The sequence below is a fragment of the Pseudomonas sp. P7548 genome (assembly GCF_013386585.1).
In the GTDB taxonomy this organism is placed as follows: Bacteria; Pseudomonadota; Gammaproteobacteria; order Pseudomonadales; family Pseudomonadaceae; genus Aquipseudomonas.
Map to the genome: position 1 here is coordinate 1 of NZ_JACARO010000065.1, position 56,005 is coordinate 56,005.

General features: G+C 62.1%; 53 protein-coding genes, 1 tRNA gene and 2 pseudogenes (1 of these 56 cut by a window edge). 39 read left to right on the forward strand and 17 right to left on the reverse strand.

Going from position 1 to position 56,005, the window contains the following annotated elements; all coding sequences use genetic code 11:
* Positions 1 to 88: 88 nt before the first annotated feature.
* Positions 89 to 1,735: a GMC family oxidoreductase gene (locus HX803_RS23685; RefSeq protein WP_178923997.1), complete on the reverse strand. Its 1,647-nt coding sequence runs from the start codon at positions 1,733 to 1,735 to the stop codon at positions 89 to 91.
* A 130-nt stretch (positions 1,736 to 1,865) separates the two neighbouring features.
* Between HX803_RS23685 and HX803_RS23690 the strand changes: the two genes are divergently transcribed.
* On the forward strand, positions 1,866 to 2,759 hold the full coding sequence (locus HX803_RS23690; RefSeq protein ID WP_178923999.1) for a LysR family transcriptional regulator: 894 nt from the start codon (positions 1,866 to 1,868) through the stop codon (positions 2,757 to 2,759).
* 125 nt (positions 2,760 to 2,884) lie between these two features.
* Here HX803_RS23690 and HX803_RS23695 read toward each other — a convergent pair whose 3' ends face one another.
* Genes HX803_RS23695 through HX803_RS23705 form a run of 3 tightly spaced genes read right to left on the reverse strand, consistent with a single transcriptional unit; the run spans position 2,885 to position 5,919 of the window.
* Positions 2,885 to 3,982, reverse strand: a complete 1,098-nt coding sequence (locus HX803_RS23695) for a DNA alkylation repair protein (RefSeq protein WP_178924000.1) — start codon at positions 3,980 to 3,982, stop codon at positions 2,885 to 2,887.
* A gap of 21 nt (positions 3,983 to 4,003) precedes the next feature.
* Positions 4,004 to 5,350 carry a glutamine synthetase family protein gene (locus HX803_RS23700; RefSeq protein WP_178924001.1) on the reverse strand — a complete coding sequence of 449 codons (1,347 nt, stop codon included), beginning with the start codon at positions 5,348 to 5,350 and terminating at the stop codon, positions 4,004 to 4,006.
* An 11-nt stretch (positions 5,351 to 5,361) separates the two neighbouring features.
* On the reverse strand, positions 5,362 to 5,919 hold the full coding sequence (locus tag HX803_RS23705; RefSeq protein ID WP_010211306.1) for a helix-turn-helix domain-containing protein: 558 nt from the start codon (positions 5,917 to 5,919) through the stop codon (positions 5,362 to 5,364).
* On the opposite strand from HX803_RS23705, the gene HX803_RS23710 reads away from it, so the two are divergent.
* The 3 genes from HX803_RS23710 (at position 5,918) to HX803_RS23720 (ending at position 7,771) form a co-directional block, all read left to right on the forward strand.
* Positions 5,918 to 6,136, forward strand: coding sequence for a hypothetical protein (locus tag HX803_RS23710; RefSeq protein WP_178924002.1), 219 nt, complete (start codon positions 5,918 to 5,920; stop codon positions 6,134 to 6,136). The genes HX803_RS23705 and HX803_RS23710 overlap by 2 nt on opposite strands.
* 55 nt (positions 6,137 to 6,191) lie before the next feature.
* Positions 6,192 to 6,500, forward strand: a complete 309-nt coding sequence (locus tag HX803_RS23715; protein ID WP_178924003.1) for an RcnB family protein — start codon at positions 6,192 to 6,194, stop codon at positions 6,498 to 6,500.
* Between the two features lie 77 nt (positions 6,501 to 6,577).
* A complete protein-coding gene (locus tag HX803_RS23720; protein ID WP_178924004.1) occupies positions 6,578 to 7,771 on the forward strand; it encodes an MFS transporter in 1,194 nt (397 codons plus the stop codon).
* Here HX803_RS23720 and HX803_RS23725 read toward each other — a convergent pair.
* Both HX803_RS23725 and HX803_RS23730 read right to left on the reverse strand, forming a co-directional pair.
* On the reverse strand, positions 7,734 to 8,006 hold the full coding sequence (locus HX803_RS23725) for a DUF1652 domain-containing protein (RefSeq protein WP_176997566.1): 273 nt from the start codon (positions 8,004 to 8,006) through the stop codon (positions 7,734 to 7,736). The genes HX803_RS23720 and HX803_RS23725 overlap by 38 nt on opposite strands.
* A 109-nt stretch (positions 8,007 to 8,115) precedes the next feature.
* Positions 8,116 to 9,606 (reverse strand): helix-turn-helix transcriptional regulator, encoded by a 1,491-nt coding sequence (locus HX803_RS23730; protein WP_178924005.1) that lies wholly within the window; start codon positions 9,604 to 9,606, stop codon positions 8,116 to 8,118.
* A gap of 176 nt (positions 9,607 to 9,782) precedes the next feature.
* Between HX803_RS23730 and HX803_RS23735 the strand changes: the two genes are divergently transcribed.
* The 8 genes from HX803_RS23735 (at position 9,783) to HX803_RS23770 (ending at position 16,646) form a co-directional block, all read left to right on the forward strand.
* Positions 9,783 to 10,751 (forward strand): hypothetical protein, encoded by a 969-nt coding sequence (locus HX803_RS23735; RefSeq protein ID WP_178924007.1) that lies wholly within the window; start codon positions 9,783 to 9,785, stop codon positions 10,749 to 10,751.
* An 85-nt stretch (positions 10,752 to 10,836) separates the two neighbouring features.
* Positions 10,837 to 11,640 (forward strand): AraC family transcriptional regulator, encoded by an 804-nt coding sequence (locus tag HX803_RS23740; protein ID WP_178924009.1) that lies wholly within the window; start codon positions 10,837 to 10,839, stop codon positions 11,638 to 11,640.
* 259 nt (positions 11,641 to 11,899) lie between these two features.
* Positions 11,900 to 12,718, forward strand: a complete 819-nt coding sequence (locus HX803_RS23745; RefSeq protein ID WP_178924011.1) for an ABC transporter ATP-binding protein — start codon at positions 11,900 to 11,902, stop codon at positions 12,716 to 12,718.
* On the forward strand, positions 12,715 to 13,479 hold the full coding sequence (locus HX803_RS23750) for an ABC transporter permease (RefSeq protein ID WP_178924013.1): 765 nt from the start codon (positions 12,715 to 12,717) through the stop codon (positions 13,477 to 13,479). The genes HX803_RS23745 and HX803_RS23750 overlap by 4 nt, the downstream gene beginning before the upstream one ends.
* Before the next feature lie 25 nt (positions 13,480 to 13,504).
* Positions 13,505 to 14,545, forward strand: coding sequence for an ABC transporter substrate-binding protein (locus tag HX803_RS23755; protein ID WP_178924015.1), 1,041 nt, complete (start codon positions 13,505 to 13,507; stop codon positions 14,543 to 14,545).
* Complete coding sequence (locus HX803_RS23760; RefSeq protein WP_178924017.1) at positions 14,542 to 15,426, forward strand: PhzF family phenazine biosynthesis protein; 885 nt, start codon at positions 14,542 to 14,544, stop codon at positions 15,424 to 15,426. Before HX803_RS23755 ends, HX803_RS23760 begins: the two co-directional genes overlap by 4 nt.
* Positions 15,423 to 15,884: a RidA family protein gene (locus HX803_RS23765; protein ID WP_178924019.1), complete on the forward strand. Its 462-nt coding sequence runs from the start codon at positions 15,423 to 15,425 to the stop codon at positions 15,882 to 15,884. The genes HX803_RS23760 and HX803_RS23765 overlap by 4 nt, the downstream gene beginning before the upstream one ends.
* Before the next feature lie 141 nt (positions 15,885 to 16,025).
* Positions 16,026 to 16,646 carry a hypothetical protein gene (locus HX803_RS23770; RefSeq protein WP_178924021.1) on the forward strand — a complete coding sequence of 207 codons (621 nt, stop codon included), beginning with the start codon at positions 16,026 to 16,028 and terminating at the stop codon, positions 16,644 to 16,646.
* 36 nt (positions 16,647 to 16,682) lie between these two features.
* Here the strand turns inward: HX803_RS23770 and HX803_RS23775 are convergent, their stop codons facing one another.
* A complete protein-coding gene (locus HX803_RS23775; RefSeq protein ID WP_178924023.1) occupies positions 16,683 to 17,570 on the reverse strand; it encodes a nitrilase family protein in 888 nt (295 codons plus the stop codon).
* Between the two features lie 209 nt (positions 17,571 to 17,779).
* On the opposite strand from HX803_RS23775, the gene HX803_RS23780 reads away from it, so the two are divergent.
* From HX803_RS23780 to HX803_RS23805, 6 genes and pseudogenes are all read left to right on the forward strand, one after another.
* The gene (locus tag HX803_RS23780; RefSeq protein ID WP_178924025.1) at positions 17,780 to 18,124 is read left to right on the forward strand and encodes an FKBP-type peptidyl-prolyl cis-trans isomerase; all 345 of its coding nucleotides are present in this window, start codon (positions 17,780 to 17,782) and stop codon (positions 18,122 to 18,124) included.
* Between the two features lie 19 nt (positions 18,125 to 18,143).
* A pseudogene (locus HX803_RS23785) lies at positions 18,144 to 18,275 on the forward strand (GNAT family N-acetyltransferase); the annotation flags it as partial.
* A gap of 583 nt (positions 18,276 to 18,858) precedes the next feature.
* Entirely contained in the window at positions 18,859 to 19,575 is a 717-nt protein-coding gene (locus HX803_RS23790) for an MgtC/SapB family protein (protein ID WP_176997577.1), read from the forward strand.
* 300 nt (positions 19,576 to 19,875) lie between these two features.
* Positions 19,876 to 20,502 (forward strand): response regulator transcription factor, encoded by a 627-nt coding sequence (locus HX803_RS23795; RefSeq protein WP_178924027.1) that lies wholly within the window; start codon positions 19,876 to 19,878, stop codon positions 20,500 to 20,502.
* A gap of 6 nt (positions 20,503 to 20,508) precedes the next feature.
* Positions 20,509 to 24,117 (forward strand): annotated as a pseudogene (locus tag HX803_RS23800) (transporter substrate-binding domain-containing protein).
* Between the two features lie 134 nt (positions 24,118 to 24,251).
* Positions 24,252 to 24,674 carry a chemotaxis protein CheY gene (locus tag HX803_RS23805; RefSeq protein ID WP_178924029.1) on the forward strand — a complete coding sequence of 141 codons (423 nt, stop codon included), beginning with the start codon at positions 24,252 to 24,254 and terminating at the stop codon, positions 24,672 to 24,674.
* Here HX803_RS23805 and dkgB read toward each other — a convergent pair.
* Positions 24,671 to 25,489: a 2,5-didehydrogluconate reductase DkgB gene (dkgB, locus tag HX803_RS23810; protein ID WP_178924031.1), complete on the reverse strand. Its 819-nt coding sequence runs from the start codon at positions 25,487 to 25,489 to the stop codon at positions 24,671 to 24,673. The two genes, HX803_RS23805 and dkgB, sit on opposite strands and share 4 nt — an antisense overlap.
* Before the next feature lie 236 nt (positions 25,490 to 25,725).
* On the opposite strand from dkgB, the gene HX803_RS23815 reads away from it, so the two are divergent.
* Positions 25,726 to 26,121, forward strand: a complete 396-nt coding sequence (locus HX803_RS23815; RefSeq protein ID WP_178924032.1) for a carboxymuconolactone decarboxylase family protein — start codon at positions 25,726 to 25,728, stop codon at positions 26,119 to 26,121.
* 6 nt (positions 26,122 to 26,127) lie between these two features.
* On the opposite strand, the gene HX803_RS23820 is transcribed toward HX803_RS23815, so the two are convergent.
* The 4 genes from HX803_RS23820 to HX803_RS23835 are packed head-to-tail and all read right to left on the reverse strand — an operon-like array spanning position 26,128 to position 30,147.
* The gene (locus HX803_RS23820; protein ID WP_178924034.1) at positions 26,128 to 26,943 is read right to left on the reverse strand and encodes a PP2C family serine/threonine-protein phosphatase; all 816 of its coding nucleotides are present in this window, start codon (positions 26,941 to 26,943) and stop codon (positions 26,128 to 26,130) included.
* Positions 26,940 to 28,379 carry a serine/threonine-protein kinase gene (locus HX803_RS23825; RefSeq protein WP_178924036.1) on the reverse strand — a complete coding sequence of 480 codons (1,440 nt, stop codon included), beginning with the start codon at positions 28,377 to 28,379 and terminating at the stop codon, positions 26,940 to 26,942. The genes HX803_RS23820 and HX803_RS23825 overlap by 4 nt, the downstream gene beginning before the upstream one ends.
* 10 nt (positions 28,380 to 28,389) lie before the next feature.
* Positions 28,390 to 29,268 carry a DUF3365 domain-containing protein gene (locus HX803_RS23830; RefSeq protein WP_178924038.1) on the reverse strand — a complete coding sequence of 293 codons (879 nt, stop codon included), beginning with the start codon at positions 29,266 to 29,268 and terminating at the stop codon, positions 28,390 to 28,392.
* A 30-nt stretch (positions 29,269 to 29,298) separates the two neighbouring features.
* Positions 29,299 to 30,147: a hypothetical protein gene (locus tag HX803_RS23835; protein ID WP_178924040.1), complete on the reverse strand. Its 849-nt coding sequence runs from the start codon at positions 30,145 to 30,147 to the stop codon at positions 29,299 to 29,301.
* Positions 30,148 to 30,431: 284 nt separating this feature from the next.
* Between HX803_RS23835 and HX803_RS23840 the strand changes: the two genes are divergently transcribed.
* From HX803_RS23840 to HX803_RS23850, 3 genes are all read left to right on the forward strand, one after another.
* Positions 30,432 to 31,130, forward strand: coding sequence for a hypothetical protein (locus HX803_RS23840; protein WP_178924041.1), 699 nt, complete (start codon positions 30,432 to 30,434; stop codon positions 31,128 to 31,130).
* Between the two features lie 112 nt (positions 31,131 to 31,242).
* Positions 31,243 to 31,839: a DUF3455 domain-containing protein gene (locus HX803_RS23845; protein WP_256732921.1), complete on the forward strand. Its 597-nt coding sequence runs from the start codon at positions 31,243 to 31,245 to the stop codon at positions 31,837 to 31,839.
* Between the two features lie 126 nt (positions 31,840 to 31,965).
* Positions 31,966 to 32,718 carry an outer membrane protein gene (locus HX803_RS23850; RefSeq protein WP_178924043.1) on the forward strand — a complete coding sequence of 251 codons (753 nt, stop codon included), beginning with the start codon at positions 31,966 to 31,968 and terminating at the stop codon, positions 32,716 to 32,718.
* A 16-nt stretch (positions 32,719 to 32,734) separates the two neighbouring features.
* Here HX803_RS23850 and HX803_RS23855 read toward each other — a convergent pair whose 3' ends face one another.
* From HX803_RS23855 to HX803_RS23870, 4 genes are all read right to left on the reverse strand, one after another.
* The gene (locus HX803_RS23855) at positions 32,735 to 33,562 is read right to left on the reverse strand and encodes a hypothetical protein (protein WP_178924045.1); all 828 of its coding nucleotides are present in this window, start codon (positions 33,560 to 33,562) and stop codon (positions 32,735 to 32,737) included.
* The gene (locus tag HX803_RS23860; protein ID WP_178924047.1) at positions 33,550 to 33,750 is read right to left on the reverse strand and encodes a hypothetical protein; all 201 of its coding nucleotides are present in this window, start codon (positions 33,748 to 33,750) and stop codon (positions 33,550 to 33,552) included. Before HX803_RS23860 ends, HX803_RS23855 begins: the two co-directional genes overlap by 13 nt.
* Before the next feature lie 122 nt (positions 33,751 to 33,872).
* Positions 33,873 to 34,451 (reverse strand): cupin domain-containing protein, encoded by a 579-nt coding sequence (locus tag HX803_RS23865; RefSeq protein WP_178924048.1) that lies wholly within the window; start codon positions 34,449 to 34,451, stop codon positions 33,873 to 33,875.
* Positions 34,439 to 36,394 (reverse strand): FAD-dependent oxidoreductase, encoded by a 1,956-nt coding sequence (locus tag HX803_RS23870; RefSeq protein ID WP_178924050.1) that lies wholly within the window; start codon positions 36,392 to 36,394, stop codon positions 34,439 to 34,441. The genes HX803_RS23865 and HX803_RS23870 overlap by 13 nt, the downstream gene beginning before the upstream one ends.
* 164 nt (positions 36,395 to 36,558) lie before the next feature.
* Here HX803_RS23870 and HX803_RS23875 point away from each other — a divergent pair, with 164 nt between their 5' ends.
* From HX803_RS23875 to HX803_RS23925, 11 genes are all read left to right on the forward strand, one after another.
* Complete coding sequence (locus HX803_RS23875) at positions 36,559 to 37,317, forward strand: class II aldolase/adducin family protein (protein ID WP_178924052.1); 759 nt, start codon at positions 36,559 to 36,561, stop codon at positions 37,315 to 37,317.
* A 41-nt stretch (positions 37,318 to 37,358) separates the two neighbouring features.
* Positions 37,359 to 37,997: a TetR family transcriptional regulator C-terminal domain-containing protein gene (locus HX803_RS23880; RefSeq protein ID WP_178924053.1), complete on the forward strand. Its 639-nt coding sequence runs from the start codon at positions 37,359 to 37,361 to the stop codon at positions 37,995 to 37,997.
* A 148-nt stretch (positions 37,998 to 38,145) separates the two neighbouring features.
* Entirely contained in the window at positions 38,146 to 38,937 is a 792-nt protein-coding gene (locus HX803_RS23885) for an enoyl-CoA hydratase/isomerase family protein (RefSeq protein ID WP_178924055.1), read from the forward strand.
* A gap of 27 nt (positions 38,938 to 38,964) precedes the next feature.
* On the forward strand, positions 38,965 to 40,125 hold the full coding sequence (locus HX803_RS23890) for an acyl-CoA dehydrogenase family protein (protein WP_178924057.1): 1,161 nt from the start codon (positions 38,965 to 38,967) through the stop codon (positions 40,123 to 40,125).
* 18 nt (positions 40,126 to 40,143) lie between these two features.
* Positions 40,144 to 42,249 carry an acetate--CoA ligase family protein gene (locus HX803_RS23895; RefSeq protein ID WP_178924059.1) on the forward strand — a complete coding sequence of 702 codons (2,106 nt, stop codon included), beginning with the start codon at positions 40,144 to 40,146 and terminating at the stop codon, positions 42,247 to 42,249.
* On the forward strand, positions 42,242 to 43,849 hold the full coding sequence (locus tag HX803_RS23900) for a 5-guanidino-2-oxopentanoate decarboxylase (RefSeq protein WP_178924061.1): 1,608 nt from the start codon (positions 42,242 to 42,244) through the stop codon (positions 43,847 to 43,849). The genes HX803_RS23895 and HX803_RS23900 overlap by 8 nt, the downstream gene beginning before the upstream one ends.
* Positions 43,850 to 43,868: 19 nt before the next feature.
* On the forward strand, positions 43,869 to 45,455 hold the full coding sequence (locus HX803_RS23905) for an ABC transporter substrate-binding protein (RefSeq protein WP_178924063.1): 1,587 nt from the start codon (positions 43,869 to 43,871) through the stop codon (positions 45,453 to 45,455).
* Between the two features lie 159 nt (positions 45,456 to 45,614).
* Entirely contained in the window at positions 45,615 to 46,574 is a 960-nt protein-coding gene (locus HX803_RS23910) for an ABC transporter permease (protein ID WP_178924065.1), read from the forward strand.
* Between the two features lie 3 nt (positions 46,575 to 46,577).
* Positions 46,578 to 47,405 (forward strand): ABC transporter permease, encoded by an 828-nt coding sequence (locus HX803_RS23915; protein ID WP_178924067.1) that lies wholly within the window; start codon positions 46,578 to 46,580, stop codon positions 47,403 to 47,405.
* A 2-nt stretch (positions 47,406 to 47,407) separates the two neighbouring features.
* Complete coding sequence (locus tag HX803_RS23920; protein WP_178924069.1) at positions 47,408 to 49,027, forward strand: ABC transporter ATP-binding protein; 1,620 nt, start codon at positions 47,408 to 47,410, stop codon at positions 49,025 to 49,027.
* A gap of 9 nt (positions 49,028 to 49,036) precedes the next feature.
* Positions 49,037 to 49,738 (forward strand): NAD(P)H-dependent oxidoreductase, encoded by a 702-nt coding sequence (locus tag HX803_RS23925; protein WP_178924071.1) that lies wholly within the window; start codon positions 49,037 to 49,039, stop codon positions 49,736 to 49,738.
* 96 nt (positions 49,739 to 49,834) lie between these two features.
* Here HX803_RS23925 and HX803_RS23930 read toward each other — a convergent pair whose 3' ends face one another.
* The gene (locus HX803_RS23930; RefSeq protein WP_178924073.1) at positions 49,835 to 50,902 is read right to left on the reverse strand and encodes a 3-deoxy-7-phosphoheptulonate synthase; all 1,068 of its coding nucleotides are present in this window, start codon (positions 50,900 to 50,902) and stop codon (positions 49,835 to 49,837) included.
* 610 nt (positions 50,903 to 51,512) lie between these two features.
* Here HX803_RS23930 and HX803_RS23935 point away from each other — a divergent pair.
* From HX803_RS23935 to HX803_RS23960, 6 genes are all read left to right on the forward strand, one after another.
* Positions 51,513 to 52,262 carry a carbon-nitrogen hydrolase family protein gene (locus tag HX803_RS23935; RefSeq protein WP_178924075.1) on the forward strand — a complete coding sequence of 250 codons (750 nt, stop codon included), beginning with the start codon at positions 51,513 to 51,515 and terminating at the stop codon, positions 52,260 to 52,262.
* 2 nt (positions 52,263 to 52,264) lie between these two features.
* On the forward strand, positions 52,265 to 52,705 hold the full coding sequence (locus HX803_RS23940; RefSeq protein WP_178924077.1) for a GNAT family N-acetyltransferase: 441 nt from the start codon (positions 52,265 to 52,267) through the stop codon (positions 52,703 to 52,705).
* A gap of 176 nt (positions 52,706 to 52,881) precedes the next feature.
* Positions 52,882 to 53,523: a UvrY/SirA/GacA family response regulator transcription factor gene (gene uvrY / locus HX803_RS23945; RefSeq protein ID WP_178924079.1), complete on the forward strand. Its 642-nt coding sequence runs from the start codon at positions 52,882 to 52,884 to the stop codon at positions 53,521 to 53,523.
* Between the two features lies 1 nt (position 53,524).
* Positions 53,525 to 55,348: an excinuclease ABC subunit UvrC gene (gene uvrC, locus HX803_RS23950; RefSeq protein ID WP_176997608.1), complete on the forward strand. Its 1,824-nt coding sequence runs from the start codon at positions 53,525 to 53,527 to the stop codon at positions 55,346 to 55,348.
* A gap of 32 nt (positions 55,349 to 55,380) precedes the next feature.
* The gene (gene pgsA, locus HX803_RS23955) at positions 55,381 to 55,941 is read left to right on the forward strand and encodes a CDP-diacylglycerol--glycerol-3-phosphate 3-phosphatidyltransferase (protein WP_105700203.1); all 561 of its coding nucleotides are present in this window, start codon (positions 55,381 to 55,383) and stop codon (positions 55,939 to 55,941) included.
* A gap of 60 nt (positions 55,942 to 56,001) precedes the next feature.
* A tRNA-Gly gene (locus tag HX803_RS23960) sits at positions 56,002 to 56,005 on the forward strand; it runs 72 nt beyond the window's last position.

Consider the following 56,005-nt stretch of genomic DNA (forward strand, 5'->3'; position numbering starts at 1 on the left):
TGCAGGAGCCCGGCTTGCCGGCGATGGCGCCCTCAAGTCATACGCAAATCCAGAGGGTGCAATCGCCGGCAAGCCGGACGCCTGCAGGTCACGCGGGTGTGGCGATTGTTTTCTCGGCAGCAAGGTTCCTTGTATTCGGCGAAAGGATCAGCTGTGCGGCTTTTTCCGCAATCATCAGCGTAGGTGAACAGGTGTTGCCGGACGTGATGCGCGGCATGATCGAGGCGTCGGCGATGCGCAGGCCCGGCACGCCATGCACGCGCAGCTGTGCGTCCACCACGGCATCCGGGTCGTCGCCCATGCGGCAGGCGCCCACCGGATGAAAGATAGTCGTACCGATGCGGGCTGCTGCTTCGTGCAGTTCTTCTTCGGTTTGCAGCGAATCGCCGGGCAGGTATTCCACCGGCTTGAACTGGCTCAGGGCAGGCGCAGCGACAATGCGACGTGTCAGGCGGATCGCATCGGCGGCCACCCGCAAGTCTTCGGGATGGCTCAGGTAATTGGGGCGGATCAGCGGCGCATCCGCAGGGTTGGCAGAGCGAATATCAATGCGCCCGCGACTCTGTGGGCGCAGGTCGCATACCGATGCGGTGAACGCCGGGAACCCGTGCAGCGGTTCGCCGAAGCGCTCCAGGGACAGTGGCTGCACATGGTATTCAAGGTTGGCCGACGCCTGCTCGGGGCCCGAGCGGGCGAACGCCCCCAGCTGACTGGGCGCCATCGACAGCGGGCCACTGCGGTCATACAGGTACTGCAGGCCCATGCCCATCTTGCCCCACACGGAACCGGCGATCTGGTTCAGGGTGCGGGCGTTTTCCAGCTTGTAGATCAGCCTTAATTGCAGGTGGTCTTGCAGGTTGCCGCCCACCCCAGGCAGTTCGCGCAGCACCTCGATGCCCAAGGGTTTGAGCACGTTGGACGGGCCGATGCCCGAGCGCTGCAGAATGCCGGGCGAACCCACGGAGCCGGCACACAACACGATTTCCTTGCGTGCCTTCCAGCTCACCTGCTGGCCATGCTGACGTGCGATGACCTGCGAAGCGCGGCCGTTTTCCAGCAGCACACGGTCGACGTCCACATCAGTCAGTACCGTGAGGTTGGGCCGATGGCGAACCGGCTTGAGAAACGCCTTTGCCGCGTTCCAGCGCACACCGGCTTTCTGGTTGACCTGGAAGTAGCCGCAGCCTTCGTTATCGCCGGTGTTGAAGTCGCTGATCGGCGCGATGCCGCTTTGCGCCGCGGCATCCCGAAACGCGTCGAGGATCGGCCAGTGCAGGCGCTGTTGTTCCACGCGCCATTCACCGCCATCGCTGTGGAAGTCCGAGCCGCCGGCAAAGTGGTTTTCGCTGTGCTTGAACAGCGGGAGCACGTCGTTCCAGGCCCAGCCCGGGTTGCCCAGGGCCGCCCAGCCGTCGTAGTCCTGGGCCTGGCCACGCATGTAGATCATGCCGTTGATGGAGGAGCAGCCGCCCAATACTTTGCCGCGGGGATAGCTCAGCGCACGGCCTTGCAGGCCTTCCTGGGCCTCGGTCTTGAAGCACCAGTCGGTGCGTGGGTTGCCGATGCAGAACAGGTAGCCGACGGGGATGTGGATCCAGGGGTAGTTGTCGCGGCCACCGGCTTCCAGTAGCAACACGCGGTGGGCGGAGTTGGCGGACAGTCGATTGGCCAGCAGGCAGCCTGCGGGGCCGGCGCCTACGACGATGTAATCGTATTCAGCAGTTGCAATGGGCATCTGAAGGTCTCGCTTGTTTTTCTTATGGGTTCCATCCTAGTTGTTAGTTTTCGTCTTAAAAATGTTAGTTTTTACCCAGCTGCTGTGCGTTTTTAAACAGCGCGGCCGGAGTTCATGCAATGGAGGCGACATGTTCGACTGGAATGACCTGCGATATTTTCTGGAGCTGCAACGCAGCGGCCGCCTGCTCACCGCCGCGCAACGCCTGAAAACCACCCACGCCACTGTGGCCCGGCATATCGAAGCCATCGAAAAAAGCCTCGGCACCGCGTTGTTCGTGCAGCACGCCCAGGGTTACGAACTCACCCCCGCGGGCGAAGCCTTGCTCAAGCACGCCGAGGCCATGGAAAACGTCGCGCTGCTGGCCGAAGACGAGCTCACCCACAGCGCCGCGCCCCTGGGTAAAATCCGCCTCGGCGTCGCCGAAGGCCTGGGCGTAATGTTCCTGGCCAGCCGCATGGGCGGGTTGTTCGAGCGCTACCCGGGGCTGGAGGTGGAGTTGGTGGCGGTGCCGCGCTTTGTCAGCATCCTCAACCGCGAAGCGGAAATCAGCATCCACCTCGAACGCCCCAGCGTCGACCAACTCGTCACCCGCAAGCTCACCGACTACCGCCTGGCGCTATACGCCAGCCGTGCCTACCTGGACCGCAACCCGCCGATCGAAAAACGCGAAGACCTCGCCGCCCACGCCTGGATCGATTACGTGGACGACCTGCTATTCAGCCAGGAACTCAAATTCCTCAGCAGCTTTTGCCGTAACCCCAAGGTGGTGTTCCACAGCACCAGTGTTATCGCCCAGCACCAGGCGGCGCGCTCGGGGCTGGGCATTGCGGTGTTGCCGTGCTTCATGGCCGCCGGCGACCCGGACCTTGTGCCGTTGCTGCCGGGGGAGGGGATACAACGCAGTTACTGGATCAGCTCGCGACGGGAGCTGCACAAGTCAGTGCGGCTGCGGGTGTTGTGGGATTACGTGGTGGAGTTGTGCGCGCGGGAGCAGGGCTTGTTGCTGGGTGAAACCCACTGAAGAAATCGGACCCTCACTGTGGGAGCTGGCTTGCCTGCGATGGCGGTGTATCAGTCGCCAGATTTATCAACTGACACACCGCAATCGCCGGCAAGCCGGCTCCTACAGGTCGGGGGGGTATTGCGTCAGGCGCGCAACTCAAACTCCGCGCTCCCTAACCTTTCCCCATTCACCAACACATGCACCACATGCCGGCCGGGGTAGTGCTTGCGGGTGGTCATGTCGCGAATGTGCTGCTCGCGCCGAACGTGCTGCTGCTCGCCGGCGCCCAGGCTGAAGGCCTTGAGCTTGAACACTTTGTTCGCACTGTGCCCGGCACTTTTCACGTAGTCGATGGCGTAGTCGACCACTAGCTTCTGTGGCGCAGCAGCGGTGGATTCCAGGCTGAAGGACAGATTGATGCGCTCGCCCAGGTTGATCACAGCCGGCGTGACCTTCAGGTGGTGAAGCTTCACCTCGGCCTTGGCCCCTGCGCCCATGATCGTCAGTGCGCGGGTGTTGCCTTGCTTGATCAGGCTGCGCAGGGCATGGCGGGCGATCCAGGCGGTGTGGGGGTTCTCCAGGTTCCAGCCTTCGATCAGGCCGAGCACCCAGTCGGGGTGGTCCTTGGTGATGTCGTTGAGGTGGTTGGCCACCGACTTGCGCACGTACAGGCTGGGGTCGGCCTTGAGGTTGTCGAGGATCGACGCGCACAGCTCGGGGTTGGCTTGCACATCGGCCAGGCGAAACGACCAGGGCAGGCGCGGGCGCGAGCCTTCGCTGGCCAGGCGGCGCACGTGTTCGTTGTCGTCCAGCGACCAGGCTTGCATCACCGCCAGGGTGCGCGGGAAGTCGTGCAGCAGAAAGTGGCGGATGGCGAATTCAGCGGAACCGAAAGTGGTGAAGTACTTCAGCGCGGCCATGGAACGCTTGAAATCATCCAGCCCGTAGCTCGCCACGTAGTGCGGCAGGAACAGGCTGACAAACGAACTGTTCAAGCGCGGTGCCAGGGCATGCAGCAGCTTGAGTGTTTGCGGGTAATCCAGAGGTATCACCGCGTGCAGGCTCTCGCTGACCCGCGCCATGCGCTGCATCACCGACAACTCGGCCAGCCCGGCCTTGGCGTGTTTGAGAAACCCCTTGGCGTCGAACGCCGGGTACACCGCTGTCATCTCGGTGGCGATGTGTTGCAGGCGTTCGACGTTGAAAATTTCCTTGAGGGCCGGGGCGCTTTGGTCGGTCATCGGTGATTCCATTGGGTGGGGTCAGAGAAACCAGCGGTATTCCCGCGCATGAATCTCTTGCTGGAAGGCCAGGTGGTCCTGGCGTTTGTTCTCGCAGTACACGTCGACAAATTCGGCGCCCAGCTTATCGTGCAATACCGGTTGGTGGTGCATGGCACGCACGGCTTCGAGCATTTCCAGGGGGAAGTCGGTGCCGCTGCTGCGGTCCTCGTTCAGCGGTGCGATGGGCTCACGTTTGGCTTCAAGGCCATGCTCCAGGCCGACCAGGATCGCCGCCAGCACCAGGTACGGGTTGGCATCGGCACTGGCCAGGCGGTGCTCGATGCGCAGGTTGCGCGGGTCGGACTCAGGGATACGCACGCACGCGTCGCGGTCTTCAAAGCCCCAACTGGCGCGAGTCGCCGCATTCACCGTGCCGCCCAGGCGGCGGAAGGCATTGCTGTTGGGCGAAAAGATCGGCATGCAGTGGGGCAGCAACTCCAGGCAACCGGCCACGGCGTGGCGCAACGGTTGCTGCTGGTGCGCGGCCAGCAGGTTATTGCCCGCGCCGTCATACAGGCTGACGTGCACATGCATGCCGCTGCCGGGGTATTGCAGGTACGGCTTGGCCATGAAGCTGGCGCGGTAACCGTGCTTGAGCGCCACGCCTCGGGTGCTGCGGCAGAACAGGGCGGCCCAGTCAGCGGCGCGCAGGCCATCGTCCAAATGACCGAAGTTGATCTCGAACTGGCCGGGGCCGATTTCGGCGGTGATCACCGTGATGTCGATGCCCTGGTCCTTGGCGGTCTGCGCCATGTCATCCAGCACCTCGCTGAAGCGTGACAGCCGTTCGATGTGCAGGTTGGGCTGGTCATCGGCGTCATCACTCAACGGGTCGCGGGCGAACTGCGGCAGGCCGTTATCGAGCTTTTTGTCGAACAGGTAGAACTCCAGCTCGAACGCCACCACCGGGTGAATGCCCTTGTGCTGCAGGCGCTCCAGCACCTTGGCCAACACCTCGCGGGGTTCAAATTCGATCGGCGCCTCGGTGCCGTCGGAGGTGATGAGCATCTGGCCCAACGGCTGCGATTCCCAGCTCACCGGCTTGAGCGTACCGGGCACCAGCCGGCGGTTGGCGTCCGGGTCGCCGTCGTTGAAGCAGTAGTCACCAATCTTGAACAGCCCACCCTGAACCCCCAGCAGCACGGCGTTCTGCGGCAGCTTCAAGGGGCTGCCAGCGGCGACTTTTTCCAGCATCTCGATGGGGTAGCGCTTGCCGTAGAAGTGCCCGGGAATGTCCAGGGCGATCAAGTCGACATAACGCACATCGGGATGGTTCTGGCGAAAGGTCCGTACTTCGGCCAGTAACGTGGAGGCATGGCTTTTCACGGGTGCAGCTCCTAGTTGTAAACCCACAGTACGCGGGCGGGCAGGTCGGTCAGGTTGGCATAGCGGCAATGGGCGAAACTGGCCAGGTGGAAGCTGTCGCCGGGGCCGAGGGTGACCGAATCGGCTTCGCCCTCCACCCACAGTGTCAACTCGCCTTCCAGCACGAAACCGGCCTGTTCGGCGCGGTCGCTCATGGTTTGTTCACCGCTGTTGGCGCCGGGGGCAAGCAGGCTGTCGAGCATCGAGAAGGCGCCGTTCATGCTGGGCGAGACGAGGATGTCGGTGATGCCATTGGCGTAATACACCGTGCGCCGTTCGTTGGGACGAGTGATCCAGTCCACCGCCTTGGGTTTGGGCTGGCTGTAGAAATAGGTGGTGGGCACGTCGAGGGCGTGGCTGATAGCCGTGAGGTCCGCCACGGTCGGGCGCGACAGGCCGCGTTCAACCTGAGACAGGAAACCCACCGAGCGCTCGATTTTCTGCGCGAGCTGGGCGAGGGTGAGCTTCTTGTGCTTGCGCAGGTCGTGGATCAGCGCGGCGAGGGTGGCGAGTTCTTCTTGTGGGGTCATGAAATTTATTTCGATAAATTTCATGAAAAATTACAGGATTTATTTCACGCGGGCAATGCTACTGATTACCTATGTGGCGAGGGAGCTTGCTCCCGCTGGGCCGCGAAGCGGCCCCAATGGCTTCAGCGCGTTGATTCAGAAAGGCCTCGGTTTGACTTTGGGGCTGCTGCGCAGCCCAGCGGGAGCAAGCTCCCTCGCCACAGGGTTGATTGAATGATCACGCGTGGCAGTGGTCCGACCTTAGGTACGCCTCATCCCTTGAAGGAGCACCCATGAAATCAACGTCCCTGATCGCCAGCCTGCTGGTTGCCACCAGCCTGTCCACTGCCAGCTTCATCGTGCAGGCCGGTGATACTCCGCAAGAAACCGTGCAACCTTCCAGCATCAACACCCGCGATTTGAAAGAAGGCGACCGTGCCCCGGATATCCTGATGCGCAAGGAGTCCGCCGTCAGCGATTGGAAAAAGCGCGGCCTCAAACAGCCTGAAGCCGACAGCCAATGGGCGCGTGTAGGCGATAAGTTCGTGCTGCTCAAGACCACCAATGGCACCATTCTTGAGATCACGCCCGTCAAGAAATGACCTTGCATTTTGTCCCAGCTCATGCGTTAAGGTAGCCGGCTATAGACGCCGCGTTACCTTAAGAGAAAGAGAGCAGGATGCTTGCCACAATAAGAAACTACCCGCGTACCGTTAACCTGTTGCTGTCCGCCACGTTGCTGCTGACGCTGGCCAAGGCGATCACGTTTCCCTACCTCGTCATCTACCTTTCCAGCCACTTTGCCCTGGACATCACCGAGGTCGGCCTGGTGATCGGCAGTTCGTTGATCGTCGGTTCGCTGCTCAGCGTGTACGGCGGTTTCCTGGTCGACCGCATCAACAGCTATCGCTTGCTGCTGGCCTTGAGTGTGCTGTTCGTATTGGGCTTTATCGGCACGGTGCTCGCGCAGAATATCTGGGCGTTCTACAGCTGCCTGATCCTGATCAACCTGGCATATGCGGTGATCGATATCGCGGTGAAGGCCGGTTTTGCCGTCCTGCTGCCCGAGGATGCGCGCAGCGAAGTGTTTTCCATCAAGTACACCCTGACCAATATCGGTTACGCCGTGGGCCCGGCGTTCGGGGCGATAGTGGCCAAGCTGGATATCAGCGTGCCGTTTATCCTGTCGGCGCTGATGGGGGTGGGGTTCTTCCTGCTGTACTGGCGCTGGGGCGACCGCACCCTGGCGACCGTTGATGCCACGCAAAAGCCGGTGCCGTTCCTTGCCGTCGGCCGTGTTCTGTTAAGGGATCATCGCCTGGTGTGCTTCACCCTCGGCGGTGTGCTCAGCGCCGTGGTGTTCGGCCAGTTCACAGCATGGCTGTCGCAATACCTGGTGACCACCACCACGGCCGAATACACCTACACCGTGGTCAGCGCCGTGCTGACCACCAACGCAGTGCTGGTGATCGCCCTGCAATACGTGATCGGGCGGCGGATTTCCCACCGTTACCTGGGCCAGTGGCTGGTCGCCGGCCTGGGCATGTTCATGCTGGGCTTGATCGGTTTTGCGCTGTCCACCAGCGTGCTGTGGTGGGTGCTGGCGATGGCGGTGTTCACGGTGGGGGAGATCATCGTGTTTCCGGCCGAGTACATGTTCATCGACCGCATCGCCCCGGACCACCTGCGGGGCATGTATTACGGGGCGCAGAACTTGTCCAACCTGGGCGCCGCCCTTGGGCCGGTGCTGTGTGGGCTGGTGTTGGCCAACCTGCCGGCTCACACCATGTTCTACATGCTGGGGGCATTCATCGTCGGGGGCGGGGTGTTCTATTTCATTGGGGCGTCGTTGAAGGCAAATCATCCAGCGTGAGCTTGCCCATGGTGTTGCTCTGCAGTTCGTACCGCAGCTCTTCCACCATCTTTTCCACTTCTTGCGGGGTCTGCAGCCGGTTGGTGCTGATCCCGGTGACCACCAGGTCCACCCGGCCGGTGTCCAGGTCGTAGACCTTGAGGGTCAGGGACGCGTCACGGCACAGGGTGAACTCACAGGTCAGTGGCGACAAGCCTTCTTCAATGCAGTTGCGCAGTTGGGCGAGGGTAAACATGCGGGTTCCTTCAGGGCATCATTTCGATGCCTTAAAGGGTATGACTTGGTCTGCGCTGCAATAAGGCGAATTCGCACTAGCGGCACTAGTGCATTTGCACTTTCAATGCCTACTTTTTGAGGCGCAGTTCCCCGGCAAACAGCCCGCGTTCACGGGCCCAGACGATCGCCGCGCTGCGGCTGTGCACCCCCAGTTTCGAGTACACCGTGGCCACATGGTTGCGCACGGTATTGGGCGCCAGTTTCAGCCGTGAAGCGATCTCCTTATCGGCCAGGCCTTCGCAGATCAGGCCCAGCACATCGCGCTCGCGGGCGGTGAGGTCGGTGAAGGCCACGTTCGGCAGGTTGGGGCTGTTGACGCTCTTGGCGTTGGCCAGCTTCTCGATCAGGGTCTGGCTGAACCAGGACGCGTCCTGCATCACTTCCTCGATGGCGGCCACCAGTTCCAGTTCCGAGCGCTTGCGCTCGGTGATGTTCATCAGCACCAGCAAATAGCAAGGCACGTCCTGGATGATCACGGTGTCGGCGGAGACCACACAGTCGATCACCTCGTTGCCTTTCTTGCGCACCTTGAGGTCCTGACCTTCGAGGTTGCCGGCCTTTTCCAGGGTGGCGAACAACTGGTTGCCGGCCTGGGGGCTGTCGATGAAGTCGATGTCTTCGATGGATTTGCCGATCAATTCCTCGCTGGTGTAGCCGGTAATGCTCATGAACGCTTCGTTGATATCCACCACCTGCCGGTTGGCGGCGCCGCACACCAGCGTGGGCACCGGTGTCAGGCGGAACGACTTGGCAAAGCGCTCCTCGCTCTGGCGCAGGGCAATTTCCGCCTTGCGCCGGGGTTCCAGGTCCATGAACGAAAACAGCATGCAGTCCTCTTCGTTCATGTCCAGCGGCTGGCCGGCGACGATCACCAGCTTGCTACCGCCTTCGGGCAACCGCAGCTCGGCCTGCATTTGCGGGATAGTTGCGCCTTCCCCCAGGCGCTGAATGGCCAGGTCCTTGCGTTCGGCCTGTTCCAGCACGTCCAGTTCATACACGGATTTGCCGATGACCTGGTCGCGGTTGTAGCCAGTCATCTCCAGGAAGCCCTGGTTGACCTTGATGTAGCGCAGGTCGCTGAGGCGGCAAATCACCGCGGGGGCTGGGTTGGCGTTGAAGGTCTTTTCGAAACGCTGCTCGGCGCTGGCCCATTCGGTGGCATCGCTGAGGATCAGCACCAGCAATTCCGGCTCGCCATGGGAGTCGGTGATCACCAGGCTGCGCAGGCGGTGCACCCAGGTCCGTTCTTCGTCGCGGGTGGGGGTGACTTCCACCACCACGTCGGTGAACTCCTCGCCGGTGGCCGCGCGCGCCAGGGGGTAATTTTCCAGCAACACCGGGTGGTTGTTGCGATAGCGCAGGGCAAAGCGTTCGGCGTATTCCTGGGTATTGGCGCCCAGGGCCATTACGGCTTCGACACCGTGCATGGCCAGGGCGGCCTCATTGGCCCAGAGGATGGTCTGGTCGACTTCGGCAAGGATAATCCCGTCGGACAGCCCGGAGATGATTTGCTGCAGTTGGCGGCGGTTGGTTTCTTTGGCAAGAACGGCCTGGGTCATAGGTTCTCCGGGGTTTGAGGCGCATGGAAGGTACGACACCCGGGCTTCAGGATAGTGCAGAGCAATTGCCCGCGGCGGGGTGCGAATGCACCAGGCGGCCTGGTGCATTTGAGCGGGGACGAAGGGGGCGGGCGCTGGCCAGACTGAAACGGTCAAAAACTGTCAAAGGATCGATCATGACCACTGTCTATGAAACTAATCGCTCGCTGTTTCGCGTGTCCTGGAGTTCGGTATTGGCCGGGAGTGCCATTGCCCTGGTGACCTACCTGGTGCTCAGTGTGCTGGGCACTGCCATCGGCGCGAGTGCCTTGGACCCGCTGGAAACGGGTAACCCGTTGCGCGGGTTTGGCACGGGAGCCGGGATCTGGCTGTTTGTTTCGACCTTGCTGGCGATTGCTGCCGGCGCGTTTGTCGCCGGGCGCACCGCACCTGATCGTGGCGGCTTGCACGGCGTGCTGACCTGGACCCTCACCACCTTGCTCACCACTTGGTTGCTGGCAGGGCTGGCGGCCAGCGTAGTCGGCACGGCCGGCAATGTAGTCGGCAAAGGTTTGTCGGTGGCGGGTAGCGGCATCGCGGCTGCAGCGCCGGGCATCGGCGACAGCGTCAAGCAGCAGCTCAATGAGCAGGGCATCCAGCTGGACTGGAACAGCCTGCAAGGCCAACTCGACACCTTGCTCAAGCAAAGCGGCAAGCCTGAGCTGGACCCGGCCAAGGTCGAGCAGAAAACCGACCAGGCTGCCGCTGACGGCAAGCAAGTCGCCACCGAGGCTGCAACCAACCCGGCTCAAGCGAGCGATCAGTTGAAGCAGTGGTTCGAGCGTGTCAAAGCTTCCGGCGAGCCGGCCTTGAACGCTGCGGATAAAGACGCGCTGATCAACATCGTTGCCGCCCGCACCGGCAAGAGTAAGGAGGAGGCAACCCAGATCGTCGACAACTATGCCCAGGCGTATCAGCAAGCCATGCAGAAGGTCGATGAGCTGAAGCAACAGGCCGAACAGAAAGCCCGTGAGGCTGCTGATGTGGCCGCCAAACAGCTCTCCCGCGCGGCCTGGAGCACCCTGGCCATGTTGTTGCTGGGCGCGGCCTTGAGTTTCTTCGTAGGGCGCACAGCGCTGACAACCCGTCGGGTACCGCTTGCTTAATAAGGTTTGCAGCAAGGATGCTGCTTTTCACTGGCACCAAACATGCTAGTGTCAGGGTTCACACCCCCACCGGCAGTCCCTGGCGATGCGTGATATCTACAGCGTCTTCAATTCCAATGGTGCCTATGAAACCGCGGCCCATGCCCATGACGAGTTCATGTTGATGGTGCCCGAGCACGGCTTGCTGCGCTTCAAGGACGAAGACAGCGGGCGCAGCACGTCGGTGGTCGACCGCCAGTTCGTGCTGGTGCCGCCGCAGTGCAGCCATTCCTCCTCGTCACTCACCGCCAGCCAGGGCCACCTGGCGTTCTACGTCGACCCCGACTACATGCACTACGCGCTGCGCGACCTGTCCGGGGACGCCAATCGCCTGTTGCGCGTGCCCACCCTGGGCATCTGGCAAACCTCCGCGCCGCTGCACCATTTGCTGCTGGCGAAAAAAGCCTTCAGCCAGCCCGACCCGTATGTGGACCGAAGCCGCCAACTGGCCCAGGCCGACCACTTGCTGCTGCTCGAATGCCTGGCGATTTCCCTCAGCCAACCGAGCCTGCAACGCTCCTCCACCGAGCGTCACGGCGCCATGCTGGTGCGCGATGTGAAGGCCTATGTGGAGGGCAACCTTGAACATGCGCCGGGGCTGGATGACATCGCGGCGGTGTTCCATATGTCGCGCCGGCACCTGACCCGCTTGTTTGCCCAGCACACGGGCGAAACGGTATTGGCCTATGTCCAGCGCCTGCGCCTGGAACGTGCGCAAACCCTGCTGCGACACACGCGCATGTCGGTGCTGGAGGTGGCCAACAGCGTCGGCTATGAATCGCCTTCGCACCTGGCCCATGTGTTTCGCCGGGTGGTGGGCGTTTCCCCGGATGAATGGCGCCGCGCCTGACCCCTCCTCAATAATCGCCTTAACACCACTGGACCCTGTGGGAGCTGGCTTGCCTGCGATAGCGGTATGTCATTCACCACCGCTATCGCAGGCAAGCCAGCTCCCACAGTTGATTCGGTTCATGCCGTTGGATTTCCAGCAATCGATGGCCCAATCCCGCGCGTGATCCGGCCCGATCCCGTGCGCCACAAATCTGTCATCCGTTCATCCTCTGTTCACCAACAACGAACAAGTCCGGCGTACCGGACGAGGAGGGGCGGTGAGCGCAACACCCTTTATTCAATTCTCAGGCGTGCAAAAAAGCTTCAAGGTCGAGGGCCGCCATTTTGTGGCCGTACGCAATGTGTCGCTGCAGGTGCAGCGCGGTGAAATCATCACCCTGGTCGGCCCGTCGGGCTGTGGCAAATCCACCTTGCTTAACATGACGGCCGGGCTGTTCGGGCCCACCGAAGGCCAGGTGCATTACGACGGCGCCGAGGTCAAAGGCGTGAACACGCGGGTGGGCTACATGACCCAGGCCGACCACCTGCTGCCTTGGCGCACCGTGGCCGGCAATATCGCGGTGCCGTTGCAGATTCGTCGCATGCCCAAGGCGCAGATCGACGCGCGGGTCGAAGAGCTGATGGCCTTGGTGGGCCTCACCGGCTTTGGCGAAAGCTACCCCAACCAGCTTTCCGGTGGCATGCGCAAACGCGCGGCCATGGCGCGCTTGATGGCCAGTGACCCGGAAACCCTGCTGATGGACGAACCCTTCGGCGCCCTCGATGCGCAGATGCGCCTGACCCTGCAAACCGAACTGTTGCGTCTGTGCCGCAAGCTGAACAAGACCGTGCTGTTCGTGACCCACGACGTCGACGAAGCGATCGCCCTGGCCGACCGCTGCGTGGTGTTCGCCGGGCGCCCGGGCACCATCGACCATGTGCTCGACATCCCCCTGACGGGCGAGCGCAACCTCGTGCAACTGCGCTCCGATCCGCGCTATGTGGCGCTCTGCGCCGAACTGTGGAAACGCCTCGCGCCAGACGTCGCCGGCGCGGCCGATCCCGCTTCATTGGCTCACTCACTGGAGGTCGTATGATCCAGGTTTATCGCGTGTTGTTCCTGGTGTTCCTGCTGCTGCTGTGGGAGGGCGTGTCGCGCTGGTTCGGCGTGGAGTTCTTCATCAGCCGCCCCTCGGCGGTGGCGCAGAGCCTGTGGAAAATCCTGTTGAACGGGGTGTTTTTCTACCACGCCGGCATCACCACACTGGAAGCCGTACTGGGCTTTTTCTTCGGTTCCCTCGCGGGCTTGATCGCAGGCCTGGTGCTGGGCCGGGCGAAGGTGCTGGCGGATATCCTCGACCCGTTTCTCACCGCGTTCTACAGCCTGCCCAAGGTGGCGCTGGCGCCGCTGTTCATCCTCTGGTTTGGCATCGGCTTGCCGATGAAAGTGATCCTGACCGCCGCCGTGGTGTTCTTCCTGGTGTTTCTCAACACCTACAGCGGGGTGCGCAACGTGTCCCGTGAGCAACTGACGATCCTGCGCCTGATGGGCGCCAAGGAGCGCGACCTGCTGACCATGGTGGTGATCCCGTCGGCGTTCACCTGGGTGTTCACCGGCCTGCGCTTGTCGGTGCCCTACGCACTGATCGGAGCCCTAGTGGGCGAGATCATCGCCGCCAACCGTGGCCTGGGTTACTTGCTGTCCGATGCCGCCTCGCAGTTCGACACCGCCGGCGTGTTCGCCGCGCTGGCGGGCATCATCGCCCTGGCCCTGATCCTCAATACTGCGGTGAAGCTGGCCGAGCGCAAGCTCATGCCCTGGAAAGCCAATGAAGCGGAACGTGAAGTTGCGGTTTAACCCCCTTTAGTCGTGGAGCTTGATCATGCTTAAACGTTTCGTGTTTGCCAGCCTGTTGTGCGCCGCTTTCCTGCCGGCTGCCCAGGCCCAGGACCTCACCAAAGTCACCCTCGCATTCCCCAGCGAAGGCTTCCTGTATGTGCCGATCTACGTCGCGCAGAAGCAGGGCTACTTCGCTGAAGAAGGCCTGAATGTGGACGTGATCGTGTTTCAAAAAGGCGGCTCGGCCGCGCTGACCGCCGTGTTGGGCCGCGATGCCGATGCCTACGTCGGCTTGCCTGCGGTGGCGGTGCGCGCCCGCAGCAAGGGCCAGAATGTGCAGGCCTTCGCCGCCGTGCAGACCCAGTTCGGCAGCACCGTGGTGATCGACGGTGAGTCGGCGCACAAGGCCGGGGTGTCGGCCACCTCGCCGGTGTCGGCCCGTGCCCAGGCGCTCAAGGGCTTGAAGATCGGCGTGACCGGCCCCGGCAGCACCACCGATATGCTGGTGCGCTACCTGGCCAAGGACGCCGGTTTGAACCCGGACAAAGACTTCACCATCATGCCCATCGGCGGCGCACCGAACATGCTGGCGGCGTTTTCCCAGGGCAGCATCAACGGCTTTTCGCTGTCGCCACCGACCATCACCACTGCCGCGCAGCAAGGCGGCTTTGTGTTGATGGACCTGGCCAAGGGTGAATACAAACCGCTGGACGGTTTCCTGTTCACCGCGATGATTGCCCGTGAAGACTGGTTGAGCGCCAACAAGCTGACCGCTGAAAAGCTGGTGCGTGCCTTGTGGAAGGCCGAACACCTGATTGCCACCGAGCCGGCCAAGGCCCGCGAATCGGTGCGCCCGTACTTCGCCCATACCGACGCGGCGATCTTTGATGCCGCCTGGACCGCCTCGTTGCCGTCCTACCCGGCGACGCCGCGCATCGAAAAAGACGGTGTCGTAAAGAACATCAGTTTCATGAACGCGGTTGAGAACGAGCCTGTGTCACTCGATGCGCAGCAGGTCTACACCAATTCCATCGTCGACGCTGTGGCGCCGACAGTTTCCACCCTCAAGGGAGAGGCGAAATGACGCCCGAGGTTCACCTGGTCAATGTATTCCCCGCCACCTCTCGTGGCGGCAACCCGGCCCCCACCGTGGCGGTGGCCGATGGCATGAGCGATGCCGATATGCAGCAGGTCGCCCGCGATTACGGGCATGAGTGCGGCTTTGTGTTTGCCGCGCCGGCCGGCAGCGATTTTGATTTTGCCCTGCGCTTCTGGGTGCCCAACCATGAGATGGAAATGTGCGGCCATGCCACCGTTGGCGCGGTGTGGTTGCTGGATCAACTGGGCATGTTGCACAAGGACCGCCTGGCACTCTGGACCCAGAGCGGGCGCGTCGACGCACGGATAACCGACGCGGGAACGCCGCAGATCCAGGTGGAGATCAGCCAGCCCAAGGGCCAGGTCGAAGCCTTGAATGACCCGCTGGTAGAGGCCGAAATCCTCTCGGTGCTGGGCATTACTTCCAACGAGCTGGCGCCGTTGCCGATCCAGAATGCTTGCACCAGCCGCGTGAAAACCCTGGTGGCCTTGAAAAGCGTGGCGGTGCTGGATAGCCTCAAGCCGGACTTTCGCCGTATGGAGCAACTGTGTGAACGCATCGGCTCCACCGGTTTGTACCCGTATGCGCCGTCGGACCTGGAAGGCCGCCAGTTCGACGCACGGCAATTCCCCAAATCCTCGGGCTACCCGGAAGACGCTGCTACCGGCATCGCCGCCGCAGCCTTGTCCTTCGGCTTGCTGGAAAACGGCCTGGTGACCGCCGATGACCGCCCGGTGCATATCCGCCAAGGGCGGGCGATGGGCCGGCCGTCGCAGATTTCCCTGCGCTTTCGCCGCGATGAGACGGGACAGGTGCAGGGCTGCTGGCTGGGTGGGCATGTGGAATTCGCCGAGGTGCCGGCATGAGCCTGCGCGAGCGAATCACCGCCTTGGGCTGGGTGCTGCCCGAGACACCCAGCCCCAAGGGCGACTACGTACCGGTGACGATCCACGCCGGCGTGGCCTATGTCAGCGGCCAGGTTTGCCGAGTGGGTGAGGGCGTGATCAGCGGCCCGGTGACCGACCAGACGCCGCCGCAAACCGTGCTGCACGCTGGGCAAACCTGCGCACTGCGCGCCCTGAGCGTGTTGGACCAGGCTGTGGGCCTGGAGAACATCGAGCGCATTTTATTCGTGCGTGGCTTTGTGTACGGCGGGGAAGGTTTCCAGAACTTCTCCAAAGTCGTCGACGGTGCTTCGCAGGTGTTGATCGACGTGTTTGGCGAGTGCGGCCGGCACGCACGCTCGGCAGTGGGCGTGGCGGGCCTGCCCAGTGGCGGCCTGCTGGAGCTGGAGGTTGTCGCTGCTGTGAAACCCAACGCATAACTGTAGGAGCCGGCTTGCCGGCGATAGCGATCAAACAGGCACCGATGTGCTGACTGAAACATCGCCATCGTCGGCAAGCCGGCTCCTACCGGTCCTGTGGCAGAATACGGGCCTTTTACGCGTATCTCGCAAAGGTGCCCCTTGAGCGCAGGCAAAGCCGTCGGACTTTTACTACTCACCTCAATGCTGGCAGCGTGCGGCACCTCGCCGCCACGTACACCCAATGACCTCTGCGGTATCTTCCGCGAAAAGGACGACTGGTACGACGCCGCCAAAGTCACGCAAAAGCGCTGGGGCGTGCCGATCCAGGTACCGTTCGCGATCATGTATCAGGAGTCAGGCTTCCGTCAGGACGCCAAGACCCCGCGCAAATACCTGCTGTGGATCATCCCCTGGGGTCGCGTCTCCACCGCGTCCGGCTACGCCCAGGCCAAGGATGAAGTGTGGAACGACTACCGCAAGAGCACCGGCCGCACCGGCGCCAGCCGCCAGGACTTCGACGATGCCATCGACTTCGTCGGCTGGTACATGGACAAGACCTACACCATCAACGGCGTCTACAAGTACGACGCCTACGGCCAATACCTGAACTACCACGAAGGCTGGGGCGGCTACCGCCAGCGCACCTACGCCAGCAAAGCCTGGTTGCCGCCGGTGGCAAGCAAGGTGCAGGCGCGCTCGCAGATGTACGCGGCGCAGTACGCAGGGTGCAAGGATGATTTGGGGCGGGGGTTCTGGAGTCGGTTTTGGCGGTGGTTCTGAGGTGCTGAAACTGCCCCTGTGGCTTGCTGCTTTTGCTTAGCGCGGGAGTGCTGGGTGTTTAGCGTATCCAAGTGTCTGATCATAAAGGTCAATGCGCCGATCCCTTTGCAAGTCGTTAAGGCTGTTCCAGATGGGCGCACTGCGTGCGTGACTGAGGTCGATGTCGGCAAACAGAATCTCCTGTCGGTTGGCCGACGCCACTTTGCCAATGGGCCAGCCATTGTTCCCGGCAATCAGCGAACACCCCAGGTAACGTGAGTCGCGTTCTTCACCGATTCGACTGGCTGCGGCGATGAACACGTTATTGACGTGGGCTGCTGTCATGGTCAGGTAGGACGCCATGCACTTGCCGGCTTCGTCAAACAACGGGGGAGGGGTCCATACCCAGTTGTTCAGGCTGCAGATGATATCGGCGCCTTGCTGGCTGAGAATGCGCGCAACTTCGGGAAACCAGATGTCCCAGCAGATAAGCATGCCGATACGCCCAATCGGCGTATCGAAGACTGGAAAGCCGGTATCTCCGGGTGTGAACCAGAGTTTTTCCAGGTTCCAGAGATGCGCTTTGCGGTACTTGCCGATAAAACCGTTCGGTCCGATCAGGACGCTGGTGTTGAACAACTGCATGCCGTCGCGTTCGTTGAGGCCTGCTGCCAGATATACCCGGTGCAGGGAAGCAAATTCGATCCAGGCCTGCACGCTTCTCCCGCTTGGAACGGCTTCGGCATGATCAAAGGCATCTTGGCGGCTGGCAAAGAAATAACCACAGTTTGAAAGCTCGGGAAGCACAATCAGCGTGGCGCCGCCGTTTGCAGCTTCTGTTGCAAGTGCAAGGCATTGTCGAAGGTTGGCGTTGCGATGTTCCGTTCCGACCTGGGGATCAAATTGCACGACAGAAACACGGACAGAGCTGGTAGCTGGGTTCATGACAGGGGACTCTTATGGGAACTGCTCTACATAAAAGGTGATCGGGCGGCGAGACGTAAATCAGGTGCTTCCGTTTACGTTGTCAGTTGGCTCCCCACTGATCTCGCCCTTGGCCGCTCAAGCCGGTTGCGGGTCTGACTCTTCTCGCCCTTGCCAAACCCGCCCAGTTCTGGGAAAACCTCACCCTTTGTAACGTTTACGAGCACCCTATGAGCACCGAAGAACTCCAAATCACCGACATCCGCCCCGGCACCGGCAAAGCCGTGGTCAAGGGAGCACTGATCACCACTCAATACACCGGCACGCTGGAAGATGGCACGGTGTTCGATTCCTCCTGGGAGCGTGGCAAGCCGTTCCAGTGTGTGATCGGCACCGGGCGGGTGATCAAGGGCTGGGACCAGGGCTTGATAGGCATGCAGGTCGGCGGTGTGCGCACCTTGTTTGTGCCTGCGCACTTGGCCTACGGCGAGCGTTCGATGGGGGCGCACATCAAGCCCAACAGCAATCTGCGTTTCGAGATCGAGTTGCTGGAAGTACTGACACGGGACGATTGAGGGGGGGACATGGACGCCGCGGGAAGGCATCACGATGGGGCGGCAGGTGAACACCGTGTCCATTCAGGTCAAGGCACTGGCCGACGGGCAGGTTGATGATTACCTGGCGCGAGTCGAGCGCGACCGACCGGACTGGGCACCGCCCTTGTAGGAGCCGGCTTGCCGGCGATGGCAGCGTGTCAGGCGCTGATTTTATTTCTGGCAGGCCGCGATCGCTGGCAAACCAGCGTCCACAGCGGTTGTGTCAGATAGTTTTCCTGAACTTACCCTGAAGAACGGGCTTATACAGTGGCGGTACTTTTTCCTACGGTTTACTCACCTGGCTTCGGGGCGTAAGCTGCGGGCGTTTTTATCAATAGCGGAGACCCTCAGTGGGTACTTGTTCGAGTGACAGTCGTCGGCCGGTTTCGGTAACCGGCACCAACTTGGCAAGGTAACGCGCATTCTTCCGATGCCGTTGTCTCGCCTGAAAGAGCGAGAAGCGGCATCCCGCAGTGGCCCGTCCGGGCACCTGCTTTGAGCCCCTCTCATTTGACGCTGACCAGCACCTGATGCCAATCGGGATGCTACGGACACGCTTGCCTTTTACGGTGGGCGGGCCGAGCTGACCTTGCCTGTTTATCGGGTGCGGTGCAGCCGGTTGTACCTGGCTGGATGGATTTTCACAATTGCCAGTCAAGCTGGCAGGCAAGGGCCGTGTTCACAAGGACAGCCCGTCGTCAGGAGCACTATCCATGCAAGCAATCAACAACATCAACCTCAATTCCCTGGTCGATACCCTGGTCAGCCTCACCGCCGCGTTTATCCTCGGTGGCCTGATCGGTTTCGAACGCCAGTACCGCCAGCGCACGGCCGGCTTGCGCACCAATGTGTTGGTGGCGGTGGGCGCGGCGATCTTTGTGGACATGGCCAATCGGCTCGGTGGTGCAGAAGGCGCGGTACGCGTGGTGGCGTACGTGGTATCGGGCATCGGTTTTCTCGGTGCCGGTGTAATCATGCGCGAAGAAGGCAATGTGCGCGGGCTCAATACTGCTGCCACCCTCTGGGCCTCGGCAGCGGTGGGGGCGTGTGCGGGGGCCGACCTGATTCTCGAAGCGTTGCTGGGGACGCTGTTTGTGCTGGCGGCCAATACACTGCTACGCCCGATCGTCAACAACATCAACCGCCAGCCATTGGACGTGGTCTCGGCAGAGGTCACCAACATTCTTTATGTCATTGCCCGGCGTACCCAGCAGAAGGCGGTCCTGGCTTTGCTGGAGGCTGAGCTGGCGCGGTGCAACTATCCGGCCAGTGACGTAGACGTTCGGCCGTTTGGCACTGAAGAAGTGGAGATCGAGGCGACCCTGGCGGTCACCTCCGTGGACGGCGACGAGCTGGATGCGCTGGTGGCGCGTATCTCCACGTCGACCCTGGTGGTTCAGGCCTTCTGGAGCCCGAGTACTACCGACTAATCCCCTGGGGGTCGGCTTTGCCTTGGTAAAGCTGGCTATGCTTATGTGAGGAAAAGTCCTACATGTGTTCGGGATTATCCCTTCATCTGAAATGACATTCCGTTGTTAAGGTTGCGCGCTTGCGCCTGTTCAGGACCCAAGGTGCGGCTTTACGTGGTTGTCGTGTTTTTCAAATGGAGGGGCCCAACTGCCTGAGTTGTCACGCAGAGTAATCAGTACCGGTTGTCGGAACTGTTACTTTTCACAGGTAGATGGGACCCGCTTGATATGTAAGTGTTCCGATCCTCCCAGGGGAGTCATATGAGCAAAGCGTTAATTGTGGATGACCATCCGTTTATCCGTGCCACTGTCCGTTTTCTGCTGAAGCAAGAAGGCTTCGATACCCTATACGAAGCGGGCAATGGCGCCGATGCCATGCAGATCGCTCGCGAGGAGCGCCCGGATCTGATCATCCTCGACCTGGCAATGCCCAAGCTGGGTGGGTTGGAAGTGATCAGCCGGATCAAGGCCCTGGGCCTCCCTTGCAAAATCCTGGTATTGACCTCCTACCTGGCGGTGTTCTTTTCGACCCGTTGCATGCGCGCTGGCGCCATGGGGTTTGTCGCGAAGACCGGTGAGCTGGATGAGCTGCAAAAAGCCATCAAGGCTGTGATGTCCGGCTATAGCTGTTTTCCCAGCCTGCCGACCAGTTCGGTACGCCGAGACGATTTGCAGTCCAGCGAGCAGGAGCTGGTGGACGCGCTCTCGGACCGCGAGCTGACCGTGTTGCAAAAACTCGCCTTGGGTTTGGGCAACAAGGAGATCGCCGAGGACATGCTGCTTAGCCACAAGACCATCAGCACCTACAAGACACGCCTCAAGGAAAAGTTGCGCATGTCATCGATCGTGCATTTGTCCAAGTTCGCCCAGCGCAATCATCTGATCTGATCTGATATGACCACCCCCCGGCTGCTGAGATGGGGCCCGATCCTGCTGGTGGGGTTGTTGCCCATGATGGCGATGGCCCTGGACGACCCCCAGCATTTGCGTTTACTCGGACACTCCAGCCTTGATGGGGGCTCCGTGTCACTGGGCGAGGCTGACGGACGATGGTTGCGGGAGCGGCGCACCTTGTTGATGGGCGTGTCCGCTCCCGACTACGCGCCCTTCGACCTGAGCAACAATAACGACGAACTCGAGGGCATCACGGCCGACTATGCGGCGCTGATCGCCCAGGCCTTGAACATCACGGTCGACGTTCGTCGTTATGACACACGCGATGAAGTGATCGAGGCACTCAAGCGGGGTGCCGTGGATTTTGTCGGCTCGGCCAATGGGTATGAGGCGGTCGACCCGCAGTTGGTGCTGTCGCGTTCCTGTGCCAACGATCAGCCGACGTTGGTCACCCGTTCCAGCGACAGCCAGGCGCTGAGCGCCGACCTTGCCGGCAAGCGCGTAACCATGCTGTATCACTACATGCAGCCCGATGCCGTGCAGGCCTTCTACCCCAAAGCCCATCTGCAATTGTTTGGTTCGACCTTCGAAGCCATCGGCGCCGTGGCGTTCGGCCAGGCGGACGTGTACCTCGGGGACGCCATCAGCAGCCGTTACCTGATCAACAAGAATCATCTGAACAACGTGCGCATGGCGGACTTTTCCTCCTTGGAGGTAAACCCCTTTGGCTTTGCTTTCAACCGTGATAACACACGGCTGCTGAACATTATCAACGCGGCATTGGCGGTGATTCCGGCCAACCAGCAAATGTAAATCCTGCGCCGATGGAGTGCCGGCGGCGGCTATCTGGAGGCTGACCGGCTGCGCTTGAGCACCAATGAACAGCGCTGGCTGGAGAAACACCCAAGGCTCAAGGTGGCGGTCCTCGACAAATTCGTCCCGCTGTCATTTTTCAACGAACAAGGGCAATTCGAAGGCCTCAGCGCCGAGGTGTTGTCGCGGATCAGCCTGCGCACCGGCTTGAAGTTCGATGTGGTGCCAGGCAGTTCGCTGCTGCAACAAATTGACGACGTCAACACGGGCCGCGCAGACATGGTTGCGGTGATCACACCCAGTGTCGAACGGTCCGAGAAGATCCGTTTCACTCGGCCCTATCTGTCCAATCCGTACGTTTTGGTGGTGCGCGACGACGACAAGCAAACGGTTACCCTGGAAGACATGTCGGGCAAACGTCTTGCATTCATTGGAGGAAACAGCCTGGCTGCGCAGATAGCCCTGGATTATCCAGGCATTGCGTTTGTCGACGTCGAGAATCCGGAGCAGGCCATGGCGCAGGTTGCCACCGGGGGGGCCGATGCAACGGTGCTGTCGCTCATCAGCGCACGCTACATGGTCGCGCGGAACTACGGTGACCGCCTGCGGATCACCAGCACCGTCGGCACCGAACCGGCGCGTATCACCTTCGGCGTCAACCGTAGCCAGCTGGAGTTGTATTCGATTCTCGACAAGGCGCTGCTGAGTATCCCGCCTGAGGAGCTTGATGAGCTGACCAACCACTGGCGCAGTGAGGTCATCATCGAAGAAAGCTACTGGTTGCGTCATCGCGATGCGATCCTGCAAGGCTTCGGCCTGGCGGCGTTGTTGCTGCTGCTTGCCCTGGGCTGGGCGATGTATCTGCGCAACCTGATCCGCAAGCGTGTGCAGGCCGAGCGGGCATTGAGCGACCAGATGCGTTTCATGAGCGTTTTGATCGACGGCACGCCTCATCCGATTTACGTGCGGGACCGCCAGGGGCGGCTGATGGCCTGCAACAACGCTTATCTCGATGTGTTCGGTTTCAAGCTGGAAGACGTGATCGGCAAGACCGTGGTGGAGACCGACACCGGTAACCCGCCGCAGGCCCGATCGTTCCATGAGGACTACTTGCGGTTGATGGCGTCGGGCGAGCCGCAGATCCACGACCGGATACTCAAGTTGCCCACCGGTGACGTGCTGACCATCTACCAGTGGATGCTGCCGTACCGTGATGGCGACGAGAAGGTGGTTGGTATGATCGCCGGCTGGGTGGATGTGAGTGAGCGCCAGCGGCTGTTGCGCCAGGTACAGGAAGCCAAGGAGGACGCCGACGCGGCCAACCGCGCCAAGACCACCTTCCTGGCAACCATGAGCCATGAGATACGCACGCCGATGAACGCGGTGATCGGCATGATCGAGCTGGCCCTGAAAAATGCCGAACAAGGCCGGGCAGACCGCGATGCGCTGGAAGTGGCCTCGGTCGCCTCGCGCGGTATGCTGGAGTTGATCGGCGATATCCTCGACATTGCGCGGATAGAATCCGATCACCTTTCCCTGACCCAGGAACCCACCCACCTGCACGAACAGTTGGCCTCGGTGGCGCGTGTGTTCGAGGGCCTGGCGCGGGCCAAGGGCCTGGTCTTGCAGGTGGAACTGGATCCACTGCTTGAGCGTGCGGTCATGGTCGACCCGCTGCGGTTCAAGCAGGTGGTGTCCAATCTGCTGAGCAATGCCATCAAGTTCACTGCCAAGGGCCAGGTGATGTTGGGGGCGACCGGCACGTTGGACGGCGAGCAGTTGACACTCAGGCTTTGGGTGCAGGACACGGGAATTGGCATCAGTGCACAGGACCAGCAGCGGTTGTTCAACCCGTTTATCCAGGGCAGCAACAACGAACAATCGGTACGCAGTGGCTCGGGCCTCGGGCTGGTGATCAGTCGCAGCCTGTGCAAAATGATGGGCGGGCAGTTGCACCTGAGCAGTGTGCTGGGGCAAGGCACGCGGGTTGATGTGCAGTTGGCGCTGGCCCTTACGACGGACTTGCCGGCACCGCTTGCTGTGCCGGAGTCGCACCTTCCACCGGCACGGGTATTGAACATCCTGGTGGTGGATGACTACCCGGCCAACCGTTTGTTGCTGGCGCGGCAATTGAGCTTCCTGGGGCACCGCATTACTGCTGCAGAAGAGGGGGTGCAAGGGCTTGAATGCTGGCAGGCGGGACACGTCGACTGTGTCATCACCGACTGCAACATGCCCCTGAAAAATGGTTACCAGCTCGCCCAGGACATTCGTGCCCAGGAACGTGAAAAAGGCTTGTCGCCTTGCCTGCTGCTGGGGTTTACCGCCAACGCCCAGCCCGAGGAAACCGAGCGCTGCCGTGCCGCGGGCATGGATGGCTGCCTGTTCAAACCCACAGGCCTGGATGACCTGCGCGCAGCCCTGGCTGCCTGCACGGTTGCAGAGGCCGAGCCTGCAGCCGGGTTTGATCTCGGTGCATTGATTGCATTAACGGGGGACGACCCTGCGGCCCTCAACGAGTTGCTCAAGCCACTGCTCGACAGCCTGGGCGCCGACCGCGCCCTGTTGCCAGTGCTGCAACGCAAGACTGACTTTGCCAAGCTGCATGACCTTGCCCATCGCATCAAGGGCGGCGCGCGGATGGTCAAGGCGCAGGGATTGATCACCTGTTGCGAAACCTTGGAGGCCACCTGCGAGCAGCAGGAACGCGAACGCCTGGGCGCGGTGGTCGATGAGTTGAGGGTGGCCCTCGATGAGTTGCATCACAGCCTGAGCCATTACTGCAATCAGGCGTGATCGTGGTTGAGGGGTATTGGGGAGTTTTGGGAGAACTCCTACATGAAGGGGGAACAAGCCTGATTTTGTCTGCGGGATATGTCTGGAAAATGGGCCTCGCTCACTGACGAGCACTGCCTGCCCAGGGGTTTGCCATGCCGAACAAAGCACTGACTATCCTGATTGCCGATGAACAGCATCTGCAACGCTTGTACATCGAGAAAATGCTCAACCAGTTGGGGTATCACCGGATCGTCCCGGTGCAAACGTTCGACGAAGTCCAGATTCTGACGGCCATCCCTGCCGAGCCCTTTGATGTGCTCATCATCAACGCGGGGCTCGCCGCCCATACCTGCGGGCCGCAACCCCAGGTTCGCCATGTGCTGGTCTACGATCACCTCGACCTGGCGGCACCGGCGGGTGCAACGCCGGCCGTACTTGTGCGGCTGCCCGGCGTGCCGGACAACATCAACCTCGAACATTTCATGGATATCATCGACCCGCCGCAGGCCAATACGGGCCTGCGGGTGTTGCCGTGGCTGCGGGAGTTGTCCCGCCAGCCGGTGGCCGGGGCCTAGTCCCACTTTGGCGCGATGCCCTTGGGGCTGGTCAGGCGGTGGCCACGTTCCAGGCCGGCGATCTGCGCCATGTCGGCGGCGCTCAAGGTCAGTTGCAACGCCTTGAGGTTGCTCTCCAGGTTGGCCCGTTGGGTCGACGATGGGATCACTGCATAGCCCAACTGCATCGCCCAGGCCAGGGTGACCTGCGCCGGGGTGGCTTGATGGCGTTCGGCGATCTGCTGGATCACCGGGTCTTTCAGCACTTCGCCGTAGGCCAGGGTCATGTAGGAGGTAATCTGGATGCCGTTGGCTGTGGCGAAATCCACCACTTTCCGGTTTTGCAGGTAGGGGTGCAGTTCGACCTGGTTGGTGGCGATATTCTCGGCACCCACGGCGGCGATCGCTTGTTTCATCAGGTCGATGGTGAAGTTGGAAATGCCGATTTCACGGGTCAGGCCCAGGCGCTTGGCTTCCAGCAATTGCCCCATGAACTCGGCCACGGGCACTTGGTCCTCCGGCGACGGCCAGTGGATCAGGGTCAGGTCAAGGTAATCGGTCTGCAGTTTGCGCAAGCTTTCCTTGAGGCTGGGGATCAACTGGCCTTCGGCGAAGTTGGCGATCCAGATCTTGCTGGTGATGAACAGCTCGCTGCGTGGGATGCCGCTGTTGGCAATGGCCTGGCCGACATCGGCTTCGTTTTCATAGATCTGCGCGGTGTCGATGACGCGGTAGCCCAGTTCCAGGCCGGTGCTCACCGAGTCGATGACCACTTGGCCTTGCAGGCGAAAGGTACCAAGGCCAAAGGCGGGAACTGCGTGCTTAGGGGTAGACATCGGTAACTCCTGGAGGGGTGTGAACAATGGAGTCGAGTATCCGCCCGTCGTTCCTTCGGAAAAACCGCCGAACCCGAAAAGGACTCTTTACTGCAAATCACGAATGGCCAGTGTTCTCTCTGAACATCCACATGACCGTTCATCAGCTTTGTCAGGTCGGCGTTGTCGGCTTCACTTGCCAGCCACCGCTGCTGCGCGGTATTCCAGAACACTCTCCCGTTAACCTTGGATAGGCCATGACCCAACACCTCACCGAATACGCCGATGCCAGCCCCGAAGTGCGCGCGGTCTACGACGACATCATGCAAACGCGCAAGGTCGAGCAGGTGAACAACTTCTGGAAATGCCTGGCCGCGCACCCGCCGACCTTGCGCCGCACCTGGGAAAGCCTCAAGGAGATCATGGCGCCGGGCGCACTCGACCCGCTGACCAAGGAGTTGCTCTATGTGGCCGTGAGCGTGACCAACAACTGCCCGTACTGCATTGCGTCCCACACCGCTGCTGCGCGCAAGGCCGGCATGACCGATGAGATGTTTGGCGAGTTGCAGGCGGTGGTCGGCATGGCCAACGAAACCAATCGCCTGGCCACCGGCTACCGCGTGCCGGTGGACGAGGCGTTCAAGTTGCCGTGAGGCCACTCAGCGGTCGAACCACCCCAGCAATACCGTGACGTTATCGCGCCCGGCGTACTCGCGGGTGAGATTGACCAGCCGACGGCACGCGGTGTCCAGCGTGTCGCGCCGGGCAACGGCGAGGACCTGGAGCATTTCCTGGTGCGGCACGCAGCCGTGCAGGCCGTCACTGCACAGCATCAACAGGTCGCCGGGCTGCACCGGGTGTACGCGCACCTGGGGTTCGACCCGGGGGCCGGGGCCGATGGCTTGCAGCAACAGGTTGCGCGCCGGCAGCCGGTCCACTTTGCCGGCTTCGAGGGCTTGTTGGTACCAGGTCTGGTCGCGGGTCAGCAGGCTCAGTTCGCCCTCGCGGTAGCGGTACAGGCGGCTGTCGCCCACGTGGAACACCAGTAATGGCCCGGCCAACTGCGGGCGCCACACGCCGGTGAGGGTGGTGCCCATGCCGCTGCCTTCGCTCATGTGGCGGGCCACATTTTGCTGGTAGACGCACTGGTTCACCTGGTCGATGGCGTTGTGCAATAGGCTGGCGGCTTGCATCTGCGGGTCGGACCAGGTGGCGTCGGGGTCGAGGCCATCGTGGGCCGGGTCGACGCTGTGAACCTTGAGGGCCTCGCGCAGGCTGATCAACGCTTCGGCGCTGGCCAGGGCGCCGGCCTCGTGGCCACCCATGCCGTCGGCCACGGCGAGCAGGCCCAGGGCGGGCTCCACCAGAAAGTTGTCTTCGTTACTCTGGCGCACCGAACCGACATCACTGACCCCATAGGCAACCGCCGCGGCCAGTTGATGAGGCCCGCAGGCGCTGAGTGGGGTATCGGTCATGGGAGAGACTCGAAGCTGGTGAGGAATGCCAGGCGCTGGGCCTCGCTCTCAATGTGCTCGGCCAACAGTTGCAGGAACGGTTGGCGCAAGGAAGTGGCCCGCGCGGCGCGGCTGACCACAATGCGGGCGATGGGGCCGATCAGCACGGCCAGGCGCTTTTCGGCCATCTGCGAGAAGGCCGGGTCAAGGGGCGCGGGCACTGTTTCGGTGGTGCGGGTGACCTCGGTGGGCGGCTCGATCGCCGTGGGTTCACGGGGTGGCTCCACAGGCGCGGTCGGCGGGTTCAGGCGCAGGAACAGCGACTGGCTGGCACTGGCGAACTGTTCCCGGCCACGCTCGGAAGGGATGTGGGGCAGCAGTGCCGCGCAGATGGCGTCGAAGTCATCTGCACCGTTGAGGCTCTTGCGCACCAGGAAGCGTGCCAGCGGCCCGATCTGGTGGGACAGCAGCGACTCCAGTTCCGGCATCACCGCAAGCTTCCAGGGCGTCAGGGTTTCCACCGCTTCAGTGATTGCCGCCGTGCCGGTTGGCAGTGGAGTAACACCACTGCTCAGGGGCTGGTTGGGGCGGATCAAGACGGTGCGGTCATCGTCGATTTCGGCGTTGGTCCAGGTGCCGGTCGCCGTGCCCAGCAGGGCTTCCAGGTCGTCGAGAAACGCCTGGGCCGAGGGGTAGCGCTCGGCCGGACGTTTGGCCAGGGCGCGCACGATGACGGCATCCAGCGCCGGGTCCAGCGCCAGGTTGAGGCTCGACGGTGCCACGGGCGTCTGGTTGAGGATCTGCTGCATGACCATGGTGGCGGAGCCCGAGAACGGCCGCTCGCCCGTGAGCAATTGGTACAGCACGATCCCGGCGGAAAACACATCGGAGCGGCCGTCGATCAACTCACCGCAGAACTGCTCCGGCGACATGTAGCTGGGCGTGCCGATCATCGAACCGGTTTGGGTGAGGGTAGAAGAGTCCAGGCGAGCGACGCCGAAGTCGGTGACCTTGACCTTGCCATCGGCGGTAATCAGCAAGTTGGCCGGCTTGATGTCGCGGTGCACCACGCCTTTGGAGTGGGCGTATTCCAGGGCAGACAACAGTTGGCGCATCCAGCCGAGGCTGTGACTCAGGTCGCGGGGTGTCTGTGCGGCGAGCAAGGTATTGAGCGGCGTGCCCTCGACAAACTCCATGGCGATGTACGCCGAGCCTTCATCCTCGCCGTAGTCGTAAACGCCGACGATATTGGGGTGCATCAGGCGGCCAGCCGCTTGGGCTTCATTCTTGAAGCGGCTGACCAGCTCGGCGTGCTGGCTGTCGCCGAACAGTTCCTTGCGGATGGTCTTGAGCGCCACGGTACGCGCGATGTTCGGGTCGAACGCCTTGTACACCGTGCCCATGGCACCTTTGCCGAGTACGCTGTCGATGCGGTACTTGCCAAGTTGTTCAAGCATGATCGTGAACCTATTCCTCAAGCATCTTCATGGCACTGACCAGGCTGGTGCGCATGCGGCCAAATGACTGGCCCAGGCGTGCCAATTCGTCGCTGCCGCTGACGTCCATGGGTGGCACGTCGGTTTCACCCAGGCTGACCCGATCGGCCAGCGCCGACATCTGCCGCAGGCGACGGGTGACAAACAGGTGCACCGCCACGTTCAAGGCCACGAACAGCACGGCAAAAATCCCCAGCATCGACAGCATGTAGCTGTGCAGCAGGCTCCTGGCCCGTTGCAGCGGCAGGTCCAGTGGCACGGTGACCAGTTGTGCGCCGATGGTGTCGTTGAGCTTCCAGCCAAAGCCGTTGCTCGCGCCGTAGATGTCGACCATGGTTTTCGGCGCCGCCTCGGGTGTGCTGTGGCACGCCAGGCAAGCCCCGTCCTTGATCTGGATCGGCCGCGCGATGTACAGCGCGGCGCCTTTGTCGTCGGTGCGTTCGCCCACCATCTCGTCTGTCTGTGGCTGGCTGCGCAGGCTGTTGATCAGGGTTTTTTCCCAGTCATTGGCCAGGTCGCGTGGGTTGGTGGGGTTGAGGGTGGCTTCCTTGTAGGCGTAGTCCGGGTAGGACTTGAGCAGCTCCTGCAGGTGCGAAATGGCGGCGAAGTCCGGCACCGACTGCGGCAGGAACTGGAACTTCAGGCGGTTCTCCAGCAGCGGCACGATCTGCTCGGCGGTGTAGGTGCTGGCGGCCGAGGCCGAGCGCATCAGCATGCGTGCAGTCTCCAGGGTTTCCCGGCGCGCGCTCTGCTGCAGCATATAGTTCGTGGAGAGGCTGGTGGCGATAAAACCGACGATGAACACCGCCAGGAACACCACGTTGAATTTGACCGCGAGCGACAGTTTCATAAGGACCTTCAGGTACAGGCGTGGTGAGGATCAGTGCGCATTCTTGCGGCGCTCCAGGCGCAGCAGTTCCAGCTCCCACTCCAGCACGCCGCCGCGGTTGACCTTTACCGCCTGGCGGAACGCCGGGTCGTTCAGGCGCGGGGCAAAGCGGCTGGCGAGCATCTGCTGGCTGAGGTTCAGCGGGCTGACCACCCAGGGCGCGATGTCGTCATAGGTGACGTCGCGCTCTTTTTTCGGCTCAGCCGCCTTGGGAACCTTTTTGCCGAGGGGCACCAATGGGTCGAGGAACTGGGGCGGCAAGGCGTCGATAAACGCCTGTTCGGGGCGCGGCACACTCCTGAGCGGCCCGTCGCCGTCGCGCTGGGCAAAGTCTTCGTGGCCCAGGGTGACGCTGCGGTCGGCCTTGCCACGGTTGTCGAGTTGGTTGACCACTTGGCTGCCGTCCTCGACGAACATCTCGGTCTGGTGCTTGCCTACATGGATCACGCTAGCGCTGCCGGTGAGGTTGAACGCCAGCCCTCCGGTGGTGACTGCCAGGTTCCCGTGGCTATTGCCCGCGACGGGTTGCAGCTTCAACCAGCCATTGAGCAGGTTGATCTGCGCGGCATTGCTGTTGGTCGCAATGAGGATGCGCGTGTCGGGCCCGAGTGCCAGGGTCGCTGCGGCGAACCCTTCGATCTGTATGCCGGCGGCGCCGGTTTGCAGGATGTCGCCACCTTGCAGGCGGGTGCCGGGGCCGACGGTATACAGCGCAGTGGCGCGGATCAGCTTCAGCGGTTTTTCCGCGTAGGCGATCACGGCGATGCTGGCCGGCGCCGCGTGTGCCAGCGCAAGGGGCAGCAGGCTGGTGAGGAGTAGGGCAATCGAAAGTTTCTTCACGTTGGCGCCATCTATCGAACACTTGGGGTCAGGCACCGATGCTGTGGGTACAGCCGGTGTTCATGCGTGCGCAAGGCATCGCAGGGCCGAAGGCTACCGGCTGGAAGGGCGAAGGAAGAAGACAATTATCTGCATGGAAATCGCTGATTTCGATTAAGCGAAATCATGGAATAAAGCGTCGGGGGAGGGTGTTCTTTTGATGGTTTCCCGTGATTCGAACGCTGTGCAAGAAGCGGCGACACGCCTGCGTTTTCCAACTGCTTGGCCCTCTGCCCGGAGCCCCTATGTCCACTAAATGCATGAACGCGTTTTCATCCACCAAGACCTTTCTGCAACAGAACTTCATGACGGCCAAGCGTATTCCTTCCGGGTTGGTTGCCGGCCTGAATGTGTTTGACGTCAACGATCACAAAGCCGGTGGCTTTCGCCTGGCGACCCTGGATAAACCGGGGGAGTACGGCAAGGTCGAGCGGCCGCTGATGGGGCACTGGGTGCCCCAGGGCAGTTTCTGTGACATTCCTGCCAACCCTGGCGCGACCGGCTACGTGTTCACGCCGGATTTCAGCGGTTGTTCGATCTTGATCGACCACATCGACGACACCACCTACCGGGTGTTCCATGTGCAGGGCGGCAGCGATTACCTGAACAAGGAGTACCTGAGCCGTTTTGATGGGCATGGCCTGGGTTTCGCCACGGCGATGACGTTCGATGATTATGGCGAGGATGCCTACCCACGAGGCTTTGCCTTCATGAAGTTCGAAGAGGGCCGTTGGTGGATTTACTTCCAGCGCCAGAACGGCGTGGGGCTGAACTTTGCGTACGGCAAGTTCCAGATGAATGGGGCGCAAACCGTGCGCGGCGGGGGGCGGATACCGGTGCCGAACCTCAAGCGTGAATCGCCGCGACATGGCGTGGTGCACAGCGGCAAGCCGTTGCCGATGCCCGCCAGCCAACGTGCGGAGCTGAAGGTGGAGGTCTGGTAGGCGAGGCGTTTTCGCCGGGTCTGGAAAAAATCGGGAATAAATACTTCAGGTCGGTTGTTCATCCTGCAGACGCTGACAACCCGCCGCGATCGACTACTGATGGATCCCAAAAATGATTGACCAGACCCTTCTCGACCCTTCTTCCGGCAGACGAACAATGAGCAACACCGACCCCGACGTTGTAGCGCGCCGCAATCGCCTGGCGTTGATGGCACTGCAGGTGATTGGCCTGGTGGTGCTGGTGCTCTGTGCGATTGACGCACAGCGTGCCCAGGCCCAGGACCTCCCGGAATCGGCCGCGGGGGCAGCGAAACATGTGCTGATGACCGTGCAGGCCACGGGTGTGCAGATCTACACCTGCACCAAGGACAGCAACGGTCAGTTGAGCTGGCAGTTTCGCGAGCCGCTGGCCACGTTGATGATCAACGGCAAGACCGTCGGCCGGCATTTCGCCGGGCCGACCTGGCAGCTGGATGACCGCAGTGCGGTAGTGGGCAAGGTGCTTGCCCAGGCCCCGGGGGCCGGCCCCAAGGACATCCCGCTGTTGCGCCTGGAGGTGGTCGACCATCAGGGCGAAGGTGGGCTGGCGCAGGTGGTTGCCGTGGAGCGCTTGCATACGTTGGGCGGTGTGTTCAGTGGCAGCTGCGAGCAAGCCGGTGAACTGCACGTGGAACCCTACAGCGCCGACTACCGCTTCCTCGGCCAATAGCTTCACCCCGAACCGCTCGGTTCGGTACTGACAACCCCTTATCTGGATTCACGCTTTGCGCCGATCCCATTCGGCGTGCGGCAACGCTGTGCCTGTCAATCAACCAAAAAAACCAGGAGCTTTTACATGATCACTCGTTTACTCGCCGTTACTGCGCTCACTGTGGTGGCTTGCGCCTGCGCCCAAGCGGCCGAAGGCCCCACCGACTGGACCGGTTTCTACGGTGGCTTGAGTGCCGGCTACGGCTTTGGTGGCGACGGTGACGTCAACACCAAGGGCCAGGCGGCACCGAACATCGCCAATATCAACGGTGGCGCCCGCCCGGGGCGGGTCGACCTGGACCGCAATGGCCTGCTGGGCGGTGCGCAGATCGGCTACAACTACCAGTTTGGCCAATGGGTTGCCGGCATCGAGGCCGATATCTCCCACACCGACCTGCAAGACAGCCGCACTATCGGCACCTCGCAACTCAACACTCACTTGGCGCTGAACAATAAATTCGAATCGAAGATCAAGTACCTCGGTACCCTGCGCGGCCGCTTCGGTTATGCCTTCGACCACACCCTGATCTACGGCACGGCCGGTTTGGCCTACGGTGAAACCAGCCAGAGCGTCGACATGTTCGGCCCTACCGGCAATACCCAGTTCAGCGGTGATCAAAGCCACTTCAAGATGGGTTACACCGTGGGCGCCGGTATCGAACAGGCGATTACCCAGAACCTGTCGTTCAAGACCGAATACCTGTACTACGACCTGGGCGAAGACAAGCTGAACGTGGCGGTGATTCCCGGCAGTGGCGGGGCGGGCACCGGGTACGATTCCAAGTTCAAGAACGATGGGCAGATGCTGCGCGTGGGGCTGAACTGGAAGTTTGATTGACGTGCTGCACAGGGCCTCAGGCGCAGGCGCGTGAGGCTTTCAATGGGCGCGCCGGTCGGTGTTGGTAGAACTGACCCTGGCGCGCCTTGCGGTGTTTGCGGGACTGGAAGGTGTTCCAGGTGGTGAAGTCGAAGCGCGTGGCCGAGACGACGTTTTCCTGGATAAGCATGATGGGGGCCGGTGTGATCACGTTTGCGTAGTGGGTATTGAGCGTGACTTCGAGCGTGTCTTTGTCGCGGTAGCCGCTGAGCAGGGGGATCAGGGTGAAGGCGTGGTCCACACCGTCCGACTCAGTCGGCCCGCCAACCACGGCAACAATGCCTACATACACTTTTCGGTCACTGAAACTGAACATGCACGGCACTTGTTGTTGAATCGACTCCTTGAGCAACGTCTTGAACGGTGTGCCTTCAAGAATGCCGAGGGTCAACTGCCAGTCCAACTGCGTGGCATTTTCGAGACTCAGGCGGCTGCTTTTGGACAGGACATACAACCTTGCCCAGCAAAAAGGCATGAGCATCGATGTCAGCCCGACTTGCAGCAGGAACACCCAGAGCGTGCAGTTTTTTTCATTGGCAATATCGAGTTGCACCAACTGGGAACCCAGATAGTCACTGTAGTCGGTCGGGACCAACCTACCGCCCGCGTACAGGTTCTGATTTGACACGACCAGTACTAGAGCACTCAAGAAGGTGGCTGCAAGCAGGCAAGCGACTCCCAGTCGCGCTACCTGCAGATAAAGTAACTGCCCATCGAAGCGATGCAGGCGGCAGTAGTAATAGGGGTGTTTGATGCAGACCAGATAACCGCTGACCAGCAGTGGCAGAATGATTAGCAGGCCCATGATTCGTCAGTCTCCATTTTGCGGATCTGGCGTATCGCATTCCGATAGTTTTGCGAGGACATGATCTCGACGGGGTCCAGCGAGATGTACCTGCCCGTGATCTTCCAGGTCTTGAGCGACTTGACGGCCTTCGCGGTCGCCAGTTCATCCGGGGTGGGTTTACTGCACAGCAGATGCAATCCAAACATAGCGACAACCTCGAAAAGAAGTAGCCAGTTTTATAGCAAGCGCTCCCAGGCCTTCACCACTGATGGCCGTCACGCCACTGTCGCCAGTTCCCGTAGGAAAGATCTCCATTCGCCCGTGCGGCCTAAAACGTGGGCGGGGTTATCACCCAGATCACCACGGTTTCCACCTTGCCCGGGTTGCCGTAGCGATGGGGCTCGTTGCTGGCAAAGCTGAAACTGTCACCCTCATCCAGCAAAAAGCGCCGCTCACCCACCCACAACTCAAACTGCCCACTCAGTACGTACCCGGCTTCCTCACCCTCATGGCTGTAGCTCTCTTGGCTGTAGGTGCCCGGAGGAAAGCACGAGTGCAGCATTTCGAGCTGGTGATTGGGCAACGGCGTCAGCAGTTGGTCGACAATGCCGTCTTCGTAGCGAATGCTCTGGCGGTTGCTCCTGCGCACCACATAACCTTCGTCCTCCGCTGCCGGCACGGTTTCGCTGGCGAAGAACCACTGGATGGTCACCCCCAGGCTGCGGGCGATATTAAACAGTGCCGGGATCGACGGATAAGCCAGGTTGCGCTCCAGCTGGCTCAGGTAGCCAGCGGTCAATTCGCTCATCTGTGCCAGGTCCGTCAGTGTCAGGCCGCGAGCCTTGCGCAGGCCGCGAATACGGGTGCCCAGAAACAATTGCGCTGATTCGTCGTTCAAAGCGTCCACGCTACCTTCAGTCCTTCATAGATCGCCTCTTCGGCGGTGCGCGGTGCCAGGCAATCGCCGATGCGATCGAAGGGCACCAACCCATGCAATTGTGCGCCTAGAGTGTCTACCGGCTGATGGCCTTGGCACAACACCAGGGTGTCGACCGATTCGAGCAACATCGGCTCACCGCTGGCGGTGTGTTGCAGGTACACGGTGCTGTCATCGCAGCCGTAGAGGCGGGCGTAGGGAATGATCGGGATGCCCAGGCGGTGCAGCTCGCCGGCCAGCTGATCGCGCACATACAGCGGCAAGTTTTCCCCGCAATGCGTACCGTTGACCGCCAGTTGCACGGCGTGGCCGGCGCGCACCAGACGTTCGGCAATGCCAGGGCCGATCCAGTCGCAGCGCCAGTCGACCACCACCACCGAACGACCCAGTTCAACCTCCCCGCGCAGCACTTGCCAGGCGTCGACCACTTGCAGCTCGCCTCCTTGTTCGAAGGCGGGCCAATAGGGTTCGGCGCCGGTGGCGATGATCACGTGATCGGGCTTTTCCCGCTCCACCAGGGTGCGATCAACCCGCGTATTGCGCACCACGCGTACGCCCGCCAACTCCATCTCCCGTTGCAGGTTGGTGCTGGCGCCGCCGAACTCGCTGCGCCGTGGCAGCAACTGCGCCAGAAGCACCTGGCCACCCAATTGCCCACTGGCTTCATAAAGTGTCACCGCGTGCCCGCGTTGCGCCGCCACGGCCGCTGCTTTCATCCCGGCCGGGCCACCGCCGACCACCATCACGCGCTTGCGCGTCATCGCTGGGCGCAGGTCGCCGAATTGCAGCTCGCGGCCGGTCTCCGGATGCTGGATGCAGGAGATCGGCAACCCCTTGTGAAAGTGACCGATACACGCCTGGTTGCAGGCAATGCATGCCCGTACATCCTCGGCATGACTGTCGAGGGTTTTGGCTGGCATCAACGGGTCGCAGATCAGCGCGCGCGTCATACCGCACACATCGGCCTGGCCTCGCGCCAGGATCAACTCGGCCTCCTGGGGCTGGTTGATTCGCCCGGTGACAAATAGCGGAATCGACAGGCTGGCCTTGAACGCGGCCGCCTCATCTGCCAGGTACGCGGCGGCAATCGCCATGGGCGGCACGATATGAATCGCGCCCCCCAGCGACGCCGACGTACCCGCGACGATATGCACATAATCCAGCTGCATTTGCAGGCTCTGCACCGCTTCCAGGGATTCACTTTCGGTGAGGCCGTCGGCATCGCGCTCGTCGGCCGAAATACGCAGGCCGATGATGAAGTGCTCGTCGGTGGCTTGCCGCACGGCGGCGATGATTTCCCGCAGGAACCTCAGCCGTTGCTCAAGCGAACCGTTGTACCCGTCGGTGCGCCGGTTGACCCGTGGGTTGAGAAACTGCGCCGGCAAGTACCCATGGCTCGCAACCACTTCCACGCCGTCGATCCCCGCTTGATGCAACCGCGAGGCTGCTGCCGCGTAGCCCGCGACGATCTCGTCGATCATCGGCTGGTCCAGCGCCCGAGGCATCACCCGGAACCGTTCGTTGGGCACCCCTGACGCGGAGTACGCCACTGCCAGCAGGCCATCGGCCGACTCCATGATTTCGCGGCCCGGGTGAAAGATCTGCGACAACACCACCGTGCCGTGGGCATGGCAGGTCTCGGCCAGTTCGCGGTAGCCGTCGATGCAGGTATCGTCCGTGGCCATCAGCACATGGGAGGTGTACCGCGCGCTGTCGTGCACCCCGGCCACCTGCAACACAATCAGCCCCACGCCGCCTGCTGAGCGGGCCCGGTGGTAGGCGATCAACTGCGGGTTGACCCGGTTGTCGGTGGGCATCGACGTGTCGTGCCCGCTAGACATGATCCGGTTCTTCAGGCGTTTGCCCCGCAGTTGCAGGGGCTCGAACAGATGGGGAAAGGCAGTGTGCGACATGGTGCGAATACTCCAGGCGCGGTTATTGTTATTTTTCTATAGGAGGCGAGCGCCAGTAAAAAATCAACCTGTTTTTTTACTGGTGCTGGTTTTTCAGAGGTGCTTGTTTTTCTACTGAAGAGTGGATTAGCGTCGGCACCACCCACCCCGCCCGGAGCATAAAAATGACTCACTCCACCGAACAGCAACTGCGTGAAGAGCTTGCAGCGTGCTACCGCTTGATTGCGCACTACCGCATGAGCGACCTGATCTTTACCCACATTTCGGTGCGCATCCCCGGGCCGGACCATCACTTCCTGATCAACCCCTACGGGCTGATGTTCGATGAGATCACCGCCTCCAGCCTGGTGAAGATCGGCCTGGATGGGCGTGCGGTGGAACCCTCGGCCTATGCGGTCAACCCGGCTGGTTTTGTCATCCACAGTGCGATCCATGGCGCTCGTGAAGACGCCCAGTGCGTGCTGCACACTCACACCCGTGCGGGCTGCGCGGTGGCGGCGCTGGAGTGCGGGCTGTTGCCGGTCAACCAGATCTCCATGGAGTTCTACGGCAAGGTTGCCTATCACGACTACGAAGGCGTCGCCCTGGACATGGACGAGCAGCGGCGACTGGTGGCCGACCTCGGTGACAAACCGGTGCTGATGCTGCGCAACCATGGCTTGCTCACGGTGGGCGAGACCGTCAGCCAGGCGTTCCTGCGCATGTACTACCTGGAGAAAGCCTGCGATATCCAGATCGCCGCCCAGGCCTGCGGTACGCTGATCCTGCCGTCTGCCGAGGTGTGTGCCTACACCGAACAGCAATTCAACAACCCTGACCGGCCACGGGAGGAGGGCGAACTGGTTGACCTGGACGCCATGCAATTGGCCTGGGCGGCGTTGCTGCGGATGCTGGATCGGGTGTCGCCGGGTTACCGGGACTGATGTAGAGTCTGGCTGCCGACTCAACTGCAGGAAACCCCCGCATGACCCAGGAATCCCGTTTTTCCCGGATGGACCCGGAAGTGCGCAAGGCCAATCTGGTCCAGGCCACGCTGACGTGCCTCAAGCGCGACGGCTTCCAAGGCGCGTCGATTCGCAAGATCAGTGCCGAGGCCGGGGTGTCGGTGGGGCTGATCAGCCATCACTATTCAGGCAAGGATGAGCTGGTCGCCGAGGCCTATCGCACCATCACGGACCAGGTCATGAGCCTGTTGCGCGAGACCATGGCCAAGGCGCCGCCGAACCCGCGGGAGCGATTGTCGGCGCTGTTCCGTGGCTCGTTTTCCCCCGAGCTGCTCGACCCGCACCTGCTGGATGCCTGGCTGGTGTTTTGGGGCGCGGTCAAGACCGCGCCTGCCATCAACCTGGCCCACGAACATTCCTATGGCGAGTACCGCACCATCATGCGTTCGGCACTGACCGACATGGCGAGGGAGGAGGGCTGGGAACACTTCGATGCCGACCTTGCCGCCATCGGCTTGAGCGCCTTGCTTGACGGATTGTGGCTGGAGTCGGGGCTCAACCCCGGCACCTTTACCCCGCAGCAGGGCATCCAGATCTGCGAGGCCTGGGTCGACGGCCTGCAGGGCGCCGGTCGCCAGCGCTATCAGCTCAAACCCTGAGCCTTCCTCGCCGCCTGGACGCACTGTCCGGGCTGGCATCTCCCCTCTGAAAATATTTGCAGTTTGCCGATTGCCACCTTACTGAACACTCGTTTAGTATCTCGCCATGTCGCACCCCTCAAGCCAATTAAAATAATTCGAGGAAGCCATGACGATCGATTCGCCCGTGCTCACCGCCGTGCAAGCAGGCGTTGCCTGGATCACCCTCAACCGTGGGCCCCAGCGCAATGCGCTCGATATCCCCACCCTCAAGCACCTGCATGCCTTGCTCGACGGTTTCAATGCCGACGCCAGCGTGCGTGTGGTGGTGTTGACCGGCAGTGGCCGCAGTTTCTGCGCCGGTGCCGACCTGGCGGAATGGGCCGATGCCGAAGCCCGTGGCGCCCTGGAAACCTACGGCTGGACCGAAACCGCCCACGCCCTGATGACCCGCCTGCACACCCTCGACAAACCCACGATTGCCGCAATCAACGGCACCGCCGTCGGCGCCGGCATGGACCTGACCCTGTGCTGCGACCTGCGCGTCGCCGCTCAATCAGCCCGCTTCAAGGCCGGCTACACCAGCATGGCCTACTCGCCGGACGCCGGTGCCAGCTGGCACTTGCCGCGCCTGATCGGCAGCGAGCAAGCCAAGCGCCTGTTGTTCCTGGATGAGCTGTGGAGCGCCGACCGTGCGCTGGCTGCCGGGCTGGTGGGCGAAGTGGTCGCCGATGACCAACTGCAGGCCCACACCCTTGAACTGGCAGGGCGCCTGGCCAACGGCCCGACCTTCGCCTTCGCCCAGACCAAGACCCTGATCCGCGAGGGCGCCGACCGCAGCCTGCCCGAGCAATTGCAGGCGGAACTGGCCGCAGGCCTGTTGTGCGGGCGAAGCGCCGACGGTGCCGAAGCCTTGCGCGCCTCCCTGGAAAGACGCCTTCCGATTTTCAGCGGCAAATAACAACAACACCTCCGAACAGGTAGCGCCATGAATTTCCAACTCAGCCAAGAACAAGACATGTTGGTGGACGCGGTACGCAGTTTTGTCGCCAAGGAACTGCTGCCCCATGAAGAGGCCGTGGACCGCGCCGACGAAGTTTCGCCGGCACTGGCCGCACAGATCCGCGACAAGGCGATTGCTGCCGGTTTCTATGCCTTCAACATGCCCGAAGAGGTGGGGGGCGGCGGCCTCGACTACTTGTCCCAGGCCTTGATCGAACGCGAGTTGTCGAAGGTGTCGTGGGCGCTGCACGTGTTTGTCGCGCGCCCCTCCAAGATCCTCATGGCCTGCACCGGCGCGCAGATCGAGGACTATTTGTTGCCGTGCATCCGGGGCGAGAAGATCGACTGCTTTGCCCTCACCGAACCCGGGGCCGGCTCTGACGCCAACGCCATCAAGACCCGCGCCGTGCGCAGTGGTGATGACTTTGTGATCAACGGCAGCAAGCACTTCATCAGCCATGCCGGGCACGCCGACTTCGCCATCGTGTTTGCGGTCACCGACACCTACGAACACAACGGCCGGCAGCGCAATGCAGTGACTTCGTTCCTGGTGGATCGCGGTACGCCGGGCATGACCATCCGCCGTGGCCCCAAGTGCGTGAGCAACCGTGGCTACCACACCTATGAAATGTTTTTCGACGACTGCCGCGTACCCGCGTCAAAGGTGCTGGGCGAAGTCGGCAAGGGCTGGGACGTGGCCAATGCCTGGCTGACGGCCGGCCGTGTGATGGTCGCCGCCAACTGCGTCGGCCAGGCCCAGCGGGCGTTGGATGTGTCGCTGCAATGGGCGGCTGACCGCAAGCAGTTCGGCCAGCCGATCGGCACCTACCAGGGCGTGAGCTTCAAGCTGGCCGACATGGCCACGCAAATCCGCGCCGCCGAGCTGTTGACCCTGCACACCGCCTGGAAGATGGACCAGGGCAGCATGACCGATGGCGAGGCCGGCATGGCCAAGCTGTTTGCCAGTGAAACCCTGGGCAAGGTTGCCGATGAAGCCGTGCAGATTTTCGGCGGCATGGGCTTGATGGACGAAGGTCCGGTGGAGCGCATCTGGCGCAACGCACGGATCGAACGGATCTGGGAGGGCACCTCGGAAATACAGCGCCATATCATCGCCCGCGAACTGTTGCGGCCACTGTTGCGCTGATCGGCGCGGAGAACGCTTATGTCCCAGGCTATTCGCGACAACCTCAAGCGCCTGCTGGCGCCCCGGCATCTGGCCTTTGTGGGCGGACGCAGCATGGCTCGCGCACTCAAGCGCTGTGCCGAGGGTGGTTTTGACGGGCCGATGTGGCTGGTCAATCCGCAGCACGACAGCCTCGATGGCATCCCCTGTGTGCGCCGGGTTGCGGACTTGCCCTGCGGCCCGGATGCGGTGTTTATCGCCACCAACCGAGAACTGACGCTGACCTGCGTCGCCGAGCTGGCCGCCATCGGCACCGGCGGCGCCATCTGCTACGCCTCCGGGTTTGCCGAAACGGGGGCCAGCGGCGCGGCCCTGCAGCAACAACTGTTAACCGCTGCGGGCGACATGGCCTTGCTCGGTCCCAACTGCTACGGCCTGCTCGACTACCTGCACAGCTCGGCGCTGTGGCCGGTGGCCCATGGCGGCAAGGCGGTGGAGAAGGGGGTGGCGGTGCTGACCCAGAGCGGCAACTTCGCCTATAACCTGTCCATGAGCGACCGCTCGTTGCCCGTGGCGTACATGGCGTCGGTGGGCAACCAGGCGCAGTTGGGCGTTGCCGAATTGATGGACGTGCTGCTTGATGAGCCGCGCGTCACGGCTATCGGCTTGCACCTGGAAGGCTTGAAGAATGTGCCGGGTTTTGCTCGTGCGGCGCACAAGGCGTTGGAAAAAGGCATCCCGATCATCGCGTTGAAAACCGGCGTGTCGCAGATCGGTGCCGAGTTGGCCCTGAGTCACACCAGTTCGTTGTCCGGCTCCGATGCGCTGTATGACAGCCTGTTTGCGCGGCTGGGGGTGATTCGCGTCAGCGGGCCGGTGAGTTTTGTCGAGACCCTCAAGGCCGCCGCGTGCGGCAACCTGCCTGCGGGTCATAGCCTGATCGCACTGGCCTGCTCCGGTGGCGATGCCGGGCTGATTGCCGACTACGCCGAGCGCAACCATCTCACCTTGCCGAAGCTGGACGAAGACCAGCGCGGCGAACTGGCCCAGGTGCTGCCCAGCTACGCCAACCTGGTCAACCCGCTGGACTTCACCACCGCCATCTGGGGCGACCGTGAAGCCCTCAACGCCATGCTCAACACAGCGCTGCGCACCGACGCCGACGCGGCCATGCTGGTGCTGGATTACCCGGCCGAGTTCACCGGCGAGCGCAAGGAATGCGACCTCTTGCTGGAACTGTTTTGCGACGCCCTGGGCCGCCATGGCAAGACTGGGTTTGTCACCTCAGCGTTTCCTGAACTGTTGCCGCCCCATGCCCGCCAACGTTTGCATGCCGAGGGCATTGCGGCGCTGCAAGGGGTCGAGGATGCACTCGCGGCCTGGGGGCGGATTGCGGCGTATCAAACCACCCGCCGTACCTTGCTGGAGCGTGGCGAATCGATCCTTGAACCGCTCTGCCCGCAAGCCCTGGACGGCCAGGGATTGGCGCTGGACGAATGGGCTTCCAAGCAAGCCCTGCGCGCCTTTGGCCTGGCCACGCCAGCCGGGGTGCTGAGCACGCCGGGGCGGGCCGTGGGCGATGCCGAGTTGCTGGGGTACCCGCTGGTGCTCAAGGCGGTCAGTGCAGATTTGCCGCATAAAACCGAAGCGGGCGCCGTGGCGCTTAACCTCAAGGATGGGGTCGCGCTGAGCACTGCGCTTACGCTGATGCGTGAGCACATCGCCGCGTACGCGCCGACAGTGGTGTTCGATCAGTTGTTGTTGGAGTCCATGGCCACGCCACCGTTGGCCGAGTTGATCGTGGGCATCAAGCGCGAAAACGATTTCGGCCTGGCCCTGGTTATTGGCGCGGGCGGCATCCTGGTGGAACTGCTCAAGGACAGTCGCAGCCTGTTGCTGCCCACCACCGATGATGCAATCCGCAACGCCTTGCTCAGCCTGCGCAGCGCGACCTTGCTGCAAGGCTTTCGCGGGCGAGAAATGGCGGACATCGAGGGCGTGGTCGCAGCGATCCGTGCGGTGGCCGATTACGCCTGTGCCAACGCCGGGCGCTTGCTGGAGCTGGATGTGAACCCACTGCTGGTCAGCGCCCACGGCGCCACGGCGGTCGATGCGTTGATCCGCCTGGGAGGTGAACATGTTTGACAAGACGATGACAGGTGGCCAGGCCCTGGTGCGGCTGCTGGCCAACTACGGCGTCGACACGGTTTTCGGCATTCCCGGCGTTCATACCCTGGAGCTGTACCGGGGCCTGCCTGGCAGTGGCATTCGCCATGTGCTGACCCGCCACGAACAGGGGGCCGGCTTCATGGCCGACGGGTATGCGCGGGTCAGCGGCAAGCCGGGGGTGTGCTTCGTGATCACCGGCCCCGGCGTGACCAATGCTGCCACGGCCATCGGCCAGGCCTATGCCGATTCAATTCCGATGCTGGTGATCTCCAGCGTCAACAGCACCGCCAGCCTCGGCAAGGGGTGGGGGATTCTGCATGAAACCCAGGACCAACGGGCGATCACGGCACCGATCACCGCATTTTCGGCGGTGGCGTTGAGCGCCGAAGATTTGCCTGAACTGGTCGCCCGGGCCTACGCGGTGTTCGACGGCGAACGGCCGCGTCCGGTGCACATCTCGGTGCCGCTGGATGTGCTGGCGGCGCCGATCAAGCGTGACTGGAGCAACGAGGTGGTCCGCCGCCCGGGGCGCGGCCTGCCATCGATCGAGGCGTTGGAGCAGGCGGTGGCCAAGCTCGCGGCGGCCAAACGGCCGATGATCATTGCCGGTGGCGGTGCGCTGGGTGCCGGTGAAGCCTTGCAGCGCTTGAGCACGCAATTGGCCGCGCCGTTTTTCACCAGTGTGGCGGGCAAGGGGCTGTTGCCGATCAATGACCCGCTGAATGCCGGCTCGACCCTGTGCGTGGAACCCGGTTGGCAACTGATCAGTGAGGCGGATGTGGTGCTGGCCGTCGGCACGGAAATGGCCGACACCGATTATTGGCGCGAGCGCTTGCCCCTCACCGGAGAGCTGTTGCGGGTGGATATCGACCCGCGCAAGTTCAATGATTTCTACCCCTGCGTGGTGGCGTTGCGCGGTGATGCCCAGCAGACGCTGTTGGCGTTGCTGGAACGCTTGCCGTCGATATCGCGTGACCCCGCCGAGGCGGTTGAAAAAGTTGCGACACTGCTGCAGGCCGTCGAGCTTGGGCATGGTCCGTTGCAGTCGATTCACCAGGCCATTCTCGACCGCATCGCGGCCGAGCTGCCGGCCAACGCGTTCATCAGCAGCGACATGACCCAACTGGCCTACACCGGCAATTACGCCTATCAGAGCCGAGCGCCGCGCAGTTGGCTGCACCCCACAGGCTACGGCACCCTCGGCTACGGTTTGCCGGCCGGCATCGGCGCCAAGTTCGGCGCGCCGCAGCGGCCGGGCCTGGTGCTGGTGGGCGATGGCGGTTTTCTCTACACCGCCCAGGAACTGGCCACCGCCGTCGAAGAACTGGACAGCCCGCTGGTGGTACTGCTGTGGAACAACGACGCCCTGGGCCAAATTCGCGATGACATGCTGAGCCTCGACATCGAGCCCATCGGCGTACTGCCGCGCAATCCGGATTTTGCGCTGTTTGCCCAGGCGTTCGGCTGCACCGTGAACCAGCCACACAACCTGGATGAATTGCAGACGGACTTGCGCAATGGTTTCAAACGCAATGGCGTGACCTTGATCGAGCTGAAACATGCCTATGCCTGTTGACCTTTAGAGGAACAAGACCATGAGCGAAAACAACAACAAAATGACTCAAGCGATGCACCGACGGGACTTCCTCAAGCACAGCGCTGTCGCGGGTGCGGTAGCCGCCGCGTTCTCCATGGGCTTGCCGTTTTCGGCCTTTGCCGCAGACGCCACCCCCAAGCCCGGTGGCGTGCTGCGCCTGGGCCTGGCCGGGGGCAGCACCACCGATTCTCGCGACCCCGGCTCCTGGGTCGATACCTTCACCTTCGTCGGCTTCTCGGCGGTGTACAACACGCTGACGGAAATTGCTGTCGACGGCACCGCCATCCCCGAACTGGCCGAGCGGTTCGAGTCCACTCCGGATGCGCGGGTGTGGACCTTCACCCTGCGCCAGGGCGTGACGTTCCATAACGGCAAAGGCCTGACCGCCGAAGACGTGGTGGTGTCGATCAATCACCACCTGAGCAAAGACTCCACCTCGGCGGCCAAGACCGTGCTCGGCGATGTCGCCAGCGTCAGTGCCAAGGGCAACGACACGGTGGTGTTCGAGCTGCATTCGGGCAACGCCGACTTCGCCTATGTGGTCGCCGACTACCACCTGGTGATCATGCCCGCCAAGGACGGCGTGGCCGACTGGAGAGCCGGCGTGGGCACCAGCGGTTACCGCCTGAAAAGCTTTGAGCCCGGTGTGCGCATGGACCTGGAGCGCAACCCCGATTACTGGAAGCCGGACCGCGCACACTTCGCCAGCGCCGAGCTGTTAGCCATTGCCGACGGGGCGGCACGGGTCAACGCGTTGGTCACCGGGCAAGTGGACGTGATCAACAAGGTCGACCTGAAGACCGTGGCACTGCTCAAGCGCAACCCCAATCTGGTGATCGAGGAAACCAAAGGCGCCCAGCACTACACCTTCCCGATGCTCTGCGACAGCAACGAATTCAAGAACAACGACATCCGCATGGCGATGAAGCACGCCATCAACCGCGAAAGCTTGCTGGCGTCGGTACTGTACGGCTATGGCCTGGTGGGCAACGATCACCCGATCCAGCCTGGCAGTCGCTTTATCAACGCCGCGTTGGAGCAACGCACCTACGACCCGGACAAGTCACGCTTCTACCTGCGCAAGGCCGGCGTGGAGTCGCTCAAGGTGCGCCTGCAAGCGTCCGACGCGGCCTACACCGGCGCGGTGGATGCCTCGGTGTTGTTCAAGGAGCAGGCGCGCCAGGCCGGTATCGATATTGACGTGGTGCGCGAGCCGGCGGATGGGTTCTTCTCCAATGTGTGGATGAAGCAGCCGTTCACCACCTCGTTCTGGTACAGCAGCCTGACCGCCGACCGCATGTTCAGCATCGGCTACGCCAAGGGCGCGGCCTGGAACGAAACCCACTGGGACAACCCGCGCTTCAACCAATTGCTCACGGCTGCCCGTGGTGAGATGAACGCACCGTTGCGCCAGGAGATGTACAACGAAATGCAGGCCCTGTGCCGGGACGACGGCGGCGCAATTGTGCCGTTGTTTGCAAGCTCCGTGGCGGCACGCTCAAACCGTGTGGCCCATGGCGCGCAGACCGCACCGTATGGCGAGTTGGATGGGCTGCGGCTGATCGAGCGGTGGTGGCAGGCGTAGAGATCCTCCAGCCAATGAATATCCAATGTGGGAGCTGGCTTGCCTGCGATGAGGTCCGCCCATTCGCTGCAAGCCTTAAGGCCGCCATCGCAGGCAAGCCAGCTCCCACATTAGATGGGTGCAGTCTCGACGAGCCTATTCACCTCATGAGAATCGTCCATGAATAGCCTGTTCAAATTAATTCTCCAGCGCCTCGCCCTAGGCGTGTTGTCACTGTTCGCCGTCTCGGTGATCATCTTTCTCGCCGTGGGCATGCTGCCCGGTGATATCGCCCAGGCCATGCTCGGCCAGTCCGCCACGCCGGAAACCGTGGCGGCGTTTCGGGCGCAGCTGGGCCTGGACCTGCCGCCGCTTACGCGTTTTGCGCAATGGCTGCTGCGCCTGTTGCACGGCGACCTGGGCGCTTCGCTGGCCAACCAGCGACCCATCGCCGACTTGATCGGCGCGCGCCTGGGCAACACCTTGAGCCTGGCCGCGCTGGCGGCGTTGGTCTCCGTACCCACCGCCTTGGTGCTGGGCATGCTGGCGGCGCTGTACCGCAACAGCTGGTTCGATCGCCTGCTCAATACCTCGGCGCTCAGCGCGGTGTCGTTCCCGGAGTTCTTTGTCGCCTACCTGCTGATCCTGGTGTTCTCGGTGAAACTCGGCTGGTTCCCCAGCCTGTCCAACCTGGCGCCGGACGCCACCCTGGGCACGATCCTGGAGCGCTCGGTGTTGCCGGTCGCCACCCTGAGCCTGGTGGTGATCGCGCAGATGATGCGCATGACCCGCGCCTCGCTGATCAACCTGCTGGCCAGCCCGTATATCGAGATGGCGCGCCTGAAGGGCATCAGCCAGTCGCGGATTATCTGGAAGCACGCGTTGCCCAACGCGCTGGCGCCCATCGTCAACGTGATCGCGCTGAACCTGGCGTACCTGGTGGTGGGGGTGGTGGTGGTCGAAGTGGTGTTCGTCTATCCAGGCCTGGGCCAGTTGCTGGTGGACTCGGTGTCCAAGCGCGACATCCCGGTGGTACAGGCGTGTAGCCTGATTTTTGCCGCGACCTACATCCTGCTCAATACCGGAGCGGACGTGCTGTCCATCGCCAGCAACCCACGCCTGATGCATCCGAAGGGGTAGACCATGAACCTGTTGAGCCAAGTGGCCCAGGCGCCGTTGAGCGCCAAGTTCGGCCTGCTGATCATTGTGTTGTACATCGCGGTGGCGGTGTTTGCGCCGGTACTGGCGCCCTATGGCGAAACCCAGGTGGTGGGCGAGGGTTTCGCGCCCTGGAGCGGCCAGTTCCTGCTGGGCACCGATAACCTGGGGCGCGACATGTTCAGCCGCCTGGTATACGGCGCGCGCAACACCTTGGGCATCGCTTTTCTGACCACCACCCTCGCGTTTTTGCTGGGGGGCTTGAGTGGTTTAGTGGCGGCGATCAAGGGCGGCTGGATCGACCAGGGCCTGTCGCGGGTGGTGGACGTGCTGATGGCGATCCCGCAGCTGATTTTCGCGCTGTTGATCCTCAGCGTGGTCGGCACCAACGCCACTTCGCTGGTGCTGGTGATTGCGTTGCTGGATTCGACGCGGGTATTTCGCCTGTCCCGTGCCGTGGCGATGACCGTGGTGGTGCAGGACTTCGTCGAGGCCGCGCGCCTGCGCGGCGAAGGCCTGTGGTGGCTGGTCACCCGCGAAGTGTTGCCTAACGCGGCCGCGCCGTTGATTGCCGAATTCGGCCTGCGCTTCTGCTTTGTCTTTCTGTTTATCAGTGCGCTGTCGTTCCTCGGCCTGGGCATCCAACCGCCGACCGCCGACTGGGGCAGCATGGTGCGTGACAACGCGGTGCTGATCACCTTTGGTGACATCAGCCCGTTGCTGCCGGCGCTGGCCGTGGCGTTGATCACGGTGAGTGTGAATTTCGTCGTCGACTGGATGCTGCATAAATCCAGCGGCCTGAAGGAGTGTTGAGGATGGACACGCCATTGCTGGAAATCCGCAACCTGCAGATCGAAGGGCATTACGAAGACGCGTGGCACCCGCTGATCAAGGGCATCGACCTGACCTTGCAGCGCGGCGAAGTGCTGGGGTTGATCGGTGAGTCGGGGGCGGGCAAGTCCACCCTTGGCCTGGCCGCGATGGGCTATGCGCGGGACGGTTGCCGCATCACCGGTGGCTCGGTGTGTTTTGATGGGATCCAGCTGCTGCAGGCCAAGCCCGAAACCCTGCGCAAGCTGCGCGGCCTGCGTATCGCCTATGTGGCCCAGAGCGCGGCGGCGTCGTTCAACCCGGCCCACCGGCTGATCGATCAGCACGTGGAAACCGCCGTGATCAATGGCGGCATCAACCGTGCCCAAGCCGAGCGCGAGGCGGTGGAGTTGTACCGCGTGCTGCGCCTGCCCAACCCGGAAACCATTGGCCAGCGTTACCCCCATCAAGTCTCAGGCGGGCAGTTGCAGCGGGTGATGACGGCGATGGCCATGGCCTGCCACCCGGACCTGATCATCTTCGACGAACCCACCACCGCCCTCGACGTCACCACCCAGATCGAAGTGCTGGCTGCCATCCGAGATGCGGTGAAAACCTTCGGCAGCGCCGCGCTGTACATCAGCCATGACCTGGCAGTGGTGGCGCAGATGGCCGACCGCATCATGGTGTTGCGCCACGGTAAGCTGGTGGAAGAGGCCGATACCCGCAGCATGCTCAGCCAGCCGCAGCAGGACTACACCAAGTCGCTGTGGGCGGTGCGCAGTTTCCGCACTGAGCCCAAGGCCTGCCCGACGCAGCAGGTGCCGTTGCTGGAGGTGCGCCAGGCGTGCGCCAGTTATGGGCACCAGCCGGTGCTGCATGACGTGTCGATGAAGCTGTATCGCGGCCAGACCCTGGCAGTGATCGGCGAGTCCGGCAGCGGCAAAAGCTCCACGGCGCGGTTGATCACCGGTTTGCTGCCGGCCACGGCCGGGCAGGTGGTGTACGACGGCGAAGCGCTGCCGGTGGATTTTCGGCGGCGTAGCAAGGAGCAGTTGCGGCGCATCCAGATGATCTACCAGATCCCGGACACCGCGCTGAACCCGCGCCAGCGCATCGTCGACATCATTGGCCGCCCGCTCACGTTTTACCTGGGGCTCAAAGGCAAGGCCCTGCGCGCCCGCGTTGCCGAGCTACTGGAGATGATCGAGCTGGACCCGGCGGTGTTCATGGAGCGCCAGCCACGGGAGTTGTCCGGTGGGCAGAAGCAACGCATCTGCATCGCCCGCGCCCTGGCGGCTGACCCGCAATTGATTATTTGCGACGAAGTCACCTCGGCCCTCGATCAACTGGTGGCCGAAGGCGTGCTGAAGCTGCTCAACCGGATCCAGCAGCAACTCGGCGTGGCTTACCTGTTTATCACCCATGACGTCGCCACTGTGCGCGCCATCGCCGACGAGGTGGTGGTGATGCAGCGGGGCAGGGTGGTGGACCAGGGCAGCCGCAGTGCGATTTTCACCCCGCCGTACCAGGACTACACCGGCCTGCTGTTCTCATCTGAGCCGGAAATGGACCCCGACTGGCTCGACCACCTGCTGGCCCAACGGGCGGCCCCCACTGTTTGAGGAACTCCCATGAAGGTTTTGATTGTTCACGCTCACCCTGAACCGCAGTCGTTCACTGCCGCATTGCGCGACAAGGCGATTGCCACGTTGCAAGGCCAGGGGCATGAGGTGCAGGTCAGCGACTTGTATGCCATGCACTGGAACCCGGTGGCGTCGGCGGCGGACTTTTCGTCGCGGGAAAACCCTGACTATCTGGTGTACGCGCTGGAGCAGCGGCTGGGGGTGAAAAAGCAGTCGATTGCGGCGGATATCCAGGCCGAGCTGGACAAGCTGTTGTGGGCGGACCTGCTGATCCTCAACTTCCCGATCTTCTGGTTCTCGGCGCCGGCGATGCTCAAGGGCTGGATCGACCGGGTGCTGGTGTCGGGGGTGTGCTACGGCGGCAAGCGTTTTTACGACCAGGGCGGCCTGGCGGGCAAGCGGGCGATGGTCACGGTGACCTTGGGCGGGCGTGAGCATATGTTTGGGGAAGGTGCGATCCATGGGCCGCTGGAGGATATGCTGCGCCCGATACTGCGCGGGACGCTGGCGTATGTGGGCTATGACGTGCTGGCGCCGTTTGTGGCCTGGCATGTGCCGTACATCAGTGATGAGGCGCGGTGGGACTTTCTGGTGGCGTATGAACAGCGGCTGCAAGGGCTGGCGGATGAGCAGCCCTTGGTCTTCCCAAAGCTGGAACAGTTTGATGAGGCGCTGTATCCCCTCTCCTGAAACTGTAGGAGCCGGCTTGCCGGCGATTGCATTGTGTCAGGCTACACATCTGTAGCTGATGTACCGCAATCGCTGGCAAGCCAGCTCCTACAGAGGTCAGCAAGCGCGAAGACGCTCTGCGGCACTGCGCAACAACTGCTCAGTCCCCGTCCAACCCAGGCAACCATCAGTCACCGACACACCGTATTTCATCGACGCGCTCAGCGGCTGGCAGCCTTCGAAAAGGTGGCTTTCAATCATCATGCCGATGAGCGAGGTGTCGCCCCGCAGGCGTTGCTCCAGCACGTCATTGAATACTGCCGGCTGACGCAACGGGTCCTTGCCGCTGTTGGCATGGCTGCAATCGACCATGATCCGCGCCGCCACTTTGGACTTTGCCAGGTCGTGTTTCACCTGAGCCACGCTTTGGGCGTCGTAGTTCGGCCCACGGTGACCGCCGCGCAGCACCAGGTGGGTGTCGGGGTTGCCCGGGGTCTGGATGATCGCCGGATGGCCCTGGCTATCGACACCAAAATGGCGGTGCGGGTGGGATGCTGAGCGCATCGCGTCACAGGCAATCGCGACGCCGCCGTCGGTGCCGTTCTTGAAGCCCACGGGCATGCCCAGGCCGCTGGCCATTTCACGGTGGATCTGGGACTCGGTAGTACGTGCACCAATCGCCACCCAGCTGAGCAGGTCATCGAAGTAGCCGGCGGCCATGGGTTGCAGCAGTTCGGTGGCAACCGGCAGACCCAGGCGCAGCATTTCACGCATCAGCTCGCGGGACAGCGTGAGGCCTGCGGCCATGTCATCGCTGCCGTCCAGGTGCGGGTCGTAGGCCAGGCCTTTCCAGCCGACGGTGGTGCGCGGTTTTTCGACGTAGGCGCGGATCACCAGCAGCATCTGGTCACTGACGTCGAGTGCAAGTTTCTTCAGATTGCGCGCGTATTCCATCGCCGACTCGGGGTCGTGGATCGAGCACGGGCCGACAATCACCAGCAAACGTGAGTCTTCGCCATTGAGGATGGCGCGCACGGCTTGGCGGTGGGCGTGGACTTGTTCATTGAGGAACGGGCTGAGAGGTAGCTGGTGCTTGAGCTCAAGGGAGCTGGGCAGGCGCTGGGTCAGGGCTTCATTGGCGCTGGACAGGTTGGCAACAGGCAGAGCGGCGGTGGCAGAGTTCATATTCAAGGCTTCCTGGGCAAGCGGCGGGCTGTTCCCGCACGCTCGGCCCTACTGGGGTGTTCGACAATTGGCCGTATCGGCGATGTGTGTTGGGTTGCCACCAATAGGTGACCGATCGGAGGCGGCAGGCTGTCCCGAACGGAGCTTGCTAAATCGCCATGCTGGGCTGGTGTCGTAGCGGTAATAGGTGGCGTAGTTCATGGTGTGATTCCTTTAAGTGTTCTTCAAAAAAGTTAAGGGCCTGAAAAAACAAAACCCCCGGTCGGGGAGCCGACCGGGGGTTAGATTTCTCTGGCAGGCGACCCCTTGAGTAGTGGCCGCCGATTTCAGGTATCAGGCGCGCCAGCGGCTAAACCAATACCCAAAATAAAAGCTTACAGCTGCGCTCGAACCGTTCACACGGGTAGCTGATACCGAGCGCGGGGCGCTGGCAGCAGGGCAAACCTGAGTGTGGGTGAGTTGCAACATATTATGTCTCCAAATGATGGGGGTGAGCTTACTAGAGGCACGCAGGAGGATTCAATCGGTAATTTCTATCGCGCAGGGGTACTGAAGGCTATCGATCGGGATATGCTGATAACACGTTGATACTTATTGCTTGGACGCGACCATGACTGCCTTGACCCTTGCTGCTGCTCAATCTGTCTCCATCGCGGGTGACGTGCCCGCCAATATTCAACGGCATGTGCGGTTGATGCACGTCGCCGCCGAGCACGGCGTGCAGGTGCTGGTGTTTCCAGAGTTGTCGCTGACCGGGTATGAGCCGTCGCTGGCGGCCAACCTGGCGATTGCGCCGGATGACGCGGTGCTGGCGCCACTTCGGGAGAGGGCGCGGGAGCTGCGCATGACGGCGGTGGTGGGGATGCCGATCCGTCTGGCGCCCGAAGCGGGCGTGTTGATCGGTGCGCTGGTGTTGGGGGCGGACGGCTCCCTCGCGGTGTATTCCAAGCAGCACCTGCACCCGGGCGAAGAGGTGGCGTTTATCCCGGGGCAGGGCGGTGAAGCGCTCGAACGGGGCAGTGACCGTATTGCGCTGGCGGTATGCGCGGACTTTTCCCACGCCAGCCATCCACGCCAAGCGGCTGAATCGGGGGCCACGGTGTATGCCGCCGGTGTCTTGATCAGCGAAGGCGGTTATGCCAATGACAGCGCGTTGCTCCAGGGATACGCCGCGGAGCATGGATTGGTGGTGTTGATGGCCAACCATGGTGGCCCCTCGGGCGGCTACGTGTGTGCCGGTCGCAGTGCTGTCTGGGCGGCTGATGGGCGTTTGCTCGCATCCGCCCCTGGCGTTGGCGACGCCTTGGTGATCGCCCGCCGCGAGGGCTCGCGGTGGGCTGGCCAAGTGGTCGTCCTCTAGCCATGGCGTTTCACCTGCGAGCAGCGACGGATGAGGATCGTGTGTTTGCGCGAAAGCTCACCCGCGAAGCCATGAGCCGCTACTACCTTCAATATGGGTTGTTGTGGTCTGACGATGGTTTCGACGTCGCCTGGGCGGGGCGCGAGAACTGGCTGATTTGCAACGATGACACGGTGATGGGGTTTATCAGCCTGAGCCGTGACAGCCGGGCGCTGTATATCCGCGAGCTGCACATGCTGGAGAGCTGTCGCAAACACGGCGCGGGCAGTTGGGTGCTCGAACAGATGGCGCTCAAGGCCCAGGCGCAGGGGCTTTTGCGCTTGACGGTGTTCAAGACCAATCCGGCGAGAAGGTTGTATCAGCGGCTCGGCTTGAGCATCGTTGGCGAGGAGGATTGCTTCTGGCGCATGGAGCGCGAATGTCCTCGTGTTCTGGAGGCGTAGCGCACTGGCGCCAGAGTAAAGCTGACCTTTTGCTCAGTATAAGAGGCCGGCTGCGAGTCGGCGCTGGCCGATATCGCACGCAAACTCTATATATATGACGCTTGCAGCTAGGTCTGTACCTAGGTTTTTTGCTAAGGTGTTCAGCAACCTATAAGACCATATCGCGAGGTGTCTGCTTGATTAGGGTGCTAGTAGTCGATGACCATGATCTCGTTCGTACAGGCATTACACGAATGCTGGCTGACATCGATGGCCTGCAAGTAGTCGGCCAGGCCGAGTCGGGGGAGGAGTCCCTGATCAAGGCCCGGGAGTTGAAACCCGATGTGGTTTTGATGGACGTCAAGATGCCTGGGATCGGCGGTCTTGGTGCCACTACCAAATTGTTGCGCAGCCATCCGGACATCAAAGTCGTGGTGGTGACTGTGTGCGAGGAAGACCCGTGTCCTACACGCCTTCTACAGGCGGGCGCGGCGGGTTACCTGACCAAGGGCGCAGGTCTGGCGGAGATGGTGCAAGCCATTCGCCTGGTATTTGCCGGCCAACGCTACATCAGCCCACAGATTGCCCAGCAATTGGCCATTAAGTCGTTCCAGCCCACCAGTGACTCGCCGTTTGATGCGCTGTCGGAACGGGAAATCCAGATCGCCCTGATGATCGTCGGTTGCCAGAAGGTGCAGACGATCTCCGACAAGCTGTGCCTGTCGCCCAAGACCGTGAACACCTACCGCTATCGTATTTTCGAGAAGCTCGCCATCAGCAGTGATGTTGAATTGACCCTGCTCGCGGTACGCCACGGCATGGTGGACGCCAGCGCCTGACATGACCACACCGTTTGATCCGAGTGCCTTCCTCTCAACCTGCAGTGGCCGCCCTGGCGTGTACCGCATGTTCGACAGCGAGGCACGCCTGCTTTATGTCGGTAAAGCCAAGAACCTGAAGAACCGCCTGGCGAGCTATTTTCGCAAGACCGGTCTTGCGCCCAAGACCGCCGCCTTGGTGGCGCGTATCGCCCAGGTCGAGACCACCATCACCGCCAATGAAACCGAGGCGCTGCTGCTTGAGCAGACGCTGATCAAAGAATGGCGGCCGCCCTATAACATCCTGCTGCGCGACGACAAATCCTACCCTTACGTGTATTTGTCCGACGGCAACTTCCCGCGCTTGAGCATTCACCGGGGCGCGAAGAAGCTAAAGGGCAAGTATTTCGGCCCGTATCCCAGCGCCGGAGCGATCCGTGAAAGCCTGAGCCTGCTGCAAAAGACTTTTTTTGTGCGCCAGTGCGAAGACAGCTTTTACAAGAACCGCACCCGGCCTTGCCTGCAATACCAGATCAAACGCTGCAAGGCACCGTGCGTGGGCTTGGTTGAACCGGCGGAGTACGCCGAGGATGTGCGCCATTCGGTGATGTTCCTCGAAGGTCGCAGCAATGCGCTCACCGATGAACTGTCGGGCGCCATGGAACAGGCGGCCAGTACCCTGGATTTCGAGCGGGCAGCAGAACTGCGCGACCAGATCTCCTTGCTGCGTCGCGTCCAGGACCAGCAGAGCATGGAAGGCGGCACCGGCGACGTCGACGTGATCGCGGCCTTCGTCAACCCGGGCGGTGCCTGTGTGCACCTGATCAGCGTGCGCGGCGGGCGAGTGTTGGGCAGCAAGAATTTCTTCCCGCAGACCGGGATCGACGAGGACGTGGCCGAAGTCATGGCTGCGTTTCTCGGCCAGTACTACGTCAGCAGCCCCGAGCGCGACCTGCCGTCGGAGCTGATCGTCAACGTGGTGCATGAAGACTTCCCCACCTTGATCGAGGCGATCCACGAACTGCGGGGCCGCGAGCTGGACATCAGCCACCGCGTGCGCGGCACCCGGGCCCGCTGGCAGCAGTTGGCGGTGACCAACGCCGAGCAGGCCCTGGGCGCGAGGCTGGCCAACCGACAGCACGTCGCTGCGCGCTTCGATGCGCTGGCCGAAGTGCTCAACCTGGACGAGCCACCTCAGCGCCTGGAGTGCTACGACATCAGCCACTCTAGCGGCGAGGCCACGGTGGCCTCCTGCGTGGTGTTCGGGCCGGAAGGGCCGATCAAGGCCGACTACCGGCGCTATAACATTGAAGGTGTGACGGCGGGCGATGACTACGCCGCCATGCACCAGGCGCTGACGCGACGCTTCAGCAAGCTAAAGGACGGGGAGGGCAAGCTCCCCGACATCCTGCTGGTGGACGGCGGCAAGGGCCAGTTGTCCATGGCCCGTGATGTGCTCAACGAGCTGGCCGTGCCCGACCTGATCCTGCTCGGCGTGGCCAAGGGCGCCACGCGCAAGGCCGGTTTCGAGACGTTGTACTTGAATGATGCCGCCCATGAGTTCACTTTGAAGGGCGACTCACCGGCGCTGCACTTGATCCAGCAGATCCGCGACGAAGCCCACCGCTTCGCCATTACCGGCCACCGCGCCCGCCGTGGTAAAACCCGACGAACCTCAACCCTGGAAGGGGTGGCAGGGGTAGGGCCGACGCGGCGGCGTGACTTGCTTAAACATTTTGGTGGCTTGCAAGAGCTATCCCGTGCCAGCATTGACGAAATAGCCAAAGCACCCGGTATCAGTAAAAAGCTCGCTGAGTTGATTTATGCCAATCTGCACAGCGAATAGAATGCCTTCCCACCTCGTAGCCAGTTGTGCCGATGAATATCCCTAATCTGATCACCGTTCTACGCGTCCTGCTTATTCCGATTTTCATTTTGCTGTTCTATTTGCCTTACGAATGGAGCTATGCCGCCTCCAGCTCGGTCTTCGCATTTGCCGCCGCGACCGATTGGCTCGACGGCTACCTGGCCCGCCGCCTGGAGCAGAGCACGCCCTTCGGCGCGTTCCTGGATCCGGTGGCCGACAAGCTCATGGTCGCTGTCGCCCTGGTGTTGCTGGTGCAGGAACACGGCAACCTGTGGCTGACCCTGCCCGCCGCCGTGATCATCGGCCGCGAGATCGTCGTCTCGGCCCTGCGCGAATGGATGGCCGAAATCGGCGCCCGTGCCCATGTGGCCGTGTCCAACCTGGGCAAATGGAAAACCGCTGCGCAGATGCTGGCCTTGGTGATCCTGCTGGCCAACCCGTCAGACTTCTCCTTCTGGGTCCTGATCGGCTACGCACTGCTGCTGATCGCGGCCGGCCTGACATTGTGGTCCATGCTCCAATATCTGCGCGCTGCCTGGCCTCACCTGCGCACCACCGTTGAAAAGAAATAAAACTTTTTTGAATCAAGCGGTTGACGAGTTCTGATATTTCTATAGAATGCGCATCACCAAGCGG

Bases quoted from the DNA above. Each gene is read 5' to 3' on its own strand.
- HX803_RS23685 (WP_178923997.1), bottom strand. From the start codon at position 1,735: ATGCCCATTGCAACTGCTGAATACGATTACATCGTCGTAGGCGCCGGC.
- HX803_RS23690 (WP_178923999.1), top strand. From the start codon at position 1,866: ATGTTCGACTGGAATGACCTGCGATATTTTCTGGAGCTGCAACGCAGC.
- HX803_RS23695 (WP_178924000.1), bottom strand. From the start codon at position 3,982: ATGACCGACCAAAGCGCCCCGGCCCTCAAGGAAATTTTCAACGTCGAA.
- HX803_RS23710 (WP_178924002.1), top strand. From the start codon at position 5,918: ATGAAATTTATTTCGATAAATTTCATGAAAAATTACAGGATTTATTTC.
- HX803_RS23705 (WP_010211306.1), bottom strand. From the start codon at position 5,919: ATGACCCCACAAGAAGAACTCGCCACCCTCGCCGCGCTGATCCACGAC.
- HX803_RS23715 (WP_178924003.1), top strand. From the start codon at position 6,192: ATGAAATCAACGTCCCTGATCGCCAGCCTGCTGGTTGCCACCAGCCTG.
- HX803_RS23720 (WP_178924004.1), top strand. From the start codon at position 6,578: ATGCTTGCCACAATAAGAAACTACCCGCGTACCGTTAACCTGTTGCTG.
- HX803_RS23725 (WP_176997566.1), bottom strand. From the start codon at position 8,006: ATGTTTACCCTCGCCCAACTGCGCAACTGCATTGAAGAAGGCTTGTCG.
- HX803_RS23730 (WP_178924005.1), bottom strand. From the start codon at position 9,606: ATGACCCAGGCCGTTCTTGCCAAAGAAACCAACCGCCGCCAACTGCAG.
- HX803_RS23735 (WP_178924007.1), top strand. From the start codon at position 9,783: ATGACCACTGTCTATGAAACTAATCGCTCGCTGTTTCGCGTGTCCTGG.
- HX803_RS23740 (WP_178924009.1), top strand. From the start codon at position 10,837: ATGCGTGATATCTACAGCGTCTTCAATTCCAATGGTGCCTATGAAACC.
- HX803_RS23750 (WP_178924013.1), top strand. From the start codon at position 12,715: ATGATCCAGGTTTATCGCGTGTTGTTCCTGGTGTTCCTGCTGCTGCTG.
- HX803_RS23755 (WP_178924015.1), top strand. From the start codon at position 13,505: ATGCTTAAACGTTTCGTGTTTGCCAGCCTGTTGTGCGCCGCTTTCCTG.
- HX803_RS23760 (WP_178924017.1), top strand. From the start codon at position 14,542: ATGACGCCCGAGGTTCACCTGGTCAATGTATTCCCCGCCACCTCTCGT.
- HX803_RS23765 (WP_178924019.1), top strand. From the start codon at position 15,423: ATGAGCCTGCGCGAGCGAATCACCGCCTTGGGCTGGGTGCTGCCCGAG.
- HX803_RS23775 (WP_178924023.1), bottom strand. From the start codon at position 17,570: ATGAACCCAGCTACCAGCTCTGTCCGTGTTTCTGTCGTGCAATTTGAT.
- HX803_RS23780 (WP_178924025.1), top strand. From the start codon at position 17,780: ATGAGCACCGAAGAACTCCAAATCACCGACATCCGCCCCGGCACCGGC.
- HX803_RS23790 (WP_176997577.1), top strand. From the start codon at position 18,859: ATGCAAGCAATCAACAACATCAACCTCAATTCCCTGGTCGATACCCTG.
- HX803_RS23795 (WP_178924027.1), top strand. From the start codon at position 19,876: ATGAGCAAAGCGTTAATTGTGGATGACCATCCGTTTATCCGTGCCACT.
- HX803_RS23805 (WP_178924029.1), top strand. From the start codon at position 24,252: ATGCCGAACAAAGCACTGACTATCCTGATTGCCGATGAACAGCATCTG.
- dkgB (WP_178924031.1), bottom strand. From the start codon at position 25,489: ATGTCTACCCCTAAGCACGCAGTTCCCGCCTTTGGCCTTGGTACCTTT.
- HX803_RS23815 (WP_178924032.1), top strand. From the start codon at position 25,726: ATGACCCAACACCTCACCGAATACGCCGATGCCAGCCCCGAAGTGCGC.
- HX803_RS23820 (WP_178924034.1), bottom strand. From the start codon at position 26,943: ATGACCGATACCCCACTCAGCGCCTGCGGGCCTCATCAACTGGCCGCG.
- HX803_RS23825 (WP_178924036.1), bottom strand. From the start codon at position 28,379: ATGCTTGAACAACTTGGCAAGTACCGCATCGACAGCGTACTCGGCAAA.
- HX803_RS23830 (WP_178924038.1), bottom strand. From the start codon at position 29,268: ATGAAACTGTCGCTCGCGGTCAAATTCAACGTGGTGTTCCTGGCGGTG.
- HX803_RS23840 (WP_178924041.1), top strand. From the start codon at position 30,432: ATGTCCACTAAATGCATGAACGCGTTTTCATCCACCAAGACCTTTCTG.
- HX803_RS23845 (WP_256732921.1), top strand. From the start codon at position 31,243: ATGATTGACCAGACCCTTCTCGACCCTTCTTCCGGCAGACGAACAATG.
- HX803_RS23850 (WP_178924043.1), top strand. From the start codon at position 31,966: ATGATCACTCGTTTACTCGCCGTTACTGCGCTCACTGTGGTGGCTTGC.
- HX803_RS23855 (WP_178924045.1), bottom strand. From the start codon at position 33,562: ATGGGCCTGCTAATCATTCTGCCACTGCTGGTCAGCGGTTATCTGGTC.
- HX803_RS23860 (WP_178924047.1), bottom strand. From the start codon at position 33,750: ATGTTTGGATTGCATCTGCTGTGCAGTAAACCCACCCCGGATGAACTG.
- HX803_RS23870 (WP_178924050.1), bottom strand. From the start codon at position 36,394: ATGTCGCACACTGCCTTTCCCCATCTGTTCGAGCCCCTGCAACTGCGG.
- HX803_RS23875 (WP_178924052.1), top strand. From the start codon at position 36,559: ATGACTCACTCCACCGAACAGCAACTGCGTGAAGAGCTTGCAGCGTGC.
- HX803_RS23880 (WP_178924053.1), top strand. From the start codon at position 37,359: ATGACCCAGGAATCCCGTTTTTCCCGGATGGACCCGGAAGTGCGCAAG.
- HX803_RS23885 (WP_178924055.1), top strand. From the start codon at position 38,146: ATGACGATCGATTCGCCCGTGCTCACCGCCGTGCAAGCAGGCGTTGCC.
- HX803_RS23890 (WP_178924057.1), top strand. From the start codon at position 38,965: ATGAATTTCCAACTCAGCCAAGAACAAGACATGTTGGTGGACGCGGTA.
- HX803_RS23895 (WP_178924059.1), top strand. From the start codon at position 40,144: ATGTCCCAGGCTATTCGCGACAACCTCAAGCGCCTGCTGGCGCCCCGG.
- HX803_RS23900 (WP_178924061.1), top strand. From the start codon at position 42,242: ATGTTTGACAAGACGATGACAGGTGGCCAGGCCCTGGTGCGGCTGCTG.
- HX803_RS23905 (WP_178924063.1), top strand. From the start codon at position 43,869: ATGAGCGAAAACAACAACAAAATGACTCAAGCGATGCACCGACGGGAC.
- HX803_RS23910 (WP_178924065.1), top strand. From the start codon at position 45,615: ATGAATAGCCTGTTCAAATTAATTCTCCAGCGCCTCGCCCTAGGCGTG.
- HX803_RS23915 (WP_178924067.1), top strand. From the start codon at position 46,578: ATGAACCTGTTGAGCCAAGTGGCCCAGGCGCCGTTGAGCGCCAAGTTC.
- HX803_RS23920 (WP_178924069.1), top strand. From the start codon at position 47,408: ATGGACACGCCATTGCTGGAAATCCGCAACCTGCAGATCGAAGGGCAT.
- HX803_RS23925 (WP_178924071.1), top strand. From the start codon at position 49,037: ATGAAGGTTTTGATTGTTCACGCTCACCCTGAACCGCAGTCGTTCACT.
- HX803_RS23930 (WP_178924073.1), bottom strand. From the start codon at position 50,902: ATGAACTCTGCCACCGCCGCTCTGCCTGTTGCCAACCTGTCCAGCGCC.
- HX803_RS23935 (WP_178924075.1), top strand. From the start codon at position 51,513: ATGACTGCCTTGACCCTTGCTGCTGCTCAATCTGTCTCCATCGCGGGT.
- HX803_RS23940 (WP_178924077.1), top strand. From the start codon at position 52,265: ATGGCGTTTCACCTGCGAGCAGCGACGGATGAGGATCGTGTGTTTGCG.
- uvrC (WP_176997608.1), top strand. From the start codon at position 53,525: ATGACCACACCGTTTGATCCGAGTGCCTTCCTCTCAACCTGCAGTGGC.
- pgsA (WP_105700203.1), top strand. From the start codon at position 55,381: ATGAATATCCCTAATCTGATCACCGTTCTACGCGTCCTGCTTATTCCG.